This is a genomic window from Paenisporosarcina sp., from assembly GCF_057785155.1.
This window is the reverse complement of sequence record NZ_JBYNRN010000034.1, coordinates 1-57,671: the sequence shown is the minus strand read 5'-3', so window position 1 is coordinate 57,671 and position 57,671 is coordinate 1. Positions and strand designations below refer to the sequence as shown.

Below are 57,671 nucleotides of genomic sequence, written 5' to 3'. Positions count from 1 at the left end.
ATGCACTAAATGGTTGGGACCCAACGGAAAATGCCCTTTACTACTTTAATCCAGTGACGGCTACGAGTGATTGGATTTGGACAAGACCACAAATTAAGACAATTGGAAAACATATATTCTGTAATTGAGGAGGCAAATGATGAAAATATTATCAAGCGTTTTAGCGATAGGTTTAATTGTCATGGGTGTTTTTTTATTTCAGTCGAAGCAAAGTGAGACCGAATTAAACAGACACTTGCGTGCTCAATATACGGAACGAATGAGCGATGCTTCGGATAAATTAGGAGAACTTGAAATTGCTGTCCAAAAAGCAAGTGTTTTCAATGAACCTTCCGCACAGGCAGAACCGTTAGAAGATATATGGCGACTATCTTCAGAAATTAAAAGTGATATTGCTACTTTGCCTCTTCAAAGAGATTTTTCAAACGAATGGATGAATTATTTAGGACGTCTAGGTGATTTTGCTAAAATGAAAAGTGAACAAAAGGTTCCTGAAGATAAGTGGTTAAAAGTTGCTGCCAACGTTTCTCGAAATTTAGATGAATTCTCAAATGAATGGGAGAATGCAACGACTGACTTACTTGCACAAAAAGAGCCTTATAAAGAATGGCGTAAGCAAGTTGCAACAGCTAAACCATCAGAAAATTGGTCGGGCTTAGCTAAAAACGTTAAGAGCTATACAGAAAGTGATTTCCCATTAACAGCTAGTGAAGCGGATGTTCAAAAGAAAAGAGAATTAAAACATATAGACGAAAAGGAAATAACGCAGCAACAAGCTGTAGATCAATTTAAAAAGATTTTCCCACAATTTAAAAATGCCAAAATAGTCACGACCAAAAGTAAACCAGGTGCAACCTATCCTTTCTATCATGTGCAATTCCAAGAAGGAATACGTATAGGATATGCAGACTTTACAGTAAAAGGCGGTCACCTACTTTCAACGCTAGTTGAAAGACCAGTCAGTAAGGATCGTATTGGACCAGAAGTGATTAAAGAAAAAGCAACCCAAGCAGCAAAAACGTTTGGATTTGATGACGTAGAATTAGTTGAATCGCGTGAAAATCATTCGGTTTGGCATGTGACATTCATCCGAGTGACTCCCGAAAATAAGGCTAGAGTTTACGACGATGCGATTCAAATGAAATTAGCGAAAGATAACGGAGAAGTGCTTGGTATCAGTACGATGGAATATATTCAAAAAGAGACTCTCCCTTCACAAAAAATAGTTGCCATCAATTGGTCCGAATTTTTCACGGAGGATGTAAGAGTTGAAAATGAAGCGTTTGCTTATACGGATAATAAAGAATTGCAACAACGCTTGTGCTATGACCTATTAGTTGTAAAAGAAATCAATAATATCCCAGAAACTTTCCAAGTTCTCGTAGACACTGAAACGAAAGAGGTTCTAAAAACAGAACCATTATCGTAAAAGAATTTGGAAATAAAATGTAGTATTCCACATCGTCTCATGTCATAATAAATTAACGATTTTATGAGGCGAAGGTGATATGCAATGAAACCAAAAGTAGGGACTATTCTCACGCTTGAACCAACATATACAGAAACCGCGGAAAAATTTAGGTGTAAAGTTGTCGAAGAAAAAGACAATGTCATATTAATTGATTACCCGACTAATATGCTGACAAAAAGAACATCTTTTTTAATGGAAGGTGCTCAAATGCGAGCGTCATTTGTAGAGGATGCTAAAGCCGCATTTGCTTTTCAAACAGAAGTTTTAGGAAGAGTTCAAGGTCAAATTCCAATGATTACGTTATCTTTTCCAGGAGTAGACCAAGTGATCAAAATTCAACGAAGAGAATTCGTCCGAGTAGACACCCCTGTTGACATGGCAGTGGAATTCCAAGGTGAGTTTTCACAATTTGTTGCAGAAGACATTAGTGCAGGTGGTTCTGCAATTATTATCAATCAACCTGTATCTTTTAAAGAAGGCGATTCAGTTAATTTAACGATTGTCTTACCCTTCTCCAATGGGGATATCAAATATATCCAAACGAATGCATTAATTGTTCGTTTTTGGGAAAAGGATTTAATTAAAATGGCTTCTATCCGATTTGAAGAGACAGATGATGTAGATAAACAATTAATCGTAAGATTTTGCTTCGATCGACAATTACTTCAACGCAAAAAAGGTGTAGAATAACAAAATTAAAAACATCAAAAGAACTAGATATCTTATTTACCGCTTTTGATAAAAAATTGAATGTGGTCGGCTATTTCTTTCGCTTTCCGCGGACGAAACGCTAGCCTCTCCGACTCAGTCTGTCTTTGACAACTGAACCTGTAGGGATAGCGTGTTTCGTTTTTCCGCAGGAATCTTCAGAAATAGCCGACCATTTTTATACTTTTGAGTTTGAAGTGTCTTGCTTACAGAAGTGATTTAAGTGATTTTTTGTGTAGACGTTTATATATACTCTACAACACCTTGTTGAATTTTTTAGTTTCATAAATGTTTTTATTAAAAAGACACAACCTTTGATTGGGTGGAGTGGAAGGTGGCGACTCCGGCGGAATCAGCGGGTCCAGGTGAGACCCCGCAGTGAGATATGCGAATGAGGAGGCTCAAGGACCGCCCGCGGAAAGCGTCCACCTGAAGCGGAACAACGTAATTATTTCTGTAAATTTACATTTAGATTTATTTAGAATGTTAGTCTGTACTTAAAAGAAAATGTGAACTTTAATATTAAAACAGTTACTTTCACAATTAATTTATTTGAAATCAGCCTGAAAGCCCTAGTCTATGGGCTTTTTTTTGTGCAATTATGATACAATAAATAGGATAAATATTAGGGGTTGATTAGATGAAAAAAAATATTCAAATTGCTATAGATGGGCCTGCCGGTGCTGGTAAAAGTACCATTGCGAAAATAGTGGCAGAAAAGCTTGGCTATACTTACATAGATACTGGTGCGATGTATCGTTCTATTACGTATAAAGCGTTAACGAATCACATAGATATTAATGATGAGCTAGCAATGACACAATTATTGCTTGATTCAACAATCGAACTTAAACCATCTAAAAATGGACAACTAGTTATTTTAGATGACCTAGACGTTTCAGAAGAAATACGCTCAAATGAGGTTACTTCTTCAGTGTCTATAGTTGCAGCTCATGCAAGCCTAAGAATCGAAATGGTAAAAAGACAATTAGCAATGGCTGCAGTTGGCGGAATTGTAATGGATGGACGTGATATTGGCACTCATGTATTAACAGAAGCAGAACTAAAAGTATTTATGTCCGCATCAGTGGAAGAACGTGCAAAACGTCGTCAACTAGACAATGAAGTTCGTGGCATACCATCACATTTCGACCAGTTGGTTTTAGAAATTTCAAATCGAGACAAAATGGATAGTGAACGTGAAGCGTCTCCTTTAGTTCAAGCCAAAGATGCGATTTATTTAGATACCACGTTATTAACGATTGAAGAAGTGGTTAATCAAATAATTCATTTAGCACACGAAAGGATGATTTAAATGAATCTTTATACGTTTGCAAAATCATTGGTTTGGAACGTTCTCAATCCACTCTATCGATTTGAAGTGAGAGGGCTTGAACATTTCCCAAAAACAGGAGGTGTCCTTATTTGTGCCAACCATATTGATGCTCTTGATCCACCAGTTGTTGGAATAACTGCACCTCGAGATGTGAATTTCATGGCTAAAGAAGAATTATTCAACATGCCTGTCTTTAAAGGTCTATTACCTAAATTAAGGGCATTTCCAGTTAAACGTGGAATGAGCGATAGAGAAGCTCTGAGAAAAGCAATTAGTTTACTGAAAAATGGTGAAGTAATGGGGTTATTCCCTGAAGGAACGCGCAGCAAAACCGGCGAATTAGGAAAAGGATTCTCAGGTGCAGGTTTCTTCGCCCTAAAAGGTGAGGCTGTAGTTGTGCCATGTGCAATTATTGGACCGTATAAATTATTTAAGCGTGTTCAAGTCGTATACGGATCTCCAATTGATATGGAACCATTCCGTGAACGAAGAGCTTCAGCAGAAGAAGTAACTGGTGTAATCATGCAACATATTCAAAACTTAATAGATGAAAACAAATCGAAATAAATAAAAAATTCTGTAAGAAAAGTGTAAATTTTTGTTTTTATTAAAGAATTCGAATAAAATAGATAAATGAAACGTTGTGAAGGAGGATGCTATATGTCTGAGGAAACGAACTTGTTGGAAAACCAGGAATTCCGTGAGGGAGATCTAGTTAAAGGTACGGTTGCCCAAGTTGATGAAAAGGCAGTTACGGTAACAATTGATGGTGCACCATTTGACGGTGTGATTCCAATTAGTGAACTGTCCAGCTTGCACATTGAAAAAGCTTCCGACGCCGTTTCAATTGGTGACGAGTTAAATTTAATTATTACAAAAGTTGAGGAAGAGAACTTTGTCCTTTCAAAACGTAAAGTTGACGCAGAAGAGGCGTGGGGCACGTTAGAACAAAAATTTAACGATGGCGTCATTATTGAAGCTGAAGTCAAGGATGTTGTAAAAGGTGGATTAGTTATTGATTTGGGTGTAAGAGGTTTCGTGCCTGCATCATTAGTAGAAGACCATTTTGTGGAATCGTTTGAAAATTATAAAGGTCAAATTTTGACTTTTAAAATTGTTGAAATGGAAAAAGAGAAGAACCGATTAATTCTTTCTCATCGAGCTGTAGTTGAACAAGAAAAAGAATCGCAAAAACAAAATATTCTCGACCATATCCATCCAGGAGATGAGATGACTGGGACTGTTCAGCGAATTGCTGCATTCGGTGCTTTCGTTGATTTGGGCGGAGTCGATGGTTTAGTTCATATTTCTCAACTATCGCATGAACATGTAGAACATGTAACGGATGTTGTGAATGAAGGTCAAGAAGTTAAAGTGAAAGTGTTGTCCGTTGATCGTGACAGCGAACGTATATCTTTATCTATCAAAGATACCTTACCTGGACCATGGGAAGGAATCGAGGAAAAAGCTTCTAGAGGATCTATCCTTGAAGGGAAAGTTAAACGCTTAGTTACATACGGCGCATTTGTTGAAGTGTTCCCGGGTATTGAAGGCTTAGTTCACATTTCTCAGATTTCTCATTCCCATGTTGGAACACCTCATGAAGTCCTTAAAGAGGGCCAAGAAGTTTCTGTGAAGGTGCTTGATGTGAATAAAACGGACAAACGATTGTCTTTAAGTATTAAAGATTTAGTTGAAAAAGAGGACGATTATCAAGGAAATGATTATGAAATGCCTGAAGAAAATAAGGGCTTTTCAATAAGCGATGTAATTGGTGATCGATTAAAAGACTTTAAATAATGGGGATTTGACATGACAAGAGCTGAACGAAAACTAGATCATATTCGACATGCTCTTTCCACAGGTCAATCTAGAAAAACAGGCTTAGATGATATAACATTCATTCATCAAGCTTTGCCAGATACTTCGTGGGAAGATATCTCACTCCATACACAAGTAGGCGGACTGAATTTTAGTTCGCCTTTTTTCATCAATGCGATGACTGGTGGTGGTGGTGACCGCACCAAAATAGTCAATGCTCAATTAGCTAGAATTGCAAAACAAGTAGACATACCTATGGCTGTTGGCTCGCAAATGGCAGCATTAAAAGATCCAGAGGAAAGAACGTCTTACGCGGTTGTACGAGAAGAAAACCCAAATGGGTTAGTTTTTGCAAATCTAGGTAGTGAAGCAACTGTTGAACAAGCAAAACAAGCTATTGAAATGATTCAAGCGGATGCTTTACAAATTCATTTAAATGTCATTCAAGAATTAACAATGCCTGAAGGGGATCGCGATTTTAAAGATGCCCTTAAAAGAATAGAGCAAATAATCAATGGACTTTCAGTACCCGTGATTATTAAAGAAACAGGTTTTGGACTTTCGAGAGAAACGGTACATAAGCTTAAACAACTAAATGTCGGTGCAATAGATGTTGGTGGTTTTGGTGGAACAAATTTTGCGATGATTGAAAATGAACGAAGAAAACGACAACTATCTTATTTCGATCAATGGGGAATACAAACCGCCGCATCTGTTATTGAAGCGAAAATAGAAGCTTCTGATACGTCAATCATAGCTTCTGGAGGGATACAGAATCCTCTAGATATTGTAAAGTGCTTAGCGTTAGGCGCGTCAGCTGTCGGACTCGCAGGATTTATTTTAAAATTAGTGGTTGAGCATGGTGAAGATGAGACATGTCAAGCTATTGAGGAAATGAAAGAAGATATCAAAATGATGATGGTTGCTTTAGGGGCAACAACAGTGTCAGAGCTGCAAGACAGCCCGTTAATACTTAATGGAGAATTATATCACTATATCTCTCAACGCGGATATGATACATTTAGCTTTGCAAATCGTAAAAATATAAAGAGATGATGGACAATCCCTAACGTCCGCATCTCTTTTGTTGTATAATACGATAGAGAAGAAGTTGGAAGGATGAATTGAATATGGCAAAACCGGTAGTAGCAATAGTCGGTCGACCGAATGTCGGGAAGTCAACAATCTTTAATCGGATCGTTGGTGAACGTGTATCAATCGTCGAGGATATTCCTGGCGTTACACGTGATCGTCTTTATAGCGGGGCAGATTGGCTAACACATGAATTTAATATAATCGATACAGGTGGAATCGAGATTGGTGATGAGCCTTTCTTAGAGCAAATCCGCCAACAAGCAGAGATTGCAATTCAAGAAGCAGATGTCATTATTTTCTTGACCAATGGACGTGAAGGTGTCACAGCTGCTGATGAACAAGTAGCAAAAATTCTTTACAAAACTAAAAAACCTGTTGTTTTAGCGATTAATAAAATCGATAATCCAGACATGAGAGAAATGATTTATGATTTTTACTCTCTAGGTTTTGGCGAACCCTTCCCAATTTCAGGATCTCATGGTTTAGGTCTTGGAGATTTATTGGATGAAGTTGCAAAAAATTTCCCAACTGAAGAAGAAGAAGAGTACCCTGAAAACGTAATTAAATTCTCTTTAATTGGACGCCCAAATGTTGGGAAGTCTTCTTTAGTTAACAGTTTTCTTGGTGATAACCGTGTAATCGTAAGTGAGATTGCGGGAACAACACGCGATGCGATTGACTCTCAATATGAATATGAAGATCAACCATATGTCATCATTGATACAGCAGGTATGCGTAAAAAAGGGAAAGTGTACGAAACAACTGAAAAATACAGTGTATTACGTGCTTTACGAGCAATTGAACGTTCTGACGTCGTTTTAGTCGTTCTAAATGCTGAAGAAGGAATTCAAGAACAAGATAAGAAAATTGCTGGATATGCACATGAAGCCGGTAAAGCGATTATTATTGTTGTGAATAAATGGGATACCATCGAAAAAGATGATAAAACGATGAATACGATGACGAAAACGATTCGTGAACATTTCCTATTCCTTGATTATGCACCGATTATTTTCGTATCAGCAACAACGAAACAACGTGTACATGCAATCTTACCAATCATAAATCGTGTAAGTGAAAACCATGCAATGCGTGTTACTTCAAGTGTGTTGAATGAAGTAATTGAAGATGCAGTAGCGCGTAACCCTGCACCTACAGACAAAGGGCGCAGACTACGTATTTACTATGTGACGCAAGTTGCGATTAAGCCACCTACTTTCGTTGTATTCGTCAACGAACCGGATATTATGCACTTTAGTTACGAGCGTTTCCTAGAAAACAGGATTCGTGATTCATTTGACTTTGAAGGTACACCTATTCGTTTAATCACACGTGCTCGTACTTAAACGAGTAGCTGAGGAGTGAGTCAGATCGAAAAAGTAGTCGTATTAGGAGCGGGAAGCTGGGGCACTGCCTTAAGTATTGTTCTTGCAGAAAAAGGGCATGATTGTCTTTTGTGGTCTCATCGTGAAGATCAAACAAACGAAATTAACCAAAAACATACAAATCATAAATATTTACCGGAAGCAAAGTTACCTAAAAATTTACATGCTTCATCTTCTTTACAAGTTGCTGCTGAACACGCAAAAATTATTGTTATGGCAGTTCCGACTAAAGGCATTAGAGAAGTGTGTCAAAGTTTAGTGAAGCATTTAACTGAGCCAGTTCTTTTCGTTCATGTTTCAAAAGGGATTGAACCCGATTCTTTAAAGCGAATCTCTGAAATGATGCGAGAAGAAATTCCGAATGAATTCATTCAAGAGATTGTCGTCTTATCGGGTCCTAGTCATGCCGAAGAAGTCATTTTGAAGCATCCAACGACTGTCACGGCTGCATGTGAGAATATTAAATATGCTGAAATTGTTCAAGATCTATTTATGCATGGTTATTTCCGGGTATATACCAATACAGATGTGATTGGAGTAGAGATTGGCGGAGCATTAAAAAATATTATTGCACTAGCTGCAGGCATAACAGACGGTCTAGGTTACGGTGATAACGCTAAGGCTGCTCTTATTACGCGAGGTTTAGCTGAAATTGCTCGCCTAGGTACCAAGATGGGAGCAAATCCACTAACTTTTTCAGGTTTAACTGGAATTGGCGATTTAATTGTCACATGTACAAGCGTTCATTCACGAAATTGGCGAGCAGGAAACCTACTTGGTAAAGGAATGAAACTAGATGAGGTGCTTGAACAGATGGGAATGGTTGTAGAAGGCGTCAGAACGACGAAAGCAGCCTATCAATTGTCTCAACACCATCAAGTGCCTATGCCTATAACGGATGCCCTATATCAAGTGCTATTCGAACAAGTAGATACGAAAACCGCCGTAGATGAACTGATGGATCGTGGAAAGAAACATGAAATGGAAGATTTGTACGAATACCTATAGAATTGTCACAAAACAAGAGGATGCACATAAGCACCTCTTGTTTTTTCATGCTATACTTATTCGTTGAAAGAGATAGAAGGGTGGTCGACTGTTATGTCATCTTTAGATAAAATGTGGATATCTTTTGCGTCTATGGGATTCATGATGATATCTATGGGATTAATTTATTTCAGTAGATATAAAATCAATAATAAAATAGTGAAATTTGTATTTGCATTGGTTGCCTATGTTTTATTAATTATTGGATTTATTAGCATGATCTATATTGTATTTAGCGGACCAACTGGTCGAGCATGAGGTGATGAAATGAAGAGAATATCTCTAGCAGGAATTATCCTAAGTAGTCTACTATTGTTATCAGGTTGTATGTACCCTGATTCGGCGAAAACAGAAAACCAACAAGCGTATGAAGATCAACTATTAACGGTTCAAAAAGCCGTAGAGCAATACCAAGAAGCGTCAGGTGGCCTATTGCCAATAAAAACAAGAGAACAAGATGTCGACCAATATATTAAATATCCCGTATCATTTGAACGCATAATTCCATTGTATTTAGACAAAATTCCGTCTAATGCATATGAGAACGGTGGGATTTTTCAATATGTATTAACGGATGTTGAAGAAAATCCAACGGTAAAACTTATCGATTTACGAACTGCAGAAAAAATTCGTGAATTAAAATTAAAAATGGGCATCAACGGCTATGGTCCTATCGACCGACAAATTGCTGAAAATGTTTACACCTTAAATTATGAAGTTATGGGTTATAAGGAAGAACAAACGGTTCCTAGTCCATATTCAGATGTCAATTTGCCATTAATTGCAACGGGTGATGGAAATGTCTATATTGACTATTCAATCGATTTAAATCGTATTTTGAATGAAGACAAACCAAACGTAAAACCTGGTGATGATATACGCTTTTTGCTGGAAGACAAATATCCGGTACTACCAGCTTACTCACTGCCGTATACTGTGAATGAAAAGAACGAGCCTGTATTCTTAATTGAAAAATAGTTCTCTTAAATTCTTTCAAATCAAAGTGAAAATTCGCAGAAAAACTTGCTGGCCAGACCTTGAGATGATGGACACGTATACTCTTAGTAAGTTTACGCTGTTCATGCGATCAAAAATCTTTTCAATAAAGACAAATAATAAAGTATAGAAAAATTCCAAACTCCGATGAAAACGTTTCGTGCATATGCATGAAACGTTTTTTTTTCGCATACGATAAAGTGCGAATGAAAGGGGGCACGGAAATGGCTGATCAAATTTATCAACAAATTGCTGAACGAACAAATGGTGATGTTTATCTTGGTGTTGTAGGGCCAGTGAGGGTAGGGAAATCGACTTTCGTCAAACGTGTAATGGAATGCATCGTCATTCCAAATATGACTGATGATATTGAGCGTTTACGCGCACAGGATGAGTTGCCACAAAGTTCACCTGGAGCCGTTATTATGACTGCGGAACCGAAATTTGTGCCGGCTCATGGAACAAGTATTCAAGTAGGTGATGATGCATTCAGATTTCATGTGCGCCTTGCGGATTGTGTTGGTTACATAATCGAAGGTGCAAAAGGGTACGAAGACGAAAATGGTCCAAAGTTAGTTCATACGCCTTGGCATCATGAACCTATCCCATTCCAAGAGGCTGCAAAAATCGGAACGGATAAAGTGATTCGAGATCATTCAACAATCGGGATTGTCATGACCACAGATGGAACCGTAAATGACATTCCGCGACACGCAGTTGAGCAAGTCGAAGAGGATATTATTAATCAGTTAAAAGAGATTGGTAAACCGTTCGTTATTGTTTTAAACAGTCGTATGCCTGCACATGAAAGTGCTTTACATTTACGAGCTGAACTTCATGAAAAATATGGCGTTCCAGTTATCGTAACAGCTGCTGACCAAATGTCAGTTCATGAAATTCAAACAATTTTAAAAGAGGCGCTTTATGAGTTTCCATTACAATCATTTGATTTGCAAAAACCGGATTGGATGGATGTTTTAGATTTTGACCACCCACTTCAACAATCTTTGCAAAATTCTTTAGCAGAATGGTCCACTCAAGTTTCGAGGATTCGCGATGTAAAAGAATTGGCAAATTATCTAGCACAAGAGCCTTTTGTTGAAAATGCAGAAGTAATTGAAGTAGATGCAGGAAAAGGTAGTGCTAGCATTCAAATTGAAATGAAAGATGATGTATTTCAATCGGTATGTGAGGAATGGTTAGAAGATCCAATTGTTACGAAAAAAGATTGGTTACTCTATGTAAAAGAATCTTCACATGCAAAAAAATCATATTTAAGATTCCATGATGCGATTGAATCAGCAAAAGATGGTGGATATGGAGTAGCTCTTCCTATCATGCAGGAATTCCAACCTTCAGCACCAGAGCAGATAAATGAAAATAAATTTTATGGTGTGCGAATGAAAGCAAAAGCACCGTCATTCCATATTATTCGTGTAGATATGGATGCAGAATTTTCACCGTTAATCGGTTCCGAATTCCATAGCCAGCAATTATTAAAAGAATTAAAAGAAGCCTATTATCATGATCGAGAAGCCTTATGGCAAACATCATTGTTTGGAACACCACTTCATGAAATGTTAAAAGAAAGCATGAGATTTAAAACAGAAGCAGTCTCCTCACATGCGAAGAAACGAATGAGAGAAACGATTGAACGCATGGTTAATGACGGAGATCGCGGCATGGTAACTTTCATTTTATAATCGTCAGAAATTGAGTATGTAATCTAATAATTTCGACATAAGCACAAAGAACAGGGTTTCGCAAGGAAATTGCGAAAATTCCTGTTCTTTTTTTGGTAAAAATAAATTTTCTGCATTAAGTTGGAAAATGTGGTCGAAATATTGTTGCGAAGCCTTTTTGGTTATGATACTCTTTTTACATGATTGTTAGTCCATCCCCTTTGAGAGGAGGTGAATGGTGTGAATAAAACAGAATTAGTAAACTCAGTAGCAGAAGCTGCAGATCTTTCAAAGAAAGATGCTTCTAAAGCGGTTGACGCAATATTTGATACAATTCAAGATACTCTTGCAAAAGGTGAAAAAATTCAACTTATTGGTTTTGGTAACTTTGAAGTTCGTGAACGTGCTGCTCGTAAGGGTCGTAATCCACAAACAGGTAAAGAAATCGAAATCGCTGCAAGCAAAGTACCTGCTTTCAAACCAGGTAAAGCGCTTAAGGACGCAGTTAAGTAATTAGCGTCTGAACGTACATAGAACGACTTTTGTGATTATTTCACAAAAGTCGTTCTTTTTTACGTTTAATAGAGAGAGTTGAGATAGGTAAGTTATTGGGATGTAAGAATCTACTGATGGAGAAATTGTCAACATATATTCTCTAAGCCAAATAAATCAACCGTAGCGCATATATTGGTTTTTAACTCTATATTCTTTGCTGCTATCGCCATATTATCACCACCAAACGCCAAAATATAATCAACATTCGCTAGATTCACACCCCTCCTTCTCCGAATACCAAGAGCATCCCCACTAGAGAAAGCACTTAATTACTCAAAATTGAGTTTTGCGTAACGATTAGGGATATGCTAAGATTCACATAGATTTAAGGACTGTTTTATTTTTTTAGGGGGCGTCAATAGTGACTAGTGTAGATTTAGAAAAAATAGAGAATGCAGTAACCATGATATTAGAGGCTGTTGGAGAAGACCCAACGCGTGAAGGGTTACTAGAAACACCAAAACGTGTCGCAAAGATGTATGCTGAAATGTTTTCGGGTTTAAAAGAAGATCCAAAGGAATATTTTAAAACAGTTTTTCATGAAGATCATGAAGAGCTTGTGTTAGTAAAAGATATTCCATTCCATTCAATGTGTGAGCATCATTTAGTTCCTTTTTACGGAAAAGCTCACATTGCCTATATACCAAGAAATGGCGTTGTGACGGGATTAAGTAAATTAGCACGCGCAGTTGAAACCACTGCAAGACGCCCCCAACTACAAGAACGTATTACTTCAACAATTGCCGACTCAATCATGGACATGTTAAATCCATACGGTGTCTATGTCGTTATCGAAGCGGAACATATGTGTATGACAATGCGTGGCATTAAAAAGCCTGGCGCTAAAACGGTAACAGCCGTAGCAAAAGGTATCTATGAAACCGATCACGTGAAGCGCTCAGAAATTCTATCGTTCATTCAAATGAACTAATAACAGAAACCAATTGGAGGAGAAGTTCATGTCTCAAACAGAGTATATTGTAATTCGTGCAGAAGAAGATGGTGTAAATGTTATCGGCTTAACAAGAGGAACAGATACTAAATTTCATCATTCTGAAAAATTAGATCGTGGCGAAGTAATGGTTGCTCAATTCACTGAACATACTTCTGCTATAAAAATCCGAGGAAAAGCTGAAATACAAACTGCACATGGCGTTATGCAGAGTGAAGCGAAAAAATAGGCACATTTGAGTGATTGGACCTTCTTGCTGTGCTATAATGACACAATACGACATCTGTAGTTTAGTGAAATGGAGCACGTAGAATGAACGAAACTCTCATTCAACAACAAGTTGAACAACTAAAATTTAAAATCATACAAAAAGTGCGTCATCGGACACTACACAAATATACTGGTGAGCCAGATGTTCGTGAAGCCCGCTTGTTCTTTTTATTGCTCCCATTTTTAAATGGAGAACAATGGACTGACGAACACGAACAAGCTGGAATCGCTGTAGCAATTATATATAGTGCGCTGTCTGCACACGATCAAATAAAAGAATCCAATGCTTCCTCTAAAAGTCAGCAGTTAACAGTGTTAGCAGGGGACTATTATAGTGGAATGTACTATCAAATTCTTGCGAAGCAATCAAATATCACTTTAATTCGGTCTTTATCAAATGGCATTATTGAAATAAGTGAAAAAAAAGCGTCGGTTTACGATCAACTTCATCGAACATTTAATGAATGGATGTCCACTATTGTTTCAATAGAAAGTTTATCAATTGAACAATTTTATCAACATTTTCAGTTTGAACAATATATTCCGTATATGAGACAAGCATTATTCATTCAAAGAATTGCTCATGAACTTGAATTATATAAAGATGGGAAATCGTCTAGATTTCAAGAAGCGCTTATTGAAAGTGCACACGCCCTTGGTTACGCGTCTAGTTTAGGAACTTTATTGGAAACTGTTTGTAAAGAAGGGATTGCTCATTTGAATAAAGACATTGGAGCGTCAACTCTATTAACGAGTCCAGTAAAAGAATTTCTATATCAAATGATTAATACTTCAGTAAATAAAAATGCAGTTGTTCTTAAAGAAAGGTGACACACATGACGAAAACAAAAGAAGAACGCGTTCATGAAGTGTTTGAAAAAATATCTGGAAATTACGATAAGATGAATTCCGTTATTAGTTTTCAACAACATAAAAAATGGCGTGAAGATACAATGTCACGAATGAATGTCAAAAAGGGTAGTTCATCGCTAGATGTGTGTTGTGGTACTGCTGATTGGACTATATCCATGGGTGAAGCTGTGGGTTCAACAGGACGTGCCGTAGGACTTGATTTCAGTCAAAATATGTTGAATGTTGGAATTGACAAGACGAAAGAAATTCCTCAAATCGAATTATTACATGGGAATGCAATGGAGCTTCCATTTCCCAATGACTCGTTTGATTATGTAACAATTGGTTTTGGTTTAAGAAATGTTCCGGATTACATGCAAGTGTTAAAAGAAATCGAGCGGGTGTTAAAGCCTGGTGGCATGTTCGTTTGTTTAGAGACATCTCAAGCTGAAATGCCAATCTACAAACAACTTTTCCGATTTTACTTTAAATACGTTATGCCGATTTTTGGTAAATTCTTTGCGAAGAGCTATAAAGAATATTCTTGGTTACAAGAATCAGCAAAAGATTTCCCTGGAATGAAAGCATTAGCAAAAATGATGGAACAAGCCGGTTTTGTAAATGTTGAATATAAACCATACAGTGGCGGTGCTGCTGCAAGACATATTGGCTACAAAAATAATGGATGAAGCTTAACATGATTAAATTGTAAAAGTTTCGGTGTGGGAGAAGGTACTTAGAAGTGGAAAAGATGAAGTTATCCATGCTCTATTCTGACATGCGTTCAGATTTAGATCTCATCGAAAAAGAATTAGAGGTTGCTGTGAATTCGTCTTCACACTTACTAAATGATGCTTCTCTTCATTTGTTGCATGCTGGCGGAAAACGGATACGTCCTGTATTCGTATTACTGGCTGCTAAGTTTGGTGATTATCAGATTGATCGCATTAAAGATGTTGCCGTGCCTTTAGAATTAATTCATATGGCCTCTTTAGTGCACGATGATGTTATTGATGATTCTGAAATGCGTAGAGGACAGTTAACGGTCAAAGCCCAATGGAATAATCGAGTCGCCATGTATACTGGCGATTTTATTTTTGCCCGTGCCCTCGAATACATAACGAATTTCTCAAATACTGAAGCCCATCGTATTTTGTCTTATACAATGGTTGAAATTTGTGTGGGGGAAATTATTCAAATCGAGGATAAATATAAAATCGATCAGCGATTACAAGATTATTTCCGTCGTATTAAGCGAAAGACTGCTCTTTTGATTTCTTCTAGCTGTCAACTAGGAGCGGTTGTATCTGGAGCAGATGCAAAGACCACGATGCATTTAAAACGTTTTGGGTATTACGTCGGTATGTCATTCCAAATAATCGATGATATTTTAGATTTCACCTCAACAGACAAAGAACTTGGAAAACCGGCTGGCAGTGATTTACTACAAGGCAATATCACATTACCTATCTTGTTTTTAAAAGATGATCCAATTTTCCGTAAAGATTTTGAACGAGCGATGTCAGGTGAATTAACGGAAGCTGAAAGACTTGACCTTGTTAAACGCGTGCGCCAATCGGATGCAATTGATAAAGCGAAGCAAATTAGTGATCGATATTTACAAAAAGCCATGAAAGAAATTGATGCTTTGCCAGATTTACATGCTAAAAAAACTTTACGCAAAATTTCGCTATTTATGGGGAAACGTAAATTTTAAGTTGTTGTATAAATTTTGATTGAATGGTACTATTTTTTACGGTAGGGATATCCCTAAGATAGAATTGAAGGAGTGTTAATTATGGAAAGAACGTTTTTAATGGTAAAACCTGATGGAGTTCAACGTAACCTTATTGGTGAAATCGTTGGTCGTTTTGAAAAGAAAGGCTTCCAATTAGTTGGAGCTAAATTAATGCAAATTACACCAGAACTTGCTGGTGAACATTACGGTGAACATAAAGAACGCCCATTCTTCGGTGAACTTGTTGATTTCATTACTTCTGGACCAGTATTCGCAATGGTTTGGGAAGGCGAAAATGTAATCGCTACTTCTCGTTTATTAGTTGGTGCTACAAACCCTAAAGAGTCTGCTCCTGGAACGATCCGTGGAGACTTTGCTGTAACAGTTGGAAAGAACATTATTCACGGTTCTGACTCTGCTGATAGCGCTGTTCGTGAAATCGGTTTATTCTTCAAAGAAGAAGAACTTGTATCATACGCTAAAGATTCTAATAACTGGGTTAACTAATTTTATATTAGTAAGGGGCTGCCTAATAAGTCCTTTTAAAAAACAGGTGGAGAAAAAGATTCTTTTTTCTCCACCTGTTTTTCTATTTTTTTGCAAAAATTTTTGTTGAAAGGTTACATGGAAATGTTTCTCCAAAATATTTTATAAAAGTCCGAGTTAGTTCGGTGCAAGCCCGCGGAAAGCGCAGCTGTTTTGCGAAATATCAATCTTCACATGAATCATAGCTTTCTGAAAGAAGAGGGGCTATCTCAAAAGTCATTTTTCGTGTGTTCATGGGTAGCCTCTTTTTTAATTTCAGAAAAGTCTTCCATACGTTATAATATGGATAGGAAGTTAGAGAGGGAGAATGACGGGTATGCCAGATTATCTAAAATTCATTGAACAAATTAATCGAAAAACTGGGATTAACCTCAGTTTATATAAAGAAGCCCAAATGAGAAGAAGGCTTACATCTCTATATGATAAAAAGGGATTTGCTAACTTTGAAGAATTCTTTTTTGCACTTGATCAGGATCGTGATTTGTTGAATGAATTTTTAGATCGAATGACAATCAACGTTTCCGAATTTTACCGAAACGCAAAGAGATGGGAAGTTTTACAGAATAAAATATTCCCAAAGTTATTACAATCGAAAAAAACGCTAAAAATATGGAGCGCTGCTTGTTCTACTGGTGAGGAGCCCTATACTATTGCGATGGTTTTAGGGAATCATATCCCTTTGTCTCAAATCTCCATTCTAGCCACTGACTTAGATGAAAATGCAATTCAAAGAGCAAAAGCGGCCATTTATCCTGAGAGATCTTTAGCTGAAGTACCTGAAGATAGTAAAAATAAATACTTTGATAAGCAAGGAACGTTTTATGAAGTTAAAAAAGAAATAAAAAACACAGTTACATTTAAAAAACATAACTTGTTAAACGATACATATGAACAAAACTTTGATTTAATCGTTTGTCGAAATGTCATGATTTATTTTACGGAAGAAGCGAAGGATCAAATTTACATGAATTTCGGGAATTCCCTAAAAAAAGATGGCATATTATTTGTAGGTAGTACCGAACAGATTTTCAATCCTCAACGGTATGGTTTAGAAACAGAGGATACTTTCTTTTATCGAAAAATATAGTGGTTGATGCTGTCCGGAAAAATTTTCGGACAGCTTTCTTACATAGAAAACATACAGGAATCATGATTTTTTACAAGTACGACTATGAAAATTAAAAAAGATTATGTTATAGTGTTACTTAAAATACTTTAGCGAGTTGAAGGGGGAAAGTGCCATGCGTTATTTAACTGCTGGTGAGTCTCATGGACCACAACTAACAGCGATTATCGAAGGCCTACCATCAGGATTAGAGATCACTTCAGAATTAATTAATAGAGATCTTAAACGGAGACAAGGTGGACACGGTCGAGGTCGCCGAATGCAAATCGAAAAAGATACGGTGAATATCACTTCGGGTGTTCGGCATGGAGTGACAATCGGTTCACCAATAGCACTTGTAGTAACGAATGATGATTGGAAACATTGGACTCATATAATGGGGATTGAACCTTTATCTGAAGAACTGAACCCAGAAGACGTTAAACGACAAATTACACGCCCAAGACCTGGTCATGCAGATTTGGTTGGTGGAATGAAATACGGTCATCGTGATTTACGTAATGTACTAGAGCGTTCTTCCGCACGTGAAACTACAGTGAGAGTAGCTGTTGGTGCAGTAGCTAAACAACTTTTAGCAGAGCTCGGAATCCATATCGTCTCTCATGTAACTGAAATCGGTGGGATTAAAGCGAACCCTGCATTGATCGAAGGATTATCAGTAAGAGAAATTCGAGAAATCGTTGAATCAGATGCGGTCTATTGTGTTGATCCTGATGCATCTAAACGAATGACTCAAGCAATTGATGAGGCTAAAGAGAATGGTGACTCAATTGGTGGGGTAGTAGAAGTGGTTGTTGAAAATATGCCAGCTGGAATTGGAAGTTACGTTCATTATGATCGCAAACTAGACGGCAAACTTGCCATGGCTATGATGAGTATAAATGCTTTTAAAGGTGTCGAAATCGGATTAGGCTTTGAAATGGCAAGAAAACCAGGTAGCCAAGTCCATGATGAAATAGCTTGGACGAAAGAACAAGGTTATACACGTAAAACGAACCGTTTGGGTGGTCTTGAAGGCGGAATGTCAACGGGTATGCCAATCGTTGTCAGAGGCGTAATGAAACCTATTCCGACTCTGTATAAACCGTTACAAAGTGTCGATATTGATACGAAAGAACCTTTTAAAGCAAGTATAGAACGTTCAGATAGCTGTGCTGTACCAGCGGCTTCAATTGTTGCTGAACATGTGGTTGCATGGGAATTAGCATCTGCTATTATAGAACAATTTAATAGCGATCAACTATCAAAACTGAAAACGTCAATAGATGAACATCGAGCTTACACAAAGGAGTTCTAAGTATGCGAAACATAACCATTGAAACGATCACGAAAGAATACGACGTTCATATGGGTACAAACATTATTCGAGAAGCGCTTGCCTTGTACAAAGAACAGCTAATTTCTGCCGATCAAATTGTTATTATCGCAGACAGAACAGTTGCGAACTTGCATATAAATAAACTAGTAACTCCCTTGCAGGCAATTACACACGGACTTATAAAAGTATATGAAGTCGCACCAGGAGAAAGCTGCAAAACCATAGAAACGTTTTATGATTGCCACAGTTTTTTACTGAATGAAAATTGTTCAAGAAAATCCGTACTGTTTGCGTTCGGTGGTGGAGCATGTGGGGATTTAACTGGTTTTGTTGCTTCTACATTTATGCGAGGCATACCTTTTTATCAAATTCCTACAACAATTTTGGCGCATGATAGTGCGGTTGGCGGGAAAACAGCAATCAATCATTCACAAGGCAAAAATATGATTGGTTCTTTTTATCAGCCAGAAGCCGTATTTTACGACATTTCACTATTATCTACCTTACCTGAAAATGAAGTGCGTTCAGGTATGGCTGAAGTCATAAAGCATGCACTCATTTCAAATCCACAATGGGTGAATGAACTATTCAAAGTTCAAGATTTTTCTGCATTAACAACTAGCAACTTACAAGAATATTTATGTAAGGGAATCGTTGTGAAAGCTGCAATTGTCAAAGATGATGAATTCGAACATGGCTCTCGGAAATGTTTAAACTTCGGTCATACCTATGGCCATGCAATAGAAAATACAATTGGATATGGTCACATCACACACGGTGAAGCGGTCATGATTGGAATGGTTTACGCATTAATGTTAAGTGAAGAACTTGCTGAATTAGAATCTGGTTTTGCTCATAAATTCTTTCTTCATGCCCTTAAATTAGGTTATACATTCGATGCCATTCTGACTAAAACATACGAAGAGTTATTTGATGTGATGATTCGCGATAAAAAAGCTTCTCATGGTGATTTACATTTTGTTTTATTAAACAAGATTGGTGAACCAATTAGTAAGATTATTACAAAAGAACAAGGTCATAAAATGGATCAACAATTAAAAAATTGGGTAAGGGAGGAATCGATTTGATACGTGGGATTAGAGGTGCAACAACAATCACTCTTGATACAGCTGAAACTATTCATTTAGAAACAGAAAGATTGATTATTGAAATGGCTAAAACAAATAGCATTGAGCCTGAACAAGTTGCATCAGTCATTATATCTACGACAACTGACATTTCTTCCGCGTTTCCGGCAAAAGCCGTGAGAAGTATTGAAGGTTGGACGTATGTACCGGTTATGTGTACTCATGAAATGGACGTACCAGGCGCGATGGGCTCATGCATTCGTGTCTTAATGCATGTGAATACTGAGCTATCTCAAAAAGAACTTCATCATGTTTATTTAAATGAAGCAGTTACCTTAAGACCAGACTTAGTAAAGTAAGAAAGCAGAGGCGAGAAAAGATGAAGTGGAAAAAGCAATTAGCTGGAATGAAGGCATACCAACCAGGAAAATCGATTGATGATGTAAAAAAAATGTATGGATTATCCTCCATCACTAAATTAGCATCGAATGAAAACCCGCTGGGCACATCTCCTAAAGTACCTCAATTTATCGAAGACCATGGCATAAATTTTGCGCGATACCCTGATGGTTATTCAGGGGCTTTACGCAAGGACTTGGCTGAACACCTTCAAGTAAGTGAGAAGCAATTGCTATTTGGAAATGGCTCGGATGAAATTATCTTAATCATTTCTAGAGCTTTACTTCAGCCTGGTGTGAATACCGTTATGGCAACACCAACATTCCCTCAATATCGACACAATGCACAAATAGAAGGTGCTGAGGTCCGCGAAGTCGAACTGATTGATGGACATCATGATTTAGATGGCATGCTTAAACAGATAGACGAGCAAACGTCTGTCATATGGTTATGTTCACCAAATAATCCAACAGGAAATCTTATTCCGCAAGCTAAACTTGATGAATTTATTTCCTCAGTCTCTCCAGAAGTTTTAATTGTTTTAGATGAAGCTTACTTCGAATACGTGACTGATACAGAATACAGAAATGCGATTGACTATCTTCAAACCTATAAAAATGTAGTGGTTTTGAGAACTTTTTCAAAGGCATACGGGTTAGCGGCATTTCGCGTTGGATATGCAATCGGCAATGAAGAGCTGATTGCCAATTTAGATCCTTTAAGAGAACCGTTTAATAATACTTCACTGAGTCAAGGAGCAGCGAGTGCTGCATTAAGTGACCAGGCGTTTATTGAACAGTGCCGTGCAGAAAATAAACAAGGAATCAAGTTGTTTGAATCGTTTTGTTTAAAGCACAACTTGTTCATCTATCCATCACAAGGCAACTTTGTACTAATTAATATTAAAACAGATAGCGATAAAGTCTTTGAAGAATTGATGAAAAAAGGATTTATTGTTCGAAGCGGCAACGCGCTAGGCGTACCTGGATTTATTAGAATTACGGTTGGTAGCATCGAACAAAATACGGAACTCATCGAGAAACTGGAAAAGATCCTAATAGAATTAGGCGTTATACATGAGTAAACAAATATTAATTGTTGGTCTTGGCTTAATAGGTGGTTCTCTTGCATTAGCTCTTCAAAAGAATAAGGACTTGACCATTATCGGATATGATATCGATTCACATGTTATTAGAAAAGCGAAGAAATTAAGAGTCATTCATGAAATGGCTTTTCATGTGAAAGATTCAGCAAAGATGGCGGACGTCATAATTTTTGCTACACCTGTTAATACAACATTACAGTTCATGAATGAAGTGCAAGACTGGCCATTAAAAGAGTCTGTAGTGCTTATGGACACGGGAAGTACGAAGAAGTTAATCATGGAAAAAGCGACGACATTAAGGAAACAACGCATCACGTTTATCGGTGGTCATCCGATGGCTGGATCTCATAAATCCGGTGTAGATGCTGCAAAAGCACATTTGTTCGAAAATGCCTATTTTATGTTGACTCCTTTAGTAGATGAAAGTGAAGAAAAGATAGAGTTTTTAGAGTCGTTATTGTCTGTTACGAAAGCAAAAGTTGTTCGTGTAACAGCTGAGGAGCATGACCATATGACAGCTGTCGTGAGCCACTTTCCACATATTGTGGCAGCTTCTCTTGTACATCAATTATCAGGTGAAAATGAGCAATTTCCCTTTACTAAACAATTAGCCGCTGGTGGGTTTCGAGATATTACAAGAATCGCCTCGTCTAATCCCATTATGTGGAGAGATATTACGGTACAAAATCGTAACGAACTCATAAACCAATTAGATAAATGGCAGGACGAAATGAATCATGTGAAATCCTTGTTAAATGAAGCGGCACCACTTGATATCGAACATTACTTTTCTAGAGCTAAGCATGTTCGAGATGAATTACCAATCACTTCTCAAGGAGCACTTTATACAGTTTATGACTTATACGTTGACATTCCCGATTATCCAGGTGTTATTTCTGAAGTGACGGGTCTATTGGCCAAGCACGCTATTAGCATTACAAATATACGAATAGTAGAAACGAGAGAAGATGTATTCGGAATATTAGTGATCAGTTTCCAAACCGCGGATGACCAGAAATTAGCACAAAAATATCTAAATCAAGAAACAACTTTTGAAACCTATATATCCTAGAATTTTGAGAGGTAGTGACAAAATGATACAGTCTTCAAAAAAAGCATCCCTAAAAGGGGTAATTACAATTCCAGGGGACAAGTCTATTTCTCATCGATCGATTATGTTTGGAGCAATGGCTAAAGGAAAAACGACAGTCGATGGCTTTTTGTTAGGTGACGATTGTTTAAGTACCATCTCATGTTTTCAAAAACTTGGCGTCAAGATAGATGTCAATGGAAACCAAGTTTCGATTGAATCGGATGGAATAATGAATTGGAATGAACCTCAGGACATTTTAAATACAGGAAATTCAGGAACTACTACTCGATTACTACTGGGCATCTTAGCAGCTTCTCCAATTTATGCTGTCATAATTGGTGATGATTCGATTGCGAAAAGACCGATGAAGAGAGTGATTGATCCTCTACGCCAAATGGGTGCTCAAATTCTTGGACGAAGCGGAGGACAGTATACGCCACTAGCAGTTCAAGGAACAACTTTACAAGGCATTACGTATCAAATGCCTGTAGCCAGTGCACAAGTAAAGTCAGCCATTTTACTTGCAGGGTTAAACTCTGAAGGAACAACGATTGTAACGGAACTCGAGCCTACCAGGGATCATACAGAACGCATGATGCGACAATTTGGTGTACAAGTTGAAACAATCGATGGGGAAATTCATTTGCGTGGAGGTCAACAACTGGTGAGTACGCATATTGATGTTCCAGGAGATATTTCCTCAGCAGCGTTCTTTTTAGTTGCAGGTGTCATTACGGATAACAGTGATATCATGTTGAAAAATGTCGGATTAAATCCAACTAGAACTGGTATTATAGATGTTCTTTCACAAATGGGTGCGAATCTTAAGGTTGAGGAATCCATAACAAATGGAGAAGAACCTTTTGGCAATGTTCGAATAAAATCTAGTCAGCTAAAAGGGATTGAAATTGGCGGAGAGTTAATCCCTCGTTTAATTGACGAGTTGCCAATTATCGCTTTATTATCAACACAAGCTTCTGGAACGACGGTGATTCGAGATGCCGCTGAATTAAAAATAAAAGAAACAGATCGTATTACAGCAGTTGTGAATGAATTGAAAAAGTTAGGTGCTACTATTGAAGCAACAGATGATGGCATGATTATTAAAGGACCTGTTCAATTAAATGGAGGTACAGTGACCTCTTATGGGGATCATCGAATTGGAATGATGGGTGCTATTGCATCACTTATTGCAAGCGAGCCTGTTGAAATAGATGATTCTTCATGCATATCAGTTTCATATCCTAATTTCTTTGAGCATTTAAAAAATGTGAAAACAACATGAACTCTCCTTTAAACGGGGAGTTTTTTCTTGTGAATGGTTCAAGCGTCATGTAGCATATGGTATGAAAAGAGAGAAAACGGGTGATGAAAAATGGAGTATAGTCAATTTGAAAAAGCAATTAAAGAAGGTAATCTAGAGCAAGTGCAATTGTTAATCGAACCACTTCTTCTTGCTAGTGAACCCGACACACAATATGAAATCGCAGAAATGTTAGTTGGAACTGGTTACTTAAAAGAAGCTGATCAGATTTTACAGCATATCCAGTTTTTATTTCCAGAAGAAGCACAAATTAAAATAGATCGTGCTCATTTGTTAATGGAAATTGATCAAGAAGATGAAGCTCTTTTATTGTTATCAAGCATTGAGCCTCATGAAGAAGTGTATCCACAAGCCTTATTAAGTCTAGCTGATTATTACCAAATGCAAGGGTTTTACGAAGCGGCTGAACAAAGAATTAATCAAGCACTGGATTTAATGCCTGATGAACCGTTACTGAAGTTTGCTAAGGCAGAATTGATGTTAGAAACGGGTAAGTACTTAGAAGCAGTGCGCTTATACGAAGAACTGAAACGAGACCAAGATGAAATTGCGAGCATTCGACTTTCAGAACGATTAGCAGAGGTCTTAACTGCTGGAGCTGCTTACGAAGAGGCTCTTCCTTACTATGAGGAATCATTAGAACATCATGTAACACCTGATTTATTATTCGGTTATGCGCACGCAGCTTTTCAAGCTGAACAATTTGAGCTAGCTATTCGTAAATTAACAGAAGTAAAAACATTAGATCCGGATTATTTCTCAGCTCATTTGTTATTAGCACAGTCTTTAATGATGATTGAAGAGAATGATCGAGCTTATGAAGCCATAATGGAAGGGCTTAGTCGTGATGAATATGACAAAGAGTTGTATTTGTTTGCTGGTAAACTAGCCTTGAAATTAGGGAAAACACAAGAGGCTGAAGACCATTTACGTCAAGCAATCGCTTTAGATCCTGAATATATGGAAGCAACGATTACACTTATCTCGTTTTTCCATACCCAAGAACGAGATGAAGATGTTATTGAGCTGATTGAAACGGTATCAAAAGATCAGGATGATTGGTCCGCACTTTATCCGTTTGCTGCTGAAGCATATGCACGAGAAGAAAATTATGAACGTGCATACGAATTTTATTCTTTGGCATATACTGACCATAAAGAAGATCCACTATTTTTAGAAAAATACGTTTATTTTCTTTTAGAAGAAGGAAAACGATCAGAAGCTCTAGAAGTAGGTAAACTATTAGCTTCTCTTCAACCACATGAAGAGCGCTGGCAAGACTTAATTGATTCTTTAAATTGAAAGGAGGAGTAACATGACCGCATCTGTTTCTGTAATGGAAAAGAAGGAATTTGTTCGATGGTTTCTAAAGAGATATCAGATGAAACGTAGAGAATGTGTGTGGATCCTGAATTATTTACTAAGCCACGATGAATTACTTCAAAAAGTTCATTTTGTTGAAGAAGCTCACTATTGTCCTCGTGCGATGGTCATGTCTGTAACAGAGTCCTCAGGCGTTCCATTTCGATTTTATAAAGGGAATTTAATGACAGCGGATGCAGAAAAATCATTCCATGATTTACGATTGCACCCTTCAGAAGATATGTATATTCAACTAAACTTCCCGAACGTCCCTGCAAGTTCAGAATTTTTAGCAGTACTAGAAGAAAACCCTTATATGCCAACATATTTAAATACGAATGATAAGGATCGAAAACTAGCTGAAGAGGTTTTAGAAGAAAGTATGCACACTTTTCGTGAAGAGCATATTTTAAAACAAATCGATGAAGCATTAGATGCAAATGATAAAGAGCGATTCTTTGAACTTTCCACCATTCTGCAAGGAATAAAAGAATCGACAAAATCTTGACTTCATCGATTTCGATGAAGTCTTTTTGAGGTGAAATTTACTATGTATTGGAATTCAAAAGATATAACGACTTTTATAGAGCAAAAAGAATTTGTAGATACGGCAATCATTCCACTCTTACTTGTAGATGGACGAGCTTCGCACATAAAACAAAGTGCTGGAACCGCGGATTTCTTAATGTCTTTAACCGCTTTTATGGAAAATCAATTTAAAGGGCGCGTTGTATTAATGCCGCCTGTTACATATACACCGCAATCTAGTCGTTCGGTTTTAGCTACCGAATGGAAGAATGTCCTTACTGAGGCGGGTTTTAAGCACCATTTCTTTATTTCATGTGATATGCAGTGGGCGACAGAAGCTCCTGAGATAGATGTGATATATACGCCATCTATTCCTTTAGAAAATATGGACCAAAAGTTAAGACAATCCATTTTGGACGATCAAATTCGACAGGTGGTTCCCGTATTTGCAAATAATTGGGCGAAAACAGTTGAATAACCTTCAAGAAATGTTCACAAAGTGTCAGTAGGAACCTAATGGAATATTGACCAACCTTTTTTATTGATATATCATAGAACTGTCCTAGTTTTACTATTTAGTACAAGTATGTCCATTTGGACTGACCTTTAAGTTAGAGGGGGGAAAAACATGAGTAATAATCGTGTATCGAGACGTCAATTCCTTAACTACACATTGATGGGTGTCGGTGGATTTATGGCCGCGGGAATGATGATGCCGATGGTACGTTTTGCAGTAGATCCAGTATTGCAAAAAGCAGAAGGCGGAGATTTTATTCCGACAAGCAAAAAAGTAGCTGAACTTACTGAAGTACCAGAACGAGTAGACTTTTCATTTGAGCAAGTTGATGCATGGTATACGTCTGAAGTGACAAGTACGGCATGGGTTTACAAGAGTGGGGATAAGATTATTGCCCTTTCACCTGTTTGTAAGCATTTAGGATGTACGGTTAACTGGGCTGGTGATAAAGGTCACCCGGATCAGTTCTTCTGTCCATGTCACGCTGGCCGTTATGAAAAAAATGGTCAAAACATTAAAGGTACACCACCTCTTGGTCCGTTGGATGAGTTCGAAGTGCGTGAAAAAGACGGTCTGTTAGAAATCGGTAAAATACGACCAAATACATTAGTTTAACGTAAGGGGGTACGACGTCAGTGCTAAATAAGATTTATGATTGGGTGGATGAACGTCTGGATATTACTCCTATTTGGCGTGATATTGCAGACCATGAAGTTCCAGAGCACGTAAACCCTGCACACCATTTTTCTGCATTCGTATATTGTTTCGGGGGATTAACGTTCTTCGTAACTGTAATACAAATTCTTTCTGGTATGTTTTTAACAATGTATTATGTACCAGATATCGAAAATGCTTGGCAATCGGTTTACTATTTACAAAATGAAGTTGCATTCGGTGAAATTGTACGTGGAATGCATCACTGGGGAGCTTCTCTCGTAATTGTGATGATGTTCCTACACACATTGCGTGTATTCTTTACAGGTTCTTATAAAAAACCTCGTGAACTTAACTGGGTAGTCGGCGTATTAATTTTCGGCGTTATGTTAGGTTTAGGTTTCACAGGTTATCTACTTCCTTGGGACATGAAAGCGTTGTTTGCAACGAAAGTAGGTATTGAAATTGCGGCGTCTGTACCATTCATTGGTGGCGCAATTAAAACCTTGTTAGCTGGAGATGAGACCATTCTTGGTGCTCAAACGTTAACACGATTCTTTGCGATTCATGTATTCTTCTTACCAGCTGCTTTGCTTGGGTTGCTTGCAGCACACTTTATCATGATTCGTAAACAAGGTATTTCAGGACCGTTGTAAGAAACAGCGTCTTTGATGATTTCAAAAAGGAGGGGACACTATGCATCGCGGAAAAGGGATGAAATTTGTCGGGGATTCTCGTGTACCTGCTAATCGCAAACCGAATATTCCTAAAGACTATTCCGAATATCCAGGGAAAACAGAAGCTTTCTGGCCTAACTTTTTATTAAAAGAGTGGTTAGTTGGTGCTGTATTCTTAATTGGTTATTTAATCTTAACTGTTGCGCATCCATCACCACTTGAGCGTCAAGCGGATCCAACAGATACTGCTTATATTCCATTGCCAGACTGGTATTTCTTATTTTTATATCAATTATTAAAATATGAATTTGCTTCAGGACCATACAATGTTATTGGAGCAATCGTAATGCCTGGACTTGCTTTTGGTGCATTAATGCTTGTACCATTCTTGGACAAAGGTCCAGAGCGACGTCCATTTAAACGTCCTTTGCCAACTGCATTTATGTTGTTAGCTATTGCATCAATCATTTTCTTAACTTGGGAATCTGTTGTGAACCACGACTGGGAAGCAGCAAAAGCTCAAGGGGAAATTCGTGAAGAAGCCCAGTTCGATACTTCTGCAGAAGGCCATCAGATATACATGGAGTCATCCTGTATTAACTGTCATGGTAATGCTTATGAAGGCGGACTTGGACCATCACTAGCTACGACTGAATATACTACTGAAGAAATTGCGAAAATTGCAAAAGAAGGTATTGGCACAATGCCTGCTGGTCAGTGGGAAGGTTCGGACGAAGATTTACAAAAATTATCACAATTTATTGATGAATTAAGTCCATGATATTACTTAGAAAGAGTCAGGAAACTGGCTCTTTTTTTGTACTGATTTGGAAGTATTAATTTAAGGATATCAGTATAGAAAAAGGCATAGCATGCACCACAGTTAGAACGTGTTATGTTTTTCTAATACATAAGGAGTCGTTTTTAGTGAATACTATCTTTACATACGTGAAATTCATTTTATTTCATAAATCATTTATGTTGCTTTTATTCATCGTAAATTTATTCGGAACTTTATTTGGTTATTATTGGTATCAAAGTCAACTAGAGATTACTCCACCAATCTTCTTGATTTTTGTTCCTGATTCACCAACAGCAAGTTTGTTTTTCACCATTGCATTATTTGGATGGCTATTAAAATTGAATTTTAAATTGATTGAAGCACTTGCTCTCATCACATTAGTGAAATATGGACTTTGGGCTGTCGTCATGAATATTTGGACGCAAGTAGAAACTGGTCCTATTGGATTTGAAGGATGGATGCTGGTGGTTAGTCATTTTGCTATGGCTTTGCAAGCAGTATTGTACATTCCTTTTTACAGATTTAAATGGATTCATGTCGTACTTGCCGCTATTTGGACCTTACATAATGATGTGATCGATTATGTATTTGGACAAATGCCAATTTATCGAAGTCTGAGTGAATACACTCAATCTATTGGCTATTTTACGTTTTGGTTATCAATTGCATGTATTTTATTAGCGATTATGGTCATTAAATTGTCACGTTTGCAGCAGTCGAAATAGTTGCTCAATTTATAGCATATCTATAAAATAAGAGATAGATAGAAATTAGGAGGATGGTCGATTTGAGTTATTCTTTTTTGATTTACTTTGCGGTAATTTTGTTGTTACCACTTTACGCGCAATTTAAAGTCAAAAGTACGTACAAAAAGTATGCAAAAGTACGTTCAACTTCTGGTATGACAGGTGCACAAGTGGCACGATTGATTTTAGACAGTAATGGTTTACAAGATGTGAAAGTTGTTGAAAGTAGCGGATTTTTAAGTGATCACTATAACCCAATGACCAAAATTGTAGCACTTTCTTCTGGTAACTACCATGAAGCATCAGTTGCTGGAACAGCAATTGCAGCCCATGAAGTTGGACATGCGATTCAACATAAAGAAGCCTATTCATTTTTGAAATTCCGTCACGCTTTAGTTCCTGTGGCAAATATTTCTTCGAATGCGTCTTGGATTTTCGTTTTAATCGGAATTTTTGCCAACCTATCGGGCATGTTGCTTTTAGGTATCGCCTTATTAGCAATTGGTGTAGTATTCCAAATTGTAACTTTACCAGTTGAGTTTAACGCTTCAAGCAGAGCGATGAATCAAATTGTTTCTCTAGGCGTTATCCGCAATGAAGAAGAAAAACATGCGAAGAAAGTATTGAACGCTGCCGCAATGACTTATGTTGCTGCTGCTGCAGTTGCTGTACTTGAGCTAACTCGTTTGATTTTAATCTACACTGGTATGAGTCGTTCAGAATAGATGATAATAAAACACACCTAGCAAAGACTTTGCTAGGTGTGTTTTTCAATCTATCGGTTTTTTTTCACCATCTAATGTGAATCCTTCTCCCATAACATCATGAACTTCGGTAACGGACACAAATGCATGAGGATCAATAGACATGATGATATTTTTCAAGCGAACAATTTCATTTCGACCTACTACACAGTAGAGAACTTCACGATCTGCTTTTGTAAAATGACCAAAACCACGTAATACGGTAACGCCACGATCCATATCAATTGAAATACGATCCGCAATTTCATTTTGAAACTCAGAGATGATAAATGCACCACGGGCTGCATATGCACCTTCTTGAACAAAATCGATCACACGTGCTCCAACGAATACCGCGACTAATGTATACATCATAGAGCGAGAATCTAAAAACGTTAACCAAGACAATAGAATGACTGCCGCATCGAAGATAAACATCGTTTTCCCCATGCTCCAGCCCACATATTTGTGAGCTAATCGAGCGATGATATCGACTCCGCCAGTAGTTCCACCATATCTGAAGATAATTCCTAAACCTACCCCAACAAAAACCCCTGCAAATAAAGCTGCTAAAAATAAATCATCTTTTAAGTGAATATCAATTTCATAAATCTGGAAAATTTTCAAGAAAACCGACACGGAAACAGTCCCTACGACTGTGTATACAAATACTTTTCTACCAAGTAATCGCCATCCGAGTATAAACATTGGTATATTTAATAATAAGTTCATTAATGCTGGATCTAATTTAAAAACAAAAAAGAGGATTAAGGTAATCCCACTAAAGCCACCTTCACCTAACTGGTTTTGAATATTAAAATGGACAAAACCAAAACTAAATATGGCTGCACCTAACATAATAAAGAATATATTTTTAAATCGAATGCCTTTAAGCATGCAAACACCCCGTTCCCATATTTCGAACACTTCGTAATTATCATTCATTTTCATAGTTTTGACAATATCATTCGTTATTTTATAGGATAGGAATAGGAGCATGAATTTTAATGAGTCAAGATAAGACATTACATACGGTTCAAAAAGAAGTAGATCAATATATAGGTCAATTTAAAGAGGGGTATTTTCCTCCGTTTGAAATGCTTGCCAGAATGTCAGAGGAACTTGGTGAACTAGCACGTGAAGTCCATCATGTGTATGGAATGAAAAAAAAGAAAGAATCTGAAGCAGAGAAAAGTATGGAGGAAGAGTTAGGTGATCTTTTCTTCGTATTAATTTGTTTTGCTAATGCTCAAAATATTGATATGCAGCAAGCAATCGATCGTGTTATGACCAAGTTTAAATCACGCGATCAAAATAGATGGACATTGAAGGAGGAAGAATGATGATACGAGTTGCAATTGGTGGTCCAAGAGGTAAGATGGGTCAAGAAGCGGTACATACAGTAATGAATCATCCTGAGTTTGAATTAGTTGCGGTGTTAGACTATAAAGATATTGGTCGTCATTTAAGTGAATCATCGGAGTTTCCGTCTAGTTATACAGTTCCTGTATACCTTGATCTAAAAGATCTCCTAAATCAACAAAAACCTGATGTTTTTGTCGATTTAACAACACCTCATCAAGTATATGAGCATACAAAAATTTGTTTAATGTCTGAGGTTCGTCCGGTAATTGGAACAACTGGCTTTACAGAGGAGCAGCTAAAAGAGTGTACCGAACTAGCGAAAAGAATGCATCTAGGTGGTATAATTGCTCCCAACTTTGCACTAGGTGCAGTACTTATGATGAAGTTTGCGGCAATGGCTGCATCGTATTTCCCAGATGTAGAAATCATTGAAATGCATCACGATCAAAAACTAGATGCACCTTCAGGAACTGCTTATAAAACAGCACAACTTATAGCAGAGAGCCGAAATGAACATAAACAAGGGCACCCAGATGAAAAAGAAACCTTGGAAGGTGCTCGAGGAGCATCTTATGAAGGAATTCCGATACATAGCGTGCGCTTACCTGGACTCGTCGCACATCAACAAGTACTATTTGGAGGAGAAGGTCAATTATTAACGATTAGGCACGATTCATTTAATCGACAATCCTTTATGTCCGGTGTGAGCCTTTCAATTAAAAAAGTAATGGATTTAGAAGAATTAATATATGGTTTAGAAAATGTTTTGTAAAAATGGAGGTAAACATCATGAAAATTGCTTTAATCGCACATGATCGAAAAAAAGATGATTTAATTCAATTCGTGACAGCCTATCGAGATATATTAGATGAACACGAACTATTTGCTACTGGCACTACTGGACAACGTATTATTGATGAAACTGGTTTAGCTGTTTTTCGCTATCAGTCAGGGCCATTAGGTGGAGACCAACAAATTGGTTCTAGAATTGCTACCAACGACATGGATATGGTTATATTCTTCCGAGATCCATTGACAGCTCAACCGCATGAACCTGATGTTACGGCTTTGATTCGTTTATGTGATGTATATCAAATCCCTCTTGCGACAAATATGGGTACAGCAGAAGTTTTATTAAAAGGATTACAAGAAGGCTTTGTCGATTGGCGATTATTGCAAGAGAGACGTTCGTAAGGGAGGAAGCCACATGAAAAAGTTAAAAATCGGTATCACTTGTTATCCAACAGTGGGTGGATCAGGTGTCATTGCAACAGAACTTGGAAAGCTTCTTGCAGAACGTGGACATGAAATTCATTTTATAACGTCGAGCATGCCTTTTCGTTTAAATAGAATGGTGCCAAACATCTATTTCCATCAAGTGGAGGTAAATAGTTACTCAGTCTTTCAATATGCTCCATACGACATTGCACTTGCTAGCAAAATGGCTGAAGTGATTAAACAAGAGAACTTAGATGTATTGCATGTGCATTATGCGATTCCACATGCTGTCTGTGCGGTTTTAGCTCGTGATATGGCAAATCAACACGTTGGGATTGTTACAACGCTTCACGGGACAGATATTAGCGTTTTGGGCCATGACTCATCTTTAAAAGGTGCTATAAAATATGGCATTGAAAAATCCGATATCGTTACAGCCGTTTCTGAATCATTAAAACAACAAACGATGGAGTTAATTGAACCCGACCAACAAATCGAGACTATTTTTAATTTTATTGATGAACGAGAATACATTCCAAGAGATACATCTGAATTGAGATCCTACTTTAATATTAATTCTGATGAAAAAGTAATTATCCATGTTTCTAATTTCAGAAAAGTTAAGCACGTTCCCGACGTGGTAAACAGTTTCGCTTACATACGTAAAGAAATGCCAGCCAAATTATTGTTAGTTGGGGATGGACCAGAGATGAATGTCATTGTTCAATTGGTGAAAAGTTTAAACCTTGAACAAGATGTTCTATTTTTAGGCAAGCAAGATAATTTATCAGAACTATATGCAATTAGTGATTTAAAACTTTTATTATCAGAGAAAGAAGCATTTGGATTAGTATTAATTGAAGCTATGGCGTGTGGTGTTCCATGTATCGGTTCAAATATAGGCGGTATTCCTGAGGTCATTGAACATAATGTCAATGGGTTTGTCGTGCCTTTAAATGATATTGAGATGGTTGCTTGCCATGCAATCAAATTATTGAAAAATGACGAAATGCATAGTCGTTTTAAAGAACAAGCCATTTTAACTGTTAAAGAAAAATTTCATTCTTCACAAATTGTGAGCGAATATGAAGATCTTTATTGGAAAGTGGCGAAGCAACATGTCGAAAACCAATGAGTGGGTAGCAAGCCAAAAGATTATTGAGACACTCCAACATCAAGGCTTTGAAGCTTATGTAGTGGGGGGAGCTGTTCGAGATATTGTTTTAGGAAAACCTGCTACCGATATTGATATTGCGACAAGTGCTTTGCCAGAAGAAGTAAAGTCTACTTTTCCGAGATCAATTGATGTTGGCATTGCACACGGAACGATTGTTGTATTAATGGATGAGTGTGCAATAGAAGTGACCACATTTCGAACTGACGGTGTATATGTGGACCATCGACGACCAACTCATGTCACCTTTGTACGTTCATTAGAAGAAGACATGAAGAGAAGAGATTTTACGATGAATGCCATGGCTCTTACAAAAGATGAAGAAATTATCGATTTGTTTGGTGGAAAAGAAGACATTCAAAACGGAATTATTCGCACAGTCGGAGATCCTAATCATCGTTTTGGAGAAGATGCTTTAAGAATGCTAAGAGCAATCAGATTTTCTGCACAACTGAACTTTCAACTTGAAGAAAAAACTTCTGAGGCAATCACTCAAAACGCATCCACCATTCAAAATATATCTGTTGAACGAATTACGAATGAATTAGAGAAAATTTGGCTAAGCGCCTTTCCAATAAATGCATTGAAAGAAATAGAAAAAACAAAAATTGGACAATGGTTGCCAGGTTCATTAACTTGGTCCTCGCAGATGTGGGAACAGTTTGATGACAATAAGGCAACAGTTCATGGATGGGCCTTTCTTTCTTTACTTCAAAACAAGGACAAACAAGAAAAGATTCCGAGTTTGTATAGATTATCAAACGTGCAAAAAATAGAAATTCAACAAATTGTAAAAGCAGTTCATATTCGCGAGCAGAGGTTTTTCTCAACTGTTGACCTATATCAATTCAGTGAACAAACATTAGTATTAGCTGAAAAGTTCGTCAATATTCTATTTCCGACTATTGAAACTACAGACTCAACTACCATTGTAGAAATGAAAAAAGCATTGCCGATCCAATCAATAAAAGAATTATCGATAACTGGTAACGACTTAATGAACTGGCTAGATAAGCCTGGTGGACCTTGGTTGAAGGAAATGATAAACGAGATTGTTCAGGCTATTCTTCATAAAGAAATCAACAATCATCCTGAACAGATAAAGGAATGGATTAAAAATGAATCCCGCCATAAAAACTGAAATAACGAAAAGATTGCTTTCTGCAGAAGGAAACCCGATATCGGGTCAACAATTAGCGGATGAATTTCAAGTATCAAGAACGGCTATTTGGAAGCATATAAAAGAACTAGAGCAAGATGGATTCATTATTGAAACCATCAAGAAAAAAGGATACATTTTGCAATCGTCACCAGATACTCTTCAAAAAGAACAAATAGAACAATACTTAACTTCCAATCGTTTTGGACATCCTATACATTACTTCGAGGAATGTCCTTCCACTCAGCCAATTGCTCATAAACTTGCGCAAGAAAATGCTGCGGATGGAACGATTGTCATATGCGAAGAACAAACAGCTGGAAAAGGCCGACTATCCCGAGTATGGAAATCTTCTAAAGGAAAAGGGATTTGGATGAGTGTGATTATTCGTCCAGATATTCCGCCAATAAAAGCACCGCAATTTACGTTGATTGCAGCTGTAGCTGTAACACGAGCAATTGAAGATGTTGCAAATGTTCGTGCCGAAATCAAATGGCCTAATGATTTATTAATAAACGGTAAAAAATGCACAGGTATTTTAACAGAGCTTCAAGCTGACATCGATCGAGTTCAAGCGATTATTTTAGGTATTGGTGTCAATGTAAATCAAGACATGGAGGATTTCTCTGAGGATATTCAACATATCGCAACGTCTATCAAAATGGTTTCAGGAAGTCATGTAGATCGAGGACAACTCGTTGCTCGAATTCTACACCATCTTGAGATCTATACAGACCTTTACGTGAAACACGGCTTTGAACCTTTAAAGCTTTTATGGGAAAGTTATTCAGGGACTTTAGGGAAACGTATAAAAGCGGTTATGATTCATAACGAAATTGAAGGTGTTGCGCTAGGAATAACAAATGATGGCGTACTTCAAGTTCGAACAGATGATGGGAAGGTTCATGGAATTTATTCAGCTGATATTGAAATCCAAAAAGATTGAAACGAAGCAATGGAACTCCTAAACGGATTCTGCTATAGTGAACACATAGGGCAGTATCTTATAGAACTGCACCTGATTGACCATTTATATTTGCAAATTAAATAGTTCTGCCTTGATCAGAAACGACAGGGACGGAGGAAACCAATTATTTTACACTTAGCACCCTTCTGTCCATTTTTGGCTAGAAGGGTTTATTTTTTGGTTTCTTCTCCATTTGAGAGGAGAATGAATATGAAAACGACATCTAGTTTCATTGACATGAAAACAAAAAAAGAAAAAATTGTTATGTTAACTGCTTATGATTTCCCAACGGCCAAATTAGCTGAAGAAGCTGGTGTGGATATTTTACTAGTGGGAGATTCGTTAGGAATGGTAGTCCTGGGTTATGATTCAACAATCCGAGTGACGGTTGAAGACATGATTCACCACGGGAAAGCAACGAGAAGAGGAGCTAAAGACACGTTTATCGTCGTGGACATGCCTTTTGGAAGCTATCATGGATCTGCGGATTCCGTATTATCAAACGCAGTAAGGATATTCCAAGAAACAGAAGCTCAAGCTTTAAAAGTTGAAGGCTCAGATGAGATTAACGATGTCATTCGATTACTAACTAGAACTGGGATTCCTGTAGTTGCTCACCTCGGATTATTGCCTCAATCAGCAAGTGTTAGTGGGGGATATAAAGTGCAAGGGAAAACAGCCGATGCTGCTCAAAAACTGATTGATGATGCAAAAGAAGCGGAACGCGCGGGAGCAATAATGATTGTATTAGAATGCATTCCATACCAGTTGGCTAAAACCATCACAGAGAGTGTAACAATCCCGGTAATCGGTATTGGAGCTGGTGCAGATACTGACGGACAAGTCTTAGTTTTCCATGATACTGTAACTTATGGAAGCCATCATATGCCGAAATTCGTCAAAGCTTTTTCACAGGTTGGAAAAGAGATTTCGGAAGGTTTAACCCAATATGTACAAGAGGTTAAAAAAGGCGTATTTCCTGCTGAACAGCATCGTTTTACGATGAAGGATGAAGAGTACCAACAATTGTACGGAGGCAAATCATGATTGAAATAAATACAATTGCTTTATTAAAAAACAAAGTTAATGAAGCTATAGAAACTGGTCAAACGATTGGATTTGTCCCAACTATGGGTTTCTTACATGAAGGACATATGTCGTTAGTAGAGAATGCTCGAACTGAAAACGATTTAGTCATTATGAGTATTTTCGTAAATCCAGCACAATTTGGTCCAAATGAAGACTTCGATCGGTATCCAAGAGACATCGAACGTGATTCTCGTTTAGCAAAAGAAGCGGGTGTAGATGTATTATTTTACCCACAAGTGGATGAGATTTATCCTCAAGATGGTGGCATTACCATTCAAGCCGGGCAACAAGCAAACGTTTTATGTGGAGCATCTAGACCTGGACATTTTGATGGCGTTCTAAAAATTGTCACAAAACTCTTTCACATCGTTCAGCCTACTCGTGCTTATTTTGGCCAAAAGGATGCACAACAGTTAGCGATAATTGAAACACTCGTGCGAGATTATAATTTCCCATTAGAAATCCGCCGCGTGGAAACAGTTAGAGAAGAAGACGGTCTAGCTAAAAGTTCAAGAAATGTTTTCTTAAGTCCCACTGAACGAGAAGAAGCTCCGGCTCTGCAAAAAGCGATTAAACTGGGGATCGAAGATTATTCGAAACATGGGGATGTCAATCAAGCTGTGGCAATCACTAAAAAACTTATTGAAGAAAAAACATCAGGGAAAATAGATTATGTTGAATTATTAGGATATCCTAATTTAACAAAACCAACGGATAGACAAGAAGACGTTATTTTAGCTGTCGCTGTCTTCTTTGAAAAAGCTCGTCTAATCGACAATATTATACTGACTAATAAAGGGGAATAACTCTCATGTTACGCATGATGCTAAATTCAAAAATTCACAGAGCTGTCGTTACGGAAGCTGATTTAAACTACGTAGGAAGTATCACAATCGATCAAAACATCTTAGATGCAGTTGGTATGTTACCAAACGAAAAAGTGCATATCGTTAACAACAATAATGGGGCGCGTTTTGAAACATATATCATTTCAGGAGAAAGAGGTAGCGGAGTAATTTGTGTAAACGGTGCAGCAGCTCGTCTAGTTCAACGTGGAGACGTTGTCATTATCTTATCTTACGCGTATGTAATGAATGATGAAGCAAAAGATCACAAGCCAACTGTGGCAATTATGAACGACAATAACACAATTCGAGACATCATCAGCTACGAACCTGAAGCTACGGTAATGTAAGTACTCGAAGTCAATTATAGATCGGTATAAAATGACCAACAAACATTTAAATTTGTTGGTCATTTTTTATTTCATAAAAGTTGTGAAGCAGGTATTTATTGAATTTTGTCGAAAAAGAATGATTATGGTAATTCTAGAATAAAGATTGTAAATAGGTTGTTTACATAATACTATTATTTATTTTATCAAGTTCATCAATTGTATCGGTCATATTTTTAAAAAATAATAACCAAGTAAAATTTACTGTACACGGTTTTTTATTGAATTATGTAAGACAAGAATCAATTGAAGAACTAAAAAATCGTATCCGAACAAACATAACGGCAGCAGAGAGGAGAACATCATGAATACCCATTTTATAAAATTAGTAGAACCAACAATACAGTTAATCGAGCAAATAAATCGTTGGGACAACGATCCAAACCTAATTCCATTAGTTCGACCGAATCGAAACAAAACGGAATTTGAAAAACGTTATAAAATGACCATAGAAGATTTAACAAAAAGACTTGAGAGTCACCATATCTACCTCATCTACCTTAATGACAAAGTCGTGGGTGAAATGAATTTTATGGTAGACCCAGGTCACTTGTTTAATAAAGTCCCTGGAACTGCGTGGATTGGTATCACAATTGGTGAGTCAGAAGGTAGAGGTAAAGGGATTGGTAAGGAAGCAATTGAATTTTTAGAGGAACAGATTAAGAAACAAGGACTTAAACGGATTGAATTAGGTGTTTTCGAATTTAACATACCAGCTCAAAACCTGTATAAGAAAATGGGCTATAAGGAAATAGGTCAAATTGAAAACTTCACATATTGGAATGAGAAGATGTGGACTGATATTCGAATGGAAAAGTATTTATAAAAATCGTTTTTGCTAGCAGTATTGTAGATTACTCAAAATAGTGGGTTAAATAACGTTCTTTAGCTAATTTCACAAAAAACAAGAAGATGCATTCACATAAATAAACTCCGATTGTAAGAAGGGAATTACACCATTGAATAGATTCGTGATTATGACTGTCGGTAAAACGCATAGTGGTAAAACTACTTTTGCACGGAACTTAGAAAAAGAGATAACCAATTCAGTTGTAATCGATCAAGACAACCATGCTGAATTTCTTCAATCGACTTATCCATTGTTAGTACCAACCAAAGGACATAATAAGATTAAGTATGCGCTCACACAAACGATTGTGGATTATGCAGTTAATGAGACCAGTTGCCATCTTATTTTATGCAACTCAAATCGAAACAGAAAAGCACGCATTAACCTGCTGGAATATTTTCGAAACAAAGGATTTACTACGATTATTGTAAATTTCGACATGCCTGATAACGTTCTTTTTGAGCGGGTTGAAAATAGTGAAAGAAATACTGAGGTTTTAAGAACAGTTTTAAGTTTTAAAGATGTGCTTGAACGACAGCAAAAAGAATCGGGAATAAATGAAATTGTTGATCCAGTAGATGGCGAAGCGGAATATGTTTATGTAATTAGAAATTCAAAAGAAGTTGAAGCTGTAACACAAGAAATTGTAAAAAGTTTGCACTCTAAAGATTAATTTTGTCCATACCGAATATGACCAAACAATCATATAGTCTCAAATAAAATAGTCACAAATAATACATGTATTTTAGATATATGTTTAAGTTTAGAAGGGAAGATGATGGTAGAATTAAAGTATAAATTTCCTGATTTAATCTACTCACTTCAAAATTATCAAATAAATAAATTTCATAGAAATGGAGGGGTCAATATGACATTCTTAATAATTATCGTTGCCATCATTTTGATTTTTGCACTTATTGGCACGTTGTTAATTACAAAAGATAGTGACGCTGTATACAGTGGTGAGAAGAGTTTAAGTAACCAAGCATGGATGTATATCGCAATCATTCCAATAATGATTGTTGTTGGATTAATATATTTGTTCTAACAATCGGAAAACGCACCGGGTAAATTCCCAGTGCGTTTTCTGCGTTTACGAAAAAATAGTTACAAATCTAGAAACAAATTACCGGTATGTGTCATGAGTTGGATTGAACAAGTCTTCTTTAGAGTTTCTGACTACTGCAAAGTGTTCAACGTTATAATGACCATGAAGAGTTTTATTATGATGCATAATGATCTGTTCAGCACTAAGGACATCACTGTCATTTGTTGAATGCCCATCACTGACCAATGTTACATCTAATCCATTAATAGTCGCTGTTCTAACGGCACTATCAATACAGTGTTCTGTTTTGCAACCCATGATTACAATATGGTTCATTTTTTGCGATTTTAAATGATCTAGGAGACCCGTTTCATGAAATGAATTCGTTGCTGCTTTATCGAAGATTCTCCCACCTGAAGGAACATTAATTTCATTGTGAACTTGGAATCCTGCTCCTTTACCTTCAGCTACATCGAGGTCTCTTATAAACACCACTGAAACATTTGCACCGCTCGCTTTTTCAATCACGCTATTAATAGTTTGGATAAGCAAAACCTTATTTCGTACCGCACTTTCTTGGTGATTCCCATCAATTAATTCCTGTTGCGCATCAATGATTAGTAGAGTTTGATTCAAAATTATATCCCCTTTCAACATGTAGGAAACGAAAATGTAATTATTAGCTATATTAAAAGTTTATAAATATTAAGTAGAGAGACAATTATAATGACAGTTCCGCAAACTAATGAAATATAAAAAGCTTTTTTGATATATATTTCAGTATTAGCTGATACAACAAATGATACTCCGAAAAGTAGTAATCCGATTTCAAAAAATAGTTGCGAATAAGTGAAAGCAGAGTTTAAGTAAGGCGTTAGCATGAAGGGAAGTGCAATGATTATAAGCACGTAGGAGTATAACGAAAACTTTGCATTTGGTTTAATTTGTTCCGATTCCATAGGATTCTCCTTTCAGATATTAATCATCTTTAGAAATAATCTAAGGTAAATCTATTACGTTACAATAACTGGAAAGGTTTCATAGAATTAAAATTAATCATAATGTGGAGTAACCACAATAACTATTTGGTACCATTTAAAAATTAATACTCTATTGCGCATGCTTTTTACACTTTAGCCACTTTAGCTTCACCTATATTTCGGTAAAGAATGAAATGACCGACTCCTGTGGGAAAGCGAAGACGTCGAAATCCATTCGAGCTATACTCGAGTTAGTTCGGCGCGAGCCCACGGAAAGCGGTCATTTAAGGTTCAAATGAATACCCAATTTCCAATAATAATCCAGACTATATTTTATGGTTTAAATAAATCTTACAATTGATTAAGTGATTCCTCAATCACTCATTCAATCGAAGTGTTTCAATCATTTCTTTCCCATCTACTTCTTTAGTTGAAAACGCAATTTTATTACCCTCTTCAATATTCTCAAAATCCCCAGTTGCATCTTCAGCAATCTCGTACGTATTTTCTTTGCCTTCATACATAATGACGACTGCATTGTCACCTTCGAATCGCACAAATTCTCCTTCAACTTGTGTGGTTAATTCAATTGCTGCCGGATCCCCATCTGACGTTTCATCGTCGACTTGTACCTCTGGTTCTGCATTACATGCACTTAATGTGAATAAAAACAACAAACCAAATCCCATTAATACTTTTTTCATCATTTTTAATAAGCCTCCTTTTTAGAGTAGACGTGTTTTAGGGGTGTCAGTTACACGTCACTGTAAAAATTGTGATACAATTTTTTGAGACAGATTATTGAACTGAGAGTTGATGAATTATGTATAGTCCCACTTATGCAATTGTAGATATCGAGACAACGGGTCATTCACCCAAAAAAGGAGATCGAATGATTCAGTTTGCTGCGGTTTTTATTCGTGACTGGAAGATTCAATCAACCTTTTCAACGTTTATCCAACCGGGCAAGAAGATACCAATGTTTATTCAAGATTTAACACATATCACTGATGAAGATGTAAAAGATGCACCAACCTTCGAAGAGGTGGCAGAAGAAATTCATCAACAACTCGCACATTGTATATTTGTTGCCCATAATGCGGATTTCGATTTGCCATTTTTACAAGCCGAATTTAAACGTGCGGGTATGCCAAAATGGAGTGGGAAGAAGATGGATACCGTTGAGCTTTCTCGACTGCTGTTTCCAACATCTTTCAGTTATAAGCTTTCAGACATTACATCTGAAATTGGTATTGTTTTGGAACAAGCTCACCGAGCAGATGATGACGCTTATGCAACTGCGGAGTTATTTATCCGCTGTAAAGAAGAAATTGAAAAACTGCCAATTTCCACTTTAGAGCAAATCCATAAACGTGCATTTTTATTAAAATCGGACCTAGCATCATTGTTCTTTGAAATTTTACAAAACAAAAGAAAACGTTCAGCACCAGAGCACTATGACTTTTATAAGGGCATTGCTCTCTTGCCAAAATCTAGAACCATTCAGTCAGCTCAACAGATAATGCATTATCCAGAGACAAAAAACCAAAAAAGAATGATCTTTAACGAAGGTTTGACTGATTTTAAAGAGCGTGAAGGCCAATTTCAAATGATGGATTCAGTGTGGTCCACTTTGCAAAACAAAGAAGAAATAGCAATTGAAGCTGAAACAGGCGTGGGGAAAACTCTAAGCTATTTAGTTCCAGCTTACTTTTTTGCGAAACAGCAAAACAAGAAAGTTATTATTAGTACATATACATCTCATTTAATGGAGCAATTACGAGACAATGAAGTGAAAAAACTCGAATCAATTGTCCAAGCGCCGATTCAAGTAGCCTTACTTAAAGGAGCGAATCATTATATTGATTTAGTTCGTTTTGAAGAATTAATGAGAGCGGACGATGAATCGTATGATGATACTTTTGCGATACTTCAAATCCTTGTTTGGCTAACACGCACACAAACTGGCGATGTGGAGGAGTTAAATGTATCAAGTGGAGGTCAATTGTTCATTGATAAAATTCGGAAAACGACCTTTTCGTCAAAACAAGCTGAGGCAGAACATGATTTTCACCGCTACGCACTCTCACAAAGTGTAGAAGCTGACTTATTAATTACTAACCATGCTATGTTGTTCAGCGACAAAGATCGATTAGAGCCCTTATTTACAACGAATATCGGTGCATGCATTATCGATGAAGCACATCAATTTGTACAAGCTGCCAATACAAGAGATGAAAGAACGTTTTCATTCACTCAGTGGAAATATGTATTTGGTCAAATTGGCTTGAGTGATGGGGAACAATTGGCCGGGAAGTATTATCGATTAGTTGAACAACAAGATTATTCCATCGATTATCTTTTTAAAGATTTGAATGAAACATTTAGTTTGCTCGTATCTACGTTTGATGTGGCAATTGAAGATCTTGTGAAGAATATGCTGAAGATGCCTGTCAAGAGAGGGCATTCAAAGCAATCTAATTTGTTAAGTAATTTCGAATTAGATTATGAGTTATTTGATATTCATTTTCAAATGTTGCAAAAATGGATTGATTTAGCTGAGAAAATTGTGGAAAGAACAGCTAAGTTACCAAAAGATATGACGCTTTCGGAACAATTAATCACATCTGAATGGAATTATTGGTTGAATGAAATCAAAATGAAAACAGGCGAGTGGGTAGATATCTTTTTATCGTCAACAACGGACTACTCTGTTTGGCTCGAGATGGATCAAAGAAGTATCCCAGGAAGTCTCCATGTGTTTAAAAAGCCGATTTCAAGTAGTGAAGCTGTAGAAGAAGTCTTTCATCAATGGAGAGGTGAAATCGGCATCGTATGGACTTCGGGGACGCTCACGGTTCCAGGGAATAAACGCTTCATCGCGAACCAACTAGGATTACCTTTGACTTGTCCAATAAAGTCTTACGGGTCGCCGAAAGATTTTTATAATGGTGCCCGATTATTTATCGTCGAAGATATGCCACACATTCAACAAGTATCACAAACTGACTTTATTGAAGCGGTTGCTGACGCTGTTATTCAAACCGTCTTGGTAACAGAAGGTAGATGTTTTGTTTTATTTACGTCCCAAGACATGTTAAGAAAAACAGTAGAGTTAATACAAGACAGTGGATTGCTTGAAGAGTATATGTTGTTTGCACAAGGCATGACTTCCGGAAGTCGAATGCGGTTATTGAAATCGTTCCAGCGATTTAATCGTTCTGTATTATTCGGTACGAACAGTTTTTGGGAAGGGGTAGATGTACCAGGTGAGGCACTATCTGCAGTAATCGTTGTTCGATTACCTTTCTCTTCGCCAGACGAACCGATTTTTAAAACTCGTGCAGAGAAAATGACCGCACAAGGGATTAATTCATTTTCCGCTTTAGCACTTCCTGAAGCAATCCTCCGGTTCAGGCAAGGCTTTGGAAGATTAATACGATCAGCAGAAGATCGTGGTGTATTTATCGTCTTAGATCGAAGAATTGAATCCAAGTCGTATGGGGAAGAATTCATCCGATCTCTTCCGACGATTTCTATTAAGAAAGTCTCGCTAGAAGATATGGTTTTAGATATTGAACATTGGTATAATGAAAAAGCATGAGTGAAGAAAGAAGGGGTTCCATATGGAAAGCAAAATCGAAATTATCTCCACGGTCACCGTGGACTATCAATCAGACTTGTATAAAATTGTGGACGCCTTAAACCGATCATTAAAACATCAAGATTTAATGTTTGGCTTAGCACTCGAAAAAGAAAATCATGAGAAAGCCGTTTTTACCATCTACAAAACGTAAGGTGATAACATGAAAAAATGGATAACATTTATTGGCGTATTTGTACTCTCACTTGCCGTTTTTATTAGCTTATTTGTCATTTGGCAATCAAAAGTTCCTTTCTCAGATCAAGAGAATCGTGCCGTGCAAATGGCACTTGAACAAAAAGCTTTGGCTCAAGTGGATGACGCAGAAGTATATAACGGGACGATATCCTATGTGACTGTATTTGGCATGGATGAAAACGGTGATGATAAAGCTGTCTTTATTCCAACAAAAGCATCAAAGGACCCTATAGAAGAAGTTCTTCTAAAAGATGGAATATCAGAAAAACAAGCGATTAAAGTCGTCCAAGACGAGTTTAAAGTGAAGGAAGTTCTTCATACAAAACTTGGCTTTGAAGATTCTAAAGTAGTTTGGGAAATTACATTCTTTAATGAAAATGACAAATTGAACTATGTATATCTACTGTTTGAAAATGGGAATTGGTGGAAGCGTATTTTGAATTTGTAAAAGGAGACGATCGACCTTGAAAATGGAATTGGCAAATCGTGTTCATACATTAACACCTTCAACAACACTGGCAATTACAGCAAAAGCGAAACAACTGAAAGAACAGGGTGTCGATGTAATTGGTCTTGGAGCAGGTGAGCCTGATTATAATACACCTGAAAATATTCTTGACGCTGCTTATCAGTCAATGAAGGATGGACAGACGAAATACACGCCGGCTGGTGGATTGCCGGCACTAAAGCAAGCTATTATAGACAAATTAGCCCATGATCAAAAGTTAACATATGAACCTTCGGAGATTTTAGTCGGAGTGGGTGCTAAGCATGTGTTATATACTTTGTTCCAAGTAATTTTAAATGAAGGCGACGAAGTACTAATTCCTATCCCGTATTGGGTGAGTTACCCGGAACAAGTGAAGTTGGCTGGTGGAGTTCCTGTCTATATCGAAGCGACAGCTAACCAAGAATATAAAATATCAGCGAAACAAATAAAAGAAGCAATTACTGAAAAAACAAGAGCAATCATTATCAACTCTCCAAGTAATCCGACGGGGATGATTTATTCGGAACAGGAATTACAAGAGATTGCTGATGTATGTAAAGAAGCAGATATTCTGATTATTTCAGATGAAATCTATGAAAAATTGATTTATGGTGATGCGAAGCATCGTTCAATTGCTGAGTTATCTAGTGATTCTAAGGAACGCACAATTGTGATTAATGGTGTTTCAAAATCTCATTCAATGACAGGCTGGAGAATCGGATATGCAGCTGGAAATAAACAAATCATAAACGCTATGACGGATCTTGCGAGTCATTCTACGTCGAATCCTGTAACAACTTCACAATTTGCAGCGATTGAAGCGTATAATGGACCTCAAGATGCGGTTGAAGAGATGCGTAAAGCTTTTGAATCTCGTCTAGAAACGATATTCCCTAAAGTAGCAGCTATTCCAGGGTTTACTTTAATTAAGCCTCAAGGCGCATTTTATTTATTACCTGATGTAACAGAAGCTTCTGTTAAAACGGGGCATTCATCAGTTGATTCATTCGTAGAAGCTTTACTAACAGAAGCAAAAGTTGCTGTTATACCGGGTTCAGGATTTGGGTCACCAAACACGATTCGATTGTCATATGCAACATCATTAGAATTACTTGAAGAAGCAGTATCACGTATAGATTCGTTTGTACGATCAAAATGGCAAGAAGATTTGCTGTAATTTCTGGAGGAACTTATGAAAAAAATTATGATTCAAGATATGTCGAAGCATCTCGGCGAAACGATTAAATTAGGTGCTTGGTTAGCTAATAAAAGATCAAGTGGTAAAATTGCCTTCCTTCAACTTCGTGACGGCTCAGGATTCGTTCAAGGAGTAGTTGTAAAAGAAGAGGCAGGAGAAGAGCTTTTTGCTAAAGCTAAATCGCTTACTCAAGAAACATCTATGTATGTAATTGGTGAAGTGACGAAAGACGAGCGTTCAACTTTCGGATACGAACTTCAAGTTAAGGACATTGAAGTTATTCATGAAGCTGTTGATTTCCCAATTACTCCTAAAGAGCATGGTACTGAATTCTTAATGGATAACCGACATCTTTGGTTACGTTCACGTAAACAACATGCTATCATGAAAATTCGTAATGAAGTGATTCGTGCGACGTATGAATTTTTCAATGACAATGGATTTACAAAAGTGGACCCACCAATTTTAACGGGATCAGCTCCAGAAGGAACTTCTGAGTTGTTCCAAACAAAATACTTTGACGAAGATGCATACTTGTCACAATCTGGCCAATTGTATATGGAAGCAGCGGCAATGGCATTAGGAAAAGTGTTCTCATTTGGACCTACATTCCGCGCTGAAAAATCAAAAACGCGTCGTCACCTTATCGAGTTCTGGATGATTGAACCGGAAATGGCGTTTGTTGAATTTGAAGAAATCCTGGAAGTACAAGAACAATACGTATCATACATTGTTCAATCAGTCTTAAAAAATTGTAAAATCGAATTAGAGCGTTTAGATCGTGATGTTTCTAAACTTGAACACATTCAAGCACCATTCCCAAGAATCAGTTACGATGATGCGATTACCTTCTTACATGAAAAAGGATTTAATGATATCGAGTGGGGAGACGATTTTGGAGCTCCACATGAGACAGCAATTGCTGAGCATTATGAAAAACCAGTATTCATTACGCATTATCCAATCGGAATTAAACCATTCTACATGCAACCACATCCAGAGCGTGATGACGTCGTATTATGTGCCGACTTAATTGCTCCAGAAGGATTTGGAGAAATTATTGGTGGTTCAGAGCGTATTCACGATTATGATTTATTAAAGCAACGATTAGCAGAACATAAATTAGATGAAAAAGCTTATGCGTGGTACTTAGAATTACGTAAACAAGGTTCAGTTCCACATTCAGGCTTTGGTCTAGGATTAGAACGTACTGTAGCATGGATAAGTGGAGCGGAACATGTCCGTGAAGCAATTCCATTCCCACGTTTATTAAACCGTTTATACCCATAAATAATAAAGGAGTGTTCGGTTATGCAACAGCAAAACCAAGATCGGCTCCGAATTTGGACAGAGCAGGGAAATGTACACATTTCCCAGCTCTTTTTTCAACAATATAAGGCATGCGGCATCGAGGATGATGAAGCACTACTAATCCTCCATATGACTGCATTTATTGAAAAAGGAAATCATTTTCCGACTCCAGATGATTTAGCCGAAAGATCCCATATATCCAAAGAACAAGTGAGTCATCTTATGCAACGTCTCTTTCAAAAAGGCTATTTAACCATAGAGCAAAAATACGATGACAACGGCATGTTAAATGAAGCATTTTCTTTTTATTCCTTATGGAATCGCTTATTGGACTCTTTAGTTACTGAAGAAACCTCTAAAGAACAACAGAGCCAAAAAGATGAAGAAGGCGAGATTTTTAGACTGTTTGAACAAGAATTCGGTAGATTTTTATCCCCAATGGAAAGTGAAACGATTTCCATGTGGTTTGATCAAGATCAGTTATCTCCTGAGCTCATTCGTGCGGCTTTAAAAGAAGCCGTCTTAGCACAAAAAATGAGCTTGAGATACATTGACCGCATTTTATTTGAATGGAAAAAGAAAAATGTAAAGACGTTAAGTGATGTAGAAAAGCAGGCGAGTCAATATCGCTCAGCTCCTGCACGTTCTACAACGTCTGAAACAACACGTACAGAAAAGGTACCTTTCTATAATTGGTTAGAAGAACGCGAATAAGGATGTGAATGTATGTTATCAAAAGCACAATGGGAAATTTGCTTATCCGAAATGGAGAGAATGTTTCCAGATGCGCATTGCGAACTGGTTCATTCCAATCCATTTGAATTATTAGTGGCGACTTTATTGTCTGCACAGTGTACGGATGTATTAGTGAATAAAGTGACTCCTGGCTTGTTTGCTAAATATAAGAGCCCAGAAGATTACTTGGCTGTGTCAGTAGAAGAATTACAAAATGATATTCGCTCAATTGGTTTGTTTCGCAATAAAGCAAAAAACATACAGGCATTATCCCGTTTGTTAATAGACAACTTTGATGGACAAGTCCCAGCGAATCGAGAATTGTTAACGACATTCCCTGGTGTTGGCCGTAAAACCGCAAATGTAGTCCTTTCAGTTGCATTCGATGTACCAGCATTAGCTGTAGACACCCATGTTGAACGTGTATCAAAAAGATTAGGTCTATGCAGGTGGAAGGATTCAGTTTTACAAGTTGAAGAAACCATTATGAAAAAGACACCGATTGATAAGTGGTCTAAAACTCATCATCAGCTGATTTTCTTTGGTCGCTATCATTGCAAAGCACAAAACCCACAATGTCCGACCTGTCCCTTATTGGCTTTATGTCGAGAAGGGAAGAAACGGATCGCTAGGGAAGTATCTGCAAAATAAAAAGAAGTGAATCCATAAGTGGATTCGCTTCTTTTCTGTTTTTAAGGTGTATCAGAAGATGATGTGTCTGCTTCTTCATCTTCAGGAGGTGTAGTTTCGTCACCTTCATCAGCTGGAGGTTCTTCTTCATCTGAACCGCCACCATCATCATCGGTGCCGCCATCATCCGATTCACCTTCGTCATCATCATTTCCGTTACCGTTACCGTTACCGTTTCCATTTCCATTGCCATTACCATTACCATCATTTCCAGAATTCTCATCATCTGAATTTTCTTCTTCAGGTTCTGGTTCAACTTCTTCGGCTTTAATTTCTAATGTTGCAGAAGCTGGTTCGCTTCGAACATCATCAGCAATTGCGACTACGATAAATGTATAAGATTTCCCTGGTTCAATCCCTTGAACAATTAATCCTTTTTGGTCAGTTGTTTGAAGGACTGTAGCTCCAGCACCATCTACTGATACGGAAATTTCAAAGGAAACAGATACATCATCTTTGCCACGTTTTGGTTTTTTATGGTCCCAAGAAAGAGTGGCTGTTTGATCGCCTTCGCTATAATCTGCTTTTAATTTTGAAGGTGCTTCAATTTCAATTTGTTCGTATGTTTCAGAAACTTGTGTTGGCTCACTACCACGAACAAATAATTCTGTTTGCTTCAATTCATCAGGCGTGTAATCACTAGCTAAGCGAAGGGGAGAAGACCCAAGTTCAATTGTAGCTTCAATAACAGAATTTGGTCGTTTGAACTTCGCCGTTTCTTTATTTGCTGAAACATCTGTCATAACTGATTTAAATAAACGTTGTGCAAATGTGCGTTCATTTCTATCAGCAGTGTTAATTCCCTTATCTCTTTTCTCATATCCCGTCCAAACAGAAATTGAGTAATTCGTTGAGTAACCAGCGAACCAAACATCAGGTGCATAGCTACTACCAAGATTGTATTTTTCTTTTTCTTCTTGAGAATAATTGGTTGTACCCGTTTTACCAGCAATATCAACGCCAGGAACAGCAGCTGCAGCTCCTGAAGCGCCTCGACGCTCACTTACAACATCACGTAGCATATCGGTCACCATATAAGCAGTTGAATCTTTCATAGCTGGTGTTGGTTTTGGTTCGAATGAACGTTTTGTTTTACCATCACGGTATTCAATTGATCGAATCGTGTACGGTTCAGTGTAAATTCCCGAGTTACCGAATGCGGCATAAGCAGCAGCTAAATCAATTGTATTCATTCCTGCAAATCCGCCAATGGCAGATGATTCATTTCCTAATTTTTCAGTAGGCATACCAAGAGCACTAGCAAAATCTTTGCGTTTTTCTAAATCAACTTCTCGGAAAGTTTTAACAGCAGGAACGTTTCTAGAGCGATACAATGCCTCACGAATGGTCATCTCACCTAAATACTCTCCGTCGAAATTATTAATTTGTTGCTCAGAATTTGAGTAAGTAATACGTTCATCATTGGTGGTTTGACCAGTAGACCAGCTTAAATATTCAATCGCAGGGCCATAATCTACTAGTGGCTTAGCCGTAGATCCAATATGTCGATCCTTGCGATCTTCTGCGAAATTAAGTCCACGGTCTGGACCATAATCACGTCCACCACCAATTGCAACAATCGCACCAGTTTTAGTATCAATAACGGTCATACCAGCTTGCATGTTTTCTGTAGGGAAGTTTTCACCCTTAAGAGCATTTTCTACTGATTCTTGTGCTTTAGGATCAAGGGTTGTATAGACCTTTAAACCGTCAGATAAAGAATCTCCGTCACTTTTGCGTTCAATTTCGTTTAATACAACATCAAGGTAAGCATCATACTTTTTAGTACCAGCTGCTTGAACTTTTTCTGCTGGCAATAATCCTTCGGCAATAGGAATAGCTTGAGCTTTTTCCATTTCAGCCTTTGTGATTTTACCATGCTGTTCCATTAAGCGAAGGACAATATTACGACGCTTTTCAGCAGATTCAGGATGCTTGAAAGGGTTAAAATTATTCGGACTTTGTGGCATACCGGCTAATAAAGCCACTTCATGTAATTGTAAATCTTTTAATTCACGACCATAGAAAGATTGTGATGCCGTACCAAAACCATAAATTCGTCCAGACATTAAGACTTTGTTAAAGTACATTTCAAAGATTTCTTCTTTTTCATATTCTTGTTCTAATTGATAGGCTAGGTATGCCTCTTGCGCTTTACGTTTTAAGGTTTTTTCATTTTGTAAAAATGAGTTCTTAATTACTTGTTGTGTTAACGTACTAGCTCCTTGAGAACCGAAGCCGCTAGTGAAGTTTGCAATAACAGCACCACCTAAACGGTAGAAGTCAATTCCCATATGGTCATAGAATCGAACATCTTCAGTCGCTAAGATCGCATCTTCCATTAATTTCGGGATTTCTTCATAACCGACATAATCACGATTTTCTGCTCCAAATGTCGCAAATAATTCGTTATTTATATCATAAACTTCAGTTGAAATCGGATCTTTCAGATTCTCTTCTTCTAATGCAGGAGCGGAGCTTGCATAAAATGCAAATAAACCAGCACCAAATAATAACCCGGCAAGTCCTATAATAATGACTGCCATAATGATTTTTTTAAACAATCCCTTTTTAGATGATTGTTTTGATTTCTTTTGTTTCTCTAATTCTTTTCTACGTTGTCCACGAGAACTTTTGTTTTCACTCACGAACGTCTCCTCACTTTCAAAGCTACACAGATTCTTGTGCTAGCATTTTTGTTACAGTCTTCAAATAATCAATCCTAGGAAATGCGCTTGGAGTAATTTCGAATCCTTGGTTCTCGAATTCTTCTAGGGGGATTGATTTTCTTCCATTGCGTATCATAAGATCCCAGGCGATTTTAAGAGGCTGGAATGGGTATAAAAAATACCGATTAATCGATGAAAATCGTACGATTAAAAAAGTTACTCCCTTTTGTTCTATCACTTTCATCATATGGTCTATTTGATGGGCATGAATATTTTTTAAAGGAAACGAAGTCTTATTTTGCGTCTCTTTCGCTTCAAAGTCAATATGCACACCTTCCCAAACACCATTGAAATCAGTTGTAGAAGCAGTTCTGTAGTAAGCCTCTTTAATAACGGCTGCACTTCTAGAAGGGTATTCAACTTTTACTACTTGAATAGGAACAGGCTTCTTATGAATAACTGCCCGACCTTGTTGAAGATAGTATTCGTTCGATTCATTTATTTCATCCTCTAAGGTTTTTCCCCTGTTACTGTATGTGTAATCCTTATTTTTCACTTTTTCTAAAGTTTTTTTTTGTGGGCTATAAGATTTTCCGTTTGGGTACTTAATGACCATCGTAACCACCTCGCATATCATCTATCATACCACACCATATTAGACGTATTGAGCCTTAAAAGGTTGCGATGAGCATTGTCGATTCCGAAGAAGTTTTGTCTTATTGCTACTAGTTTTGTCAGGCGTATAGGTTTTTCAGTCAAAACATGAAATGATAACGAAAAGGGAGGGATCCACCATGAAAAAAATAGAAGAAATGATTGAACAGCTATCTTTGTTAGAACATATTTTAGAAGTTCGTTTTCTACAAGAAAGATCCCAGCAAGCATCAACCATCATTGAAAAAGGACATGTACTAGGAAGAGTTTTGAAAGAGGCTGAAGAAACTGTGAAATGGAATGTTTGTTCCCGTAAAAGTGGTTAAATGACGCGATATTTGATAATATAAAGAGAAAAAGGGAGTTGACCGTCATGTCATTATTACACCAAACAAATTTGGTTTATCAAGAGAGTCAACTTTGTTTAGCGCGCCATCTGCAAATGCGTGAAGATGACGCAACTCCGGATTTCTTCGAAACCGTTAAACCGCATGCCGATCATTGGCACTCTTTTCTTATTCAATGGAGAGAAGATTCAAGAGTATGGATTGAAGAAAATCGACCTAAATACATAAGAATCCAACAAATTGATGCCGCAATTGAGGCTTTTAATCAATATTTAGTCCAATCTTTTTATAAAGAAACAGGGAAAAAACGATTTGCACAATCTATTCAATCGACTTGCTATACCTTACAAACCTTTATGAATGCGATTGAACAGGCAGGTGAACAACAAGATGCGAACTAACTTATCAATTGCTGAATTACTAAAAGAATGGAAATCAGATGCAGTGATGAAAGAACGGATTGTGCATTGGCATACCGTTCCAGAAAAACCAGCTAGTTTAGCAGATTTCCCTGCAGATTTACATGAATCCATCGTTTCTGCATTAAAAAAACGCGGCATTACAAAATTGTATTCGCATCAAAGAGAAGCATATGAATTAGCGAGAGCTAACCAATCATTTACGGCAATCACCCCTACAGCTTCAGGAAAGTCATATTGTTATCACTTACCAGTATTGCAGTCCATTATTGAAAATCCGGCGTCTAGAGCTTTGTATTTGTTTCCAACAAAAGCTCTAGCTCAAGACCAAAAATCAGATCTGCATGAACTGATCGAACAGATGGATCAATCCATTTTAAGTTATACATTTGATGGTGATACTGCTCCAGCCATACGTACAAAAGTTAGAAAAGCAGGACATATCGTCTTAACCAATCCTGATATGCTTCATAGTGGGATTTTGCCTCATCATACGAAGTGGGTTTCATTATTTGAAAACCTTAAATACATTGTCATTGATGAATTACATACATATAAGGGTGTCTTTGGAAGTCATGTAGCACATGTTATTCGTCGATTAAAAAGGATTTGTGCTTATTATGGAAGCAATCCTATTTTCATCTGTACATCAGCAACCATCTCAAATCCGAAAGAACTTGCAGAGTCTTTAACAAATGAAACGCATCAGTTAATCAGCAAAAACGGGGCACCCGCCGGGATTAAAAATTTCATTTTTTATAATCCTCCAATTGTGCACCCGACTTTTGGTATACGAAGAAGTGCCATTTTAGAAGTGAGAGATTTAGCTAAAAGACTCTATAAAGAAAATATCCAAACGATTGTCTTTGCAAAGAGTAGAGTAAGAGTCGAAATGTTAGTGACTTATTTAAAAGAACTTTCTAAAAAGAAAATTCAAGATGAATCCATTCGAGGATATCGAGGCGGTTACCTGCCGTCTGAAAGAAGAGAAATAGAAAAAGGGTTAAGAAATGGAACGATTCAAACCGTCGTCAGTACAAATGCATTAGAGTTAGGGGTTGATATCGGCCAACTTCAAGCATGCATTATGACTGGTTATCCTGGTAACATCGCAAGTGCTTGGCAGCAGGCAGGTAGAGCTGGTCGACGTCAAGATGAAGCGCTTATTATTTATGTTGCTCAATCTACCGCATTAGACCAATATATTGTTAATAACCCTGGTTATCTTTTAGGACAATCACCTGAAGAAGCGCGAATCCATCCAGAGAATTTAATCATCTTAATGGATCATTTAAAATGTGCATCTTTTGAATTGCCATTTTCTATGACCGATCAATATGGAGAATTTGAAATTCAAGAGTTATTAGCTTACTTAGAAGATGAAGGTATATTAGTCCGTACTTCTGATAAATGGCACTGGATGAGTGATCGTTTTCCAGCACATGAAATTAGTTTACGTTCTGCTTCGCAAGAAAATGTCGTGATTATTGATCAAACAGTTCCTGCAGCAACAAAAGTTCTTGGCGAAATGGATCGATATAGTTCGATGACACTTCTTCATGAAGAAGCAATCTATTTGCACCAAGGGATTCAATTCCAAGTTGAAAAATTAGACTGGGAAGAAAAGAAAGCCTTTGTTCGAGAAGTGGACGTTGATTATTTTACGGACGCAAATTTGGCGGTCGAATTAAAAGTAATGAGTGAAGACAAAGTGATTGAATTTGAACAAGCTTCTATTTATTATGGGGATGTATCTATATTAGCCATGGCTACGATATTCAAGAAAATTCGATTTGATAGTCATGATAATATTGGTTCTGGACCAATTCAATTACCACCAGAAGAACTTCACACATCGTCGAGTTGGATTAGTTTTAATCGTCCCAAAACATGGACAGATTCTATGTTATCAGATGCCATGACGGGAACAGCTACTTCGATCGGGTTATTCGTACCTTTATTTGTTCAATGTGACCGAAGAGATATTCATGTAGTTGCACAAGTCAAATCGACACATTCTGAATTACCAACTTTCTACGTATACGATAGTTACCCAGGCGGAATTGGGATTAGTGAGCGTGTGTATGAAGTTTGGCCAACCTTATTAGAACATGTGTATCAACATGTAAAGAATTGTCCATGCGATCAAGGGTGCCCGGCATGTATTGGAGCTCAAGAAGCGAGCATCGGTATGAAAGACGATGTTTTGAATTTATTAGCTTATCTACAATTACAATAAAAAAGGTGACCTTTATGTCATTCGAAAAGAATTTATTACAAATGAAAAAATTAATCAAAAAAAAGCCAGCGAAAGAAACGTCGTTGGCTTCTTTTGTTATGCCTAATCCTCCTGCATATTTAGAGACTTGGAAGGACGCGGGATTAGAAGTTATCGAAAATCAATTTGGCCTGGTTTTTGTGAAGAAGACGGTTTATTCTCCTCAATTTTTTCACGGTTCCTTTAAACTATCAGATGTTTTCCATGCTTTCGAATTATGGAACCAACTAGAAGAACATCCCATATCTACAAATGGACAAAATGTTGTTTTCTTTGATACCGAAACGACGGGATTAAAAGGAACTGGTACATATATCTTTTTAAGTGGTCAGTTAGTTTTTAAAAATAATCAATTCGAATTAACTCAACATGTAATGGCGGATCCAAGTCATGAAACCGCCTTTTTATATGAAACTGGATTGTGGAAGCCAAATCAAACCGTCATTACATACAATGGAAAAAGTTTTGATTGGCCGCAGCTTGAAACAAGATGGACGCTAAACCGAACATATTTACCGAAATTATCAGTCCCACATCATATCGATTTACTTCACGGATCTAGAAGGGTGTGGAAAGGTGATTTAACTCAATTTAAATTAACAAGTATCGAAGTTGAAAAGCTAGGATTTACACGCATTGGAGATATTCCTGGTTATTTAGCTCCGATTATATATTTAGATGCTGTAAAAAATGGCGACCCACATGCTTTGTTAAAAGTACTACACCATAATGAATGGGATATTCTATCGTTGCTTACGTTATTTATCCATTCTTCGAAATTGCTATTAGAAGAGTCTTATACAGAGACTGCATTGACTTCAACGAACATTGGTAAATGGTTTGCCGATTTAAAAATGTATGAAAAAAGTCAGGATCAATTCGATCAAATCACTTCGACGTATGAAAAAGAAGAGGCATCAATGGCTTTTTATTACATAGGATTTAATTATAAGCGTTTTAATCGGAAGGAAGATGCGTATCAATCGTTTAAAAACGCATTACTTCATTTACCACTTCGATTTAAAATAAATGCGTATGAAGAACTTGCAAAAATCGATGAACATTTGTTTAAACGATTTGATCAAGCGATTATTTATTCACATGAAGCTCTTAAATTAATTGAAGCAATACCTGAATTGACTGACACTAAAAAGATAAAACTAAAGAATGCATTTGAAAAACGTTTGAATCGACTTTTGAAGAAGGTAAAATAGGATTAGCTTAGTGAAATTAAAATCCATGTCACCAAAAGGCGGGCAGAAGAAATAATCACAGTAGATGTAAATAATTAAAATATTTCCCGGGCAACCGCAACCTTCGACAGAAATAATTGTAAGAATAGAACGTAAAAATCTAAAATATGATATAATTAGACAAGGTATGCAAAGATGGAAGGACGATGAATATGGAATCAAAATTAAACTCTAAAGATATTTTGGAAAAAGAATTTAAAACGGGACTACGTGGCTATAATCAAGATGACGTAGACCAATTTTTAGACGATATTATTCAAGATTATGAAACATTTGAAATGACAATCGCTTCATTAAAAGCTGAAAACAAACGTTTACATGAAGAATTATTAGATGCACCAAAACGACAAGTTTCGTCACCTTCTAATGGCTCAACGAACTTTGATATTTTAAAAAGATTATCAAATCTTGAAAAACATGTATTCGGAAGTAAGTTGTACGAATAATTGAACATCCCGAGAGTCATTGTTTTTCTAACAAAAATCTTGTATAATGAAGAAACCATTTAGTGAATCCAGGTAATCGCTGCAACGCTTGACGTTGTAGAGGAAAGTCCATGCTCGCACGGGTCTGAGATGACCGTAGTGTTCGTGCTTAGCCAAAAAATAAGCTAAGGCAGTGTAAAAGCTGACGGCGGGAACAACACCTAAGTCTTCGGATATGGTCTAGGTTCTCTGAAAGTGCCACAGTGACGGAGCTGACTCGGAAACGTTTCAGGTGGAACGAGGTAAACCCCACGAGCGAGAAACCCAAATTATGGTAGGGG

The 57,671-nt window shown here is 37.2% G+C and carries 64 protein-coding genes and 1 other RNA gene (1 of these 65 running past the window's edge); 59 read left to right on the top strand and 6 right to left on the bottom strand.

Annotated features, from left to right (window positions below; genetic code table 11):
* The 13 genes from sleB to AC3EA5_RS12595 all read left to right on the top strand — a co-directional run.
* Window positions 1-128: the 3' portion of a spore cortex-lytic enzyme gene (gene sleB / locus AC3EA5_RS12655; protein WP_488608668.1), read on the top strand. 673 nt of this gene lie to the left of the window's left edge; 128 of the gene's 801 nt are visible here — the last part of the coding sequence; the start codon falls outside the window, past its left edge; it ends in the stop codon at window positions 126-128.
* An 11-nt stretch (window positions 129-139) separates the two neighbouring features.
* Entirely contained in the window at window positions 140-1,429 is a 1,290-nt protein-coding gene (locus AC3EA5_RS12650; protein ID WP_488608667.1) for a PepSY1/2 domain-containing protein, read from the top strand.
* Between the two features lie 84 nt (window positions 1,430-1,513).
* Complete coding sequence (locus AC3EA5_RS12645) at window positions 1,514-2,161, top strand: flagellar brake protein (protein WP_488608666.1); 648 nt, start codon at window positions 1,514-1,516, stop codon at window positions 2,159-2,161.
* Window positions 2,162-2,819: 658 nt separating this feature from the next.
* Window positions 2,820-3,494, top strand: a complete 675-nt coding sequence (gene cmk, locus AC3EA5_RS12640) for a (d)CMP kinase (RefSeq protein ID WP_488608665.1) — start codon at window positions 2,820-2,822, stop codon at window positions 3,492-3,494.
* Window positions 3,495-4,082, top strand: coding sequence for a lysophospholipid acyltransferase family protein (locus tag AC3EA5_RS12635; protein ID WP_488608664.1), 588 nt, complete (start codon window positions 3,495-3,497; stop codon window positions 4,080-4,082). It abuts the gene before it with no gap.
* Between the two features lie 93 nt (window positions 4,083-4,175).
* Entirely contained in the window at window positions 4,176-5,315 is a 1,140-nt protein-coding gene (gene rpsA, locus AC3EA5_RS12630) for a 30S ribosomal protein S1 (protein WP_488608663.1), read from the top strand.
* Between the two features lie 12 nt (window positions 5,316-5,327).
* The gene (gene fni / locus AC3EA5_RS12625) at window positions 5,328-6,392 is read left to right on the top strand and encodes a type 2 isopentenyl-diphosphate Delta-isomerase (protein ID WP_488608662.1); all 1,065 of its coding nucleotides are present in this window, start codon (window positions 5,328-5,330) and stop codon (window positions 6,390-6,392) included.
* A 74-nt stretch (window positions 6,393-6,466) separates the two neighbouring features.
* Entirely contained in the window at window positions 6,467-7,777 is a 1,311-nt protein-coding gene (gene der / locus AC3EA5_RS12620) for a ribosome biogenesis GTPase Der (protein WP_394187520.1), read from the top strand.
* A 24-nt stretch (window positions 7,778-7,801) separates the two neighbouring features.
* Complete coding sequence (locus AC3EA5_RS12615) at window positions 7,802-8,824, top strand: NAD(P)H-dependent glycerol-3-phosphate dehydrogenase (RefSeq protein ID WP_488608705.1); 1,023 nt, start codon at window positions 7,802-7,804, stop codon at window positions 8,822-8,824.
* Between the two features lie 93 nt (window positions 8,825-8,917).
* A complete protein-coding gene (locus AC3EA5_RS12610) occupies window positions 8,918-9,121 on the top strand; it encodes a DUF2768 domain-containing protein (RefSeq protein ID WP_394187521.1) in 204 nt (67 codons plus the stop codon).
* Between the two features lie 9 nt (window positions 9,122-9,130).
* A complete protein-coding gene (locus AC3EA5_RS12605) occupies window positions 9,131-9,841 on the top strand; it encodes a hypothetical protein (RefSeq protein ID WP_488608661.1) in 711 nt (236 codons plus the stop codon).
* A gap of 242 nt (window positions 9,842-10,083) precedes the next feature.
* Window positions 10,084-11,562, top strand: coding sequence for a stage IV sporulation protein A (gene spoIVA, locus AC3EA5_RS12600; RefSeq protein WP_488608660.1), 1,479 nt, complete (start codon window positions 10,084-10,086; stop codon window positions 11,560-11,562).
* Between the two features lie 219 nt (window positions 11,563-11,781).
* Window positions 11,782-12,054 (top strand): HU family DNA-binding protein, encoded by a 273-nt coding sequence (locus AC3EA5_RS12595; RefSeq protein ID WP_394187524.1) that lies wholly within the window; start codon window positions 11,782-11,784, stop codon window positions 12,052-12,054.
* A gap of 128 nt (window positions 12,055-12,182) precedes the next feature.
* Here the strand turns inward: AC3EA5_RS12595 and AC3EA5_RS12590 are convergent, their stop codons facing one another.
* The gene (locus AC3EA5_RS12590; protein ID WP_488608659.1) at window positions 12,183-12,314 is read right to left on the bottom strand and encodes a hypothetical protein; all 132 of its coding nucleotides are present in this window, start codon (window positions 12,312-12,314) and stop codon (window positions 12,183-12,185) included.
* A gap of 143 nt (window positions 12,315-12,457) precedes the next feature.
* Here AC3EA5_RS12590 and folE point away from each other — a divergent pair, with 143 nt between their 5' ends.
* From folE to AC3EA5_RS12485, 21 genes are all read left to right on the top strand, one after another.
* Window positions 12,458-13,027: a GTP cyclohydrolase I FolE gene (gene folE / locus AC3EA5_RS12585; protein ID WP_488608658.1), complete on the top strand. Its 570-nt coding sequence runs from the start codon at window positions 12,458-12,460 to the stop codon at window positions 13,025-13,027.
* A gap of 28 nt (window positions 13,028-13,055) precedes the next feature.
* Window positions 13,056-13,277, top strand: coding sequence for a trp RNA-binding attenuation protein MtrB (gene mtrB / locus AC3EA5_RS12580; RefSeq protein WP_394187527.1), 222 nt, complete (start codon window positions 13,056-13,058; stop codon window positions 13,275-13,277).
* Between the two features lie 83 nt (window positions 13,278-13,360).
* Complete coding sequence (locus AC3EA5_RS12575; protein WP_488608657.1) at window positions 13,361-14,149, top strand: heptaprenyl diphosphate synthase component 1; 789 nt, start codon at window positions 13,361-13,363, stop codon at window positions 14,147-14,149.
* 5 nt (window positions 14,150-14,154) lie between these two features.
* Entirely contained in the window at window positions 14,155-14,859 is a 705-nt protein-coding gene (locus tag AC3EA5_RS12570; RefSeq protein WP_488608656.1) for a demethylmenaquinone methyltransferase, read from the top strand.
* 53 nt (window positions 14,860-14,912) lie between these two features.
* A complete protein-coding gene (gene hepT, locus AC3EA5_RS12565) occupies window positions 14,913-15,887 on the top strand; it encodes a heptaprenyl diphosphate synthase component II (protein ID WP_488608655.1) in 975 nt (324 codons plus the stop codon).
* Between the two features lie 81 nt (window positions 15,888-15,968).
* On the top strand, window positions 15,969-16,415 hold the full coding sequence (gene ndk, locus AC3EA5_RS12560) for a nucleoside-diphosphate kinase (protein ID WP_488608654.1): 447 nt from the start codon (window positions 15,969-15,971) through the stop codon (window positions 16,413-16,415).
* 355 nt (window positions 16,416-16,770) lie between these two features.
* The gene (locus AC3EA5_RS12555) at window positions 16,771-17,541 is read left to right on the top strand and encodes a CheR family methyltransferase (protein ID WP_488608653.1); all 771 of its coding nucleotides are present in this window, start codon (window positions 16,771-16,773) and stop codon (window positions 17,539-17,541) included.
* Between the two features lie 154 nt (window positions 17,542-17,695).
* Window positions 17,696-18,877, top strand: coding sequence for a chorismate synthase (gene aroC, locus AC3EA5_RS12550; RefSeq protein ID WP_488608652.1), 1,182 nt, complete (start codon window positions 17,696-17,698; stop codon window positions 18,875-18,877).
* A 2-nt stretch (window positions 18,878-18,879) separates the two neighbouring features.
* Complete coding sequence (aroB, locus tag AC3EA5_RS12545; protein WP_488608651.1) at window positions 18,880-19,986, top strand: 3-dehydroquinate synthase; 1,107 nt, start codon at window positions 18,880-18,882, stop codon at window positions 19,984-19,986.
* The gene (gene aroH, locus AC3EA5_RS12540; RefSeq protein WP_488608650.1) at window positions 19,983-20,345 is read left to right on the top strand and encodes a chorismate mutase; all 363 of its coding nucleotides are present in this window, start codon (window positions 19,983-19,985) and stop codon (window positions 20,343-20,345) included. The genes aroB and aroH overlap by 4 nt, the downstream gene beginning before the upstream one ends.
* A gap of 20 nt (window positions 20,346-20,365) precedes the next feature.
* On the top strand, window positions 20,366-21,469 hold the full coding sequence (gene hisC, locus AC3EA5_RS12535; protein ID WP_488608649.1) for a histidinol-phosphate transaminase: 1,104 nt from the start codon (window positions 20,366-20,368) through the stop codon (window positions 21,467-21,469).
* Window positions 21,462-22,562, top strand: a complete 1,101-nt coding sequence (locus tag AC3EA5_RS12530) for a prephenate dehydrogenase (protein WP_488608648.1) — start codon at window positions 21,462-21,464, stop codon at window positions 22,560-22,562. Before hisC ends, AC3EA5_RS12530 begins: the two co-directional genes overlap by 8 nt.
* 22 nt (window positions 22,563-22,584) lie before the next feature.
* Window positions 22,585-23,868, top strand: a complete 1,284-nt coding sequence (aroA, locus tag AC3EA5_RS12525; protein WP_488608647.1) for a 3-phosphoshikimate 1-carboxyvinyltransferase — start codon at window positions 22,585-22,587, stop codon at window positions 23,866-23,868.
* Between the two features lie 90 nt (window positions 23,869-23,958).
* On the top strand, window positions 23,959-25,209 hold the full coding sequence (locus AC3EA5_RS12520) for a tetratricopeptide repeat protein (RefSeq protein ID WP_488608646.1): 1,251 nt from the start codon (window positions 23,959-23,961) through the stop codon (window positions 25,207-25,209).
* A 13-nt stretch (window positions 25,210-25,222) separates the two neighbouring features.
* The gene (locus AC3EA5_RS12515) at window positions 25,223-25,777 is read left to right on the top strand and encodes a ReoY family proteolytic degradation factor (protein ID WP_394187540.1); all 555 of its coding nucleotides are present in this window, start codon (window positions 25,223-25,225) and stop codon (window positions 25,775-25,777) included.
* Window positions 25,778-25,819: 42 nt separating this feature from the next.
* The gene (locus AC3EA5_RS12510) at window positions 25,820-26,275 is read left to right on the top strand and encodes a DUF2487 family protein (RefSeq protein ID WP_488608645.1); all 456 of its coding nucleotides are present in this window, start codon (window positions 25,820-25,822) and stop codon (window positions 26,273-26,275) included.
* A 150-nt stretch (window positions 26,276-26,425) separates the two neighbouring features.
* A complete protein-coding gene (locus AC3EA5_RS12505) occupies window positions 26,426-26,929 on the top strand; it encodes a Rieske (2Fe-2S) protein (RefSeq protein WP_394187542.1) in 504 nt (167 codons plus the stop codon).
* Window positions 26,930-26,949: 20 nt separating this feature from the next.
* Window positions 26,950-27,624, top strand: coding sequence for a menaquinol-cytochrome c reductase cytochrome b subunit (gene qcrB, locus AC3EA5_RS12500; protein WP_394187543.1), 675 nt, complete (start codon window positions 26,950-26,952; stop codon window positions 27,622-27,624).
* Between the two features lie 40 nt (window positions 27,625-27,664).
* Window positions 27,665-28,426, top strand: a complete 762-nt coding sequence (locus AC3EA5_RS12495) for a c-type cytochrome (protein WP_488608644.1) — start codon at window positions 27,665-27,667, stop codon at window positions 28,424-28,426.
* A 146-nt stretch (window positions 28,427-28,572) separates the two neighbouring features.
* Complete coding sequence (gene lhaT, locus AC3EA5_RS12490; protein ID WP_488608643.1) at window positions 28,573-29,172, top strand: lipoprotein heptaprenylglyceryl N-acetyltransferase LhaT; 600 nt, start codon at window positions 28,573-28,575, stop codon at window positions 29,170-29,172.
* A gap of 62 nt (window positions 29,173-29,234) precedes the next feature.
* Entirely contained in the window at window positions 29,235-29,918 is a 684-nt protein-coding gene (locus AC3EA5_RS12485; protein WP_488608642.1) for a zinc metallopeptidase, read from the top strand.
* A gap of 45 nt (window positions 29,919-29,963) precedes the next feature.
* On the opposite strand, the gene AC3EA5_RS12480 is transcribed toward AC3EA5_RS12485, so the two are convergent.
* Entirely contained in the window at window positions 29,964-30,833 is an 870-nt protein-coding gene (locus AC3EA5_RS12480) for a YitT family protein (protein WP_488608641.1), read from the bottom strand.
* Between the two features lie 110 nt (window positions 30,834-30,943).
* Here AC3EA5_RS12480 and AC3EA5_RS12475 point away from each other — a divergent pair, with 110 nt between their 5' ends.
* From AC3EA5_RS12475 to AC3EA5_RS12420, 12 genes are all read left to right on the top strand, one after another.
* On the top strand, window positions 30,944-31,279 hold the full coding sequence (locus AC3EA5_RS12475; RefSeq protein ID WP_488608640.1) for a nucleotide pyrophosphohydrolase: 336 nt from the start codon (window positions 30,944-30,946) through the stop codon (window positions 31,277-31,279).
* On the top strand, window positions 31,276-32,073 hold the full coding sequence (gene dapB / locus AC3EA5_RS12470; RefSeq protein ID WP_488608639.1) for a 4-hydroxy-tetrahydrodipicolinate reductase: 798 nt from the start codon (window positions 31,276-31,278) through the stop codon (window positions 32,071-32,073). The genes AC3EA5_RS12475 and dapB overlap by 4 nt, the downstream gene beginning before the upstream one ends.
* 17 nt (window positions 32,074-32,090) lie before the next feature.
* On the top strand, window positions 32,091-32,495 hold the full coding sequence (gene mgsA, locus AC3EA5_RS12465) for a methylglyoxal synthase (protein WP_488608638.1): 405 nt from the start codon (window positions 32,091-32,093) through the stop codon (window positions 32,493-32,495).
* Between the two features lie 13 nt (window positions 32,496-32,508).
* Window positions 32,509-33,654, top strand: a complete 1,146-nt coding sequence (gene bshA / locus AC3EA5_RS12460) for an N-acetyl-alpha-D-glucosaminyl L-malate synthase BshA (RefSeq protein WP_488608637.1) — start codon at window positions 32,509-32,511, stop codon at window positions 33,652-33,654.
* On the top strand, window positions 33,638-34,834 hold the full coding sequence (locus AC3EA5_RS12455; protein ID WP_488608636.1) for a CCA tRNA nucleotidyltransferase: 1,197 nt from the start codon (window positions 33,638-33,640) through the stop codon (window positions 34,832-34,834). Before bshA ends, AC3EA5_RS12455 begins: the two co-directional genes overlap by 17 nt.
* The gene (locus tag AC3EA5_RS12450) at window positions 34,812-35,798 is read left to right on the top strand and encodes a biotin--[acetyl-CoA-carboxylase] ligase (protein WP_488608635.1); all 987 of its coding nucleotides are present in this window, start codon (window positions 34,812-34,814) and stop codon (window positions 35,796-35,798) included. Before AC3EA5_RS12455 ends, AC3EA5_RS12450 begins: the two co-directional genes overlap by 23 nt.
* Window positions 35,799-36,029: 231 nt before the next feature.
* The gene (panB, locus tag AC3EA5_RS12445; RefSeq protein WP_488608634.1) at window positions 36,030-36,866 is read left to right on the top strand and encodes a 3-methyl-2-oxobutanoate hydroxymethyltransferase; all 837 of its coding nucleotides are present in this window, start codon (window positions 36,030-36,032) and stop codon (window positions 36,864-36,866) included.
* The gene (panC, locus tag AC3EA5_RS12440; protein WP_488608633.1) at window positions 36,863-37,714 is read left to right on the top strand and encodes a pantoate--beta-alanine ligase; all 852 of its coding nucleotides are present in this window, start codon (window positions 36,863-36,865) and stop codon (window positions 37,712-37,714) included. The genes panB and panC overlap by 4 nt, the downstream gene beginning before the upstream one ends.
* A gap of 5 nt (window positions 37,715-37,719) precedes the next feature.
* Window positions 37,720-38,103: an aspartate 1-decarboxylase gene (panD, locus tag AC3EA5_RS12435; RefSeq protein WP_394191990.1), complete on the top strand. Its 384-nt coding sequence runs from the start codon at window positions 37,720-37,722 to the stop codon at window positions 38,101-38,103.
* Window positions 38,104-38,446: 343 nt separating this feature from the next.
* Entirely contained in the window at window positions 38,447-38,968 is a 522-nt protein-coding gene (locus tag AC3EA5_RS12430; RefSeq protein ID WP_488608632.1) for a GNAT family N-acetyltransferase, read from the top strand.
* Window positions 38,969-39,101: 133 nt separating this feature from the next.
* Window positions 39,102-39,665, top strand: a complete 564-nt coding sequence (locus tag AC3EA5_RS12425) for an AAA family ATPase (protein ID WP_488608631.1) — start codon at window positions 39,102-39,104, stop codon at window positions 39,663-39,665.
* Window positions 39,666-39,860: 195 nt separating this feature from the next.
* Window positions 39,861-40,040 (top strand): BshB3 potential contributor to bacillithiol synthesis, encoded by a 180-nt coding sequence (locus AC3EA5_RS12420; protein WP_488608630.1) that lies wholly within the window; start codon window positions 39,861-39,863, stop codon window positions 40,038-40,040.
* A 78-nt stretch (window positions 40,041-40,118) separates the two neighbouring features.
* Here the strand turns inward: AC3EA5_RS12420 and AC3EA5_RS12415 are convergent, their stop codons facing one another.
* Window positions 40,119-40,676 (bottom strand): isochorismatase family protein, encoded by a 558-nt coding sequence (locus AC3EA5_RS12415; protein ID WP_488608629.1) that lies wholly within the window; start codon window positions 40,674-40,676, stop codon window positions 40,119-40,121.
* A 721-nt stretch (window positions 40,677-41,397) separates the two neighbouring features.
* The gene (locus AC3EA5_RS12410) at window positions 41,398-41,727 is read right to left on the bottom strand and encodes a hypothetical protein (protein WP_488608628.1); all 330 of its coding nucleotides are present in this window, start codon (window positions 41,725-41,727) and stop codon (window positions 41,398-41,400) included.
* Window positions 41,728-41,843: 116 nt separating this feature from the next.
* Here AC3EA5_RS12410 and dinG point away from each other — a divergent pair, with 116 nt between their 5' ends.
* Genes dinG through nth form a run of 7 tightly spaced genes read left to right on the top strand, consistent with a single transcriptional unit; the run spans window position 41,844 to window position 49,246 of the window.
* Window positions 41,844-44,624: an ATP-dependent DNA helicase DinG gene (gene dinG / locus AC3EA5_RS12405; protein ID WP_488608627.1), complete on the top strand. Its 2,781-nt coding sequence runs from the start codon at window positions 41,844-41,846 to the stop codon at window positions 44,622-44,624.
* A gap of 22 nt (window positions 44,625-44,646) precedes the next feature.
* The gene (locus tag AC3EA5_RS12400) at window positions 44,647-44,817 is read left to right on the top strand and encodes a YpmA family protein (protein ID WP_488608626.1); all 171 of its coding nucleotides are present in this window, start codon (window positions 44,647-44,649) and stop codon (window positions 44,815-44,817) included.
* A gap of 9 nt (window positions 44,818-44,826) precedes the next feature.
* Window positions 44,827-45,309, top strand: coding sequence for a cell wall elongation regulator TseB-like domain-containing protein (locus AC3EA5_RS12395; protein WP_488608625.1), 483 nt, complete (start codon window positions 44,827-44,829; stop codon window positions 45,307-45,309).
* Between the two features lie 16 nt (window positions 45,310-45,325).
* Complete coding sequence (locus AC3EA5_RS12390) at window positions 45,326-46,528, top strand: pyridoxal phosphate-dependent aminotransferase (RefSeq protein WP_488608624.1); 1,203 nt, start codon at window positions 45,326-45,328, stop codon at window positions 46,526-46,528.
* A gap of 15 nt (window positions 46,529-46,543) precedes the next feature.
* The gene (gene asnS / locus AC3EA5_RS12385) at window positions 46,544-47,839 is read left to right on the top strand and encodes an asparagine--tRNA ligase (protein WP_488608623.1); all 1,296 of its coding nucleotides are present in this window, start codon (window positions 46,544-46,546) and stop codon (window positions 47,837-47,839) included.
* 21 nt (window positions 47,840-47,860) lie between these two features.
* Entirely contained in the window at window positions 47,861-48,574 is a 714-nt protein-coding gene (locus AC3EA5_RS12380; protein ID WP_488608622.1) for a DnaD domain protein, read from the top strand.
* Window positions 48,575-48,586: 12 nt separating this feature from the next.
* On the top strand, window positions 48,587-49,246 hold the full coding sequence (nth, locus tag AC3EA5_RS12375; protein ID WP_488608621.1) for an endonuclease III: 660 nt from the start codon (window positions 48,587-48,589) through the stop codon (window positions 49,244-49,246).
* 41 nt (window positions 49,247-49,287) lie between these two features.
* Here the strand turns inward: nth and AC3EA5_RS12370 are convergent, their stop codons facing one another.
* A complete protein-coding gene (locus tag AC3EA5_RS12370; RefSeq protein ID WP_488608620.1) occupies window positions 49,288-51,933 on the bottom strand; it encodes a PBP1A family penicillin-binding protein in 2,646 nt (881 codons plus the stop codon).
* Between the two features lie 22 nt (window positions 51,934-51,955).
* Window positions 51,956-52,570 (bottom strand): Holliday junction resolvase RecU, encoded by a 615-nt coding sequence (gene recU, locus AC3EA5_RS12365; protein ID WP_488608619.1) that lies wholly within the window; start codon window positions 52,568-52,570, stop codon window positions 51,956-51,958.
* 178 nt (window positions 52,571-52,748) lie between these two features.
* Here recU and AC3EA5_RS12360 point away from each other — a divergent pair, with 178 nt between their 5' ends.
* The 6 genes from AC3EA5_RS12360 to rnpB form a co-directional block, all read left to right on the top strand.
* Window positions 52,749-52,934, top strand: coding sequence for a hypothetical protein (locus AC3EA5_RS12360; RefSeq protein ID WP_394187851.1), 186 nt, complete (start codon window positions 52,749-52,751; stop codon window positions 52,932-52,934).
* A gap of 47 nt (window positions 52,935-52,981) precedes the next feature.
* On the top strand, window positions 52,982-53,356 hold the full coding sequence (locus AC3EA5_RS12355; RefSeq protein ID WP_394187852.1) for a DUF1798 family protein: 375 nt from the start codon (window positions 52,982-52,984) through the stop codon (window positions 53,354-53,356).
* Window positions 53,346-55,613 carry a DEAD/DEAH box helicase gene (locus tag AC3EA5_RS12350; RefSeq protein ID WP_488608618.1) on the top strand — a complete coding sequence of 756 codons (2,268 nt, stop codon included), beginning with the start codon at window positions 53,346-53,348 and terminating at the stop codon, window positions 55,611-55,613. Before AC3EA5_RS12355 ends, AC3EA5_RS12350 begins: the two co-directional genes overlap by 11 nt.
* Before the next feature lie 14 nt (window positions 55,614-55,627).
* Window positions 55,628-56,866, top strand: coding sequence for a ribonuclease H-like domain-containing protein (locus AC3EA5_RS12345; protein WP_488608617.1), 1,239 nt, complete (start codon window positions 55,628-55,630; stop codon window positions 56,864-56,866).
* A gap of 191 nt (window positions 56,867-57,057) precedes the next feature.
* Window positions 57,058-57,351, top strand: a complete 294-nt coding sequence (gene gpsB, locus AC3EA5_RS12340) for a cell division regulator GpsB (RefSeq protein WP_394187855.1) — start codon at window positions 57,058-57,060, stop codon at window positions 57,349-57,351.
* Between the two features lie 64 nt (window positions 57,352-57,415).
* Window positions 57,416-57,671, top strand: an RNA gene (rnpB, locus tag AC3EA5_RS12335) — RNase P RNA component class B; the annotation flags it as partial.

Coding starts and splice junctions, on each gene's coding strand:
- AC3EA5_RS12495 (WP_488608644.1), top strand. CDS start 27,665: ATGCATCGCGGAAAAGGGATGAAATTTGTCGGGGATTCTCGTGTACCT.
- gpsB (WP_394187855.1), top strand. CDS start 57,058: ATGGAATCAAAATTAAACTCTAAAGATATTTTGGAAAAAGAATTTAAA.
- AC3EA5_RS12345 (WP_488608617.1), top strand. CDS start 55,628: ATGTCATTCGAAAAGAATTTATTACAAATGAAAAAATTAATCAAAAAA.
- AC3EA5_RS12475 (WP_488608640.1), top strand. CDS start 30,944: ATGAGTCAAGATAAGACATTACATACGGTTCAAAAAGAAGTAGATCAA.
- AC3EA5_RS12635 (WP_488608664.1), top strand. CDS start 3,495: ATGAATCTTTATACGTTTGCAAAATCATTGGTTTGGAACGTTCTCAAT.
- AC3EA5_RS12505 (WP_394187542.1), top strand. CDS start 26,426: ATGAGTAATAATCGTGTATCGAGACGTCAATTCCTTAACTACACATTG.
- AC3EA5_RS12510 (WP_488608645.1), top strand. CDS start 25,820: ATGTATTGGAATTCAAAAGATATAACGACTTTTATAGAGCAAAAAGAA.
- rpsA (WP_488608663.1), top strand. CDS start 4,176: ATGTCTGAGGAAACGAACTTGTTGGAAAACCAGGAATTCCGTGAGGGA.
- AC3EA5_RS12480 (WP_488608641.1), bottom strand. CDS start 30,833: ATGCTTAAAGGCATTCGATTTAAAAATATATTCTTTATTATGTTAGGT.
- AC3EA5_RS12350 (WP_488608618.1), top strand. CDS start 53,346: ATGCGAACTAACTTATCAATTGCTGAATTACTAAAAGAATGGAAATCA.
- asnS (WP_488608623.1), top strand. CDS start 46,544: ATGAAAAAAATTATGATTCAAGATATGTCGAAGCATCTCGGCGAAACG.
- AC3EA5_RS12360 (WP_394187851.1), top strand. CDS start 52,749: ATGAAAAAAATAGAAGAAATGATTGAACAGCTATCTTTGTTAGAACAT.
- AC3EA5_RS12355 (WP_394187852.1), top strand. CDS start 52,982: ATGTCATTATTACACCAAACAAATTTGGTTTATCAAGAGAGTCAACTT.
- AC3EA5_RS12645 (WP_488608666.1), top strand. CDS start 1,514: ATGAAACCAAAAGTAGGGACTATTCTCACGCTTGAACCAACATATACA.
- aroB (WP_488608651.1), top strand. CDS start 18,880: ATGCGAAACATAACCATTGAAACGATCACGAAAGAATACGACGTTCAT.
- AC3EA5_RS12520 (WP_488608646.1), top strand. CDS start 23,959: ATGGAGTATAGTCAATTTGAAAAAGCAATTAAAGAAGGTAATCTAGAG.
- AC3EA5_RS12430 (WP_488608632.1), top strand. CDS start 38,447: ATGAATACCCATTTTATAAAATTAGTAGAACCAACAATACAGTTAATC.
- AC3EA5_RS12400 (WP_488608626.1), top strand. CDS start 44,647: ATGGAAAGCAAAATCGAAATTATCTCCACGGTCACCGTGGACTATCAA.
- panD (WP_394191990.1), top strand. CDS start 37,720: ATGTTACGCATGATGCTAAATTCAAAAATTCACAGAGCTGTCGTTACG.
- AC3EA5_RS12395 (WP_488608625.1), top strand. CDS start 44,827: ATGAAAAAATGGATAACATTTATTGGCGTATTTGTACTCTCACTTGCC.
- AC3EA5_RS12530 (WP_488608648.1), top strand. CDS start 21,462: ATGAGTAAACAAATATTAATTGTTGGTCTTGGCTTAATAGGTGGTTCT.
- spoIVA (WP_488608660.1), top strand. CDS start 10,084: ATGGCTGATCAAATTTATCAACAAATTGCTGAACGAACAAATGGTGAT.
- fni (WP_488608662.1), top strand. CDS start 5,328: ATGACAAGAGCTGAACGAAAACTAGATCATATTCGACATGCTCTTTCC.
- AC3EA5_RS12380 (WP_488608622.1), top strand. CDS start 47,861: ATGCAACAGCAAAACCAAGATCGGCTCCGAATTTGGACAGAGCAGGGA.
- panC (WP_488608633.1), top strand. CDS start 36,863: ATGATTGAAATAAATACAATTGCTTTATTAAAAAACAAAGTTAATGAA.
- recU (WP_488608619.1), bottom strand. CDS start 52,570: ATGGTCATTAAGTACCCAAACGGAAAATCTTATAGCCCACAAAAAAAA.
- bshA (WP_488608637.1), top strand. CDS start 32,509: ATGAAAAAGTTAAAAATCGGTATCACTTGTTATCCAACAGTGGGTGGA.
- ndk (WP_488608654.1), top strand. CDS start 15,969: ATGGAAAGAACGTTTTTAATGGTAAAACCTGATGGAGTTCAACGTAAC.
- panB (WP_488608634.1), top strand. CDS start 36,030: ATGAAAACGACATCTAGTTTCATTGACATGAAAACAAAAAAAGAAAAA.
- cmk (WP_488608665.1), top strand. CDS start 2,820: ATGAAAAAAAATATTCAAATTGCTATAGATGGGCCTGCCGGTGCTGGT.
- mtrB (WP_394187527.1), top strand. CDS start 13,056: ATGTCTCAAACAGAGTATATTGTAATTCGTGCAGAAGAAGATGGTGTA.
- AC3EA5_RS12555 (WP_488608653.1), top strand. CDS start 16,771: ATGCCAGATTATCTAAAATTCATTGAACAAATTAATCGAAAAACTGGG.
- AC3EA5_RS12650 (WP_488608667.1), top strand. CDS start 140: ATGAAAATATTATCAAGCGTTTTAGCGATAGGTTTAATTGTCATGGGT.
- dapB (WP_488608639.1), top strand. CDS start 31,276: ATGATGATACGAGTTGCAATTGGTGGTCCAAGAGGTAAGATGGGTCAA.
- AC3EA5_RS12610 (WP_394187521.1), top strand. CDS start 8,918: ATGTCATCTTTAGATAAAATGTGGATATCTTTTGCGTCTATGGGATTC.
- dinG (WP_488608627.1), top strand. CDS start 41,844: ATGTATAGTCCCACTTATGCAATTGTAGATATCGAGACAACGGGTCAT.
- hisC (WP_488608649.1), top strand. CDS start 20,366: ATGAAGTGGAAAAAGCAATTAGCTGGAATGAAGGCATACCAACCAGGA.
- nth (WP_488608621.1), top strand. CDS start 48,587: ATGTTATCAAAAGCACAATGGGAAATTTGCTTATCCGAAATGGAGAGA.
- AC3EA5_RS12420 (WP_488608630.1), top strand. CDS start 39,861: ATGACATTCTTAATAATTATCGTTGCCATCATTTTGATTTTTGCACTT.
- AC3EA5_RS12575 (WP_488608657.1), top strand. CDS start 13,361: ATGAACGAAACTCTCATTCAACAACAAGTTGAACAACTAAAATTTAAA.
- AC3EA5_RS12515 (WP_394187540.1), top strand. CDS start 25,223: ATGACCGCATCTGTTTCTGTAATGGAAAAGAAGGAATTTGTTCGATGG.
- aroA (WP_488608647.1), top strand. CDS start 22,585: ATGATACAGTCTTCAAAAAAAGCATCCCTAAAAGGGGTAATTACAATT.
- AC3EA5_RS12570 (WP_488608656.1), top strand. CDS start 14,155: ATGACGAAAACAAAAGAAGAACGCGTTCATGAAGTGTTTGAAAAAATA.
- AC3EA5_RS12605 (WP_488608661.1), top strand. CDS start 9,131: ATGAAGAGAATATCTCTAGCAGGAATTATCCTAAGTAGTCTACTATTG.
- mgsA (WP_488608638.1), top strand. CDS start 32,091: ATGAAAATTGCTTTAATCGCACATGATCGAAAAAAAGATGATTTAATT.
- der (WP_394187520.1), top strand. CDS start 6,467: ATGGCAAAACCGGTAGTAGCAATAGTCGGTCGACCGAATGTCGGGAAG.
- aroC (WP_488608652.1), top strand. CDS start 17,696: ATGCGTTATTTAACTGCTGGTGAGTCTCATGGACCACAACTAACAGCG.
- AC3EA5_RS12455 (WP_488608636.1), top strand. CDS start 33,638: ATGTCGAAAACCAATGAGTGGGTAGCAAGCCAAAAGATTATTGAGACA.
- AC3EA5_RS12450 (WP_488608635.1), top strand. CDS start 34,812: ATGAATCCCGCCATAAAAACTGAAATAACGAAAAGATTGCTTTCTGCA.
- AC3EA5_RS12410 (WP_488608628.1), bottom strand. CDS start 41,727: ATGATGAAAAAAGTATTAATGGGATTTGGTTTGTTGTTTTTATTCACA.